General features: G+C 70.5%; 61 protein-coding genes and 14 pseudogenes (2 of these 75 running past the window's edge). 37 read left to right on the top strand and 38 right to left on the bottom strand.

The window, feature by feature from the left end:
* The 6 genes and pseudogenes from ACZ8AI_RS02745 to ACZ8AI_RS02720 all read left to right on the top strand — a co-directional run.
* On the top strand, positions 1-137 hold the 3' portion of the coding sequence (locus ACZ8AI_RS02745; RefSeq protein ID WP_464856300.1) for an alcohol dehydrogenase catalytic domain-containing protein. 250 nt of this gene lie to the left of the window's left edge; the window shows 137 of its 387 coding nt (coding positions 251-387); its start codon lies off the left edge, out of view; the stop codon is at positions 135-137.
* Positions 134-622: a zinc-binding dehydrogenase gene (locus ACZ8AI_RS02740; RefSeq protein WP_464856298.1), complete on the top strand. Its 489-nt coding sequence runs from the start codon at positions 134-136 to the stop codon at positions 620-622. The genes ACZ8AI_RS02745 and ACZ8AI_RS02740 overlap by 4 nt, the downstream gene beginning before the upstream one ends.
* Complete coding sequence (locus ACZ8AI_RS02735) at positions 619-975, top strand: heme-binding protein (protein ID WP_464856396.1); 357 nt, start codon at positions 619-621, stop codon at positions 973-975. Before ACZ8AI_RS02740 ends, ACZ8AI_RS02735 begins: the two co-directional genes overlap by 4 nt.
* Positions 976-1077: 102 nt before the next feature.
* Positions 1078-1440 (top strand): annotated as a pseudogene (locus tag ACZ8AI_RS02730) (SDR family NAD(P)-dependent oxidoreductase); the annotation flags it as partial.
* A 98-nt stretch (positions 1441-1538) separates the two neighbouring features.
* Positions 1539-1814 carry an SDR family oxidoreductase gene (locus tag ACZ8AI_RS02725; RefSeq protein WP_464856296.1) on the top strand — a complete coding sequence of 92 codons (276 nt, stop codon included), beginning with the start codon at positions 1539-1541 and terminating at the stop codon, positions 1812-1814.
* 103 nt (positions 1815-1917) lie between these two features.
* Complete coding sequence (locus ACZ8AI_RS02720) at positions 1918-2106, top strand: antibiotic biosynthesis monooxygenase (protein WP_464856394.1); 189 nt, start codon at positions 1918-1920, stop codon at positions 2104-2106.
* A 66-nt stretch (positions 2107-2172) separates the two neighbouring features.
* Here ACZ8AI_RS02720 and ACZ8AI_RS02715 read toward each other — a convergent pair whose 3' ends face one another.
* The 11 genes and pseudogenes from ACZ8AI_RS02715 to ACZ8AI_RS02665 form a co-directional block, all read right to left on the bottom strand.
* The gene (locus ACZ8AI_RS02715; RefSeq protein WP_464856294.1) at positions 2173-2352 is read right to left on the bottom strand and encodes a hypothetical protein; all 180 of its coding nucleotides are present in this window, start codon (positions 2350-2352) and stop codon (positions 2173-2175) included.
* Positions 2349-2756 (bottom strand): SDR family NAD(P)-dependent oxidoreductase, encoded by a 408-nt coding sequence (locus ACZ8AI_RS02710; protein ID WP_464856292.1) that lies wholly within the window; start codon positions 2754-2756, stop codon positions 2349-2351. The genes ACZ8AI_RS02715 and ACZ8AI_RS02710 overlap by 4 nt, the downstream gene beginning before the upstream one ends.
* Positions 2717-2884 (bottom strand): KR domain-containing protein, encoded by a 168-nt coding sequence (locus tag ACZ8AI_RS02705; protein ID WP_464856422.1) that lies wholly within the window; start codon positions 2882-2884, stop codon positions 2717-2719. Before ACZ8AI_RS02705 ends, ACZ8AI_RS02710 begins: the two co-directional genes overlap by 40 nt.
* A gap of 41 nt (positions 2885-2925) precedes the next feature.
* Positions 2926-3195 carry an NAD(P)H-binding protein gene (locus tag ACZ8AI_RS02700; RefSeq protein WP_464856392.1) on the bottom strand — a complete coding sequence of 90 codons (270 nt, stop codon included), beginning with the start codon at positions 3193-3195 and terminating at the stop codon, positions 2926-2928.
* 52 nt (positions 3196-3247) lie between these two features.
* Positions 3248-3588, bottom strand: a pseudogene (locus ACZ8AI_RS02695) (NAD(P)H-binding protein); the annotation flags it as partial.
* A 2-nt stretch (positions 3589-3590) separates the two neighbouring features.
* A complete protein-coding gene (locus ACZ8AI_RS02690; RefSeq protein ID WP_209080183.1) occupies positions 3591-4328 on the bottom strand; it encodes a hypothetical protein in 738 nt (245 codons plus the stop codon).
* Between the two features lie 14 nt (positions 4329-4342).
* Complete coding sequence (locus ACZ8AI_RS02685) at positions 4343-4588, bottom strand: alpha/beta fold hydrolase (protein ID WP_464856290.1); 246 nt, start codon at positions 4586-4588, stop codon at positions 4343-4345.
* A 55-nt stretch (positions 4589-4643) separates the two neighbouring features.
* A complete protein-coding gene (locus ACZ8AI_RS02680; RefSeq protein WP_464856390.1) occupies positions 4644-5225 on the bottom strand; it encodes an alpha/beta fold hydrolase in 582 nt (193 codons plus the stop codon).
* A gap of 125 nt (positions 5226-5350) precedes the next feature.
* Positions 5351-5776 (bottom strand): hypothetical protein, encoded by a 426-nt coding sequence (locus ACZ8AI_RS02675; protein WP_464856420.1) that lies wholly within the window; start codon positions 5774-5776, stop codon positions 5351-5353.
* Between the two features lie 100 nt (positions 5777-5876).
* Positions 5877-6206: pseudogene (locus ACZ8AI_RS02670) on the bottom strand (Na+/H+ antiporter); the annotation flags it as partial.
* 121 nt (positions 6207-6327) lie between these two features.
* Positions 6328-6999: pseudogene (locus tag ACZ8AI_RS02665) on the bottom strand (cation:proton antiporter domain-containing protein); the annotation flags it as partial.
* A 444-nt stretch (positions 7000-7443) separates the two neighbouring features.
* Here ACZ8AI_RS02665 and ACZ8AI_RS02660 point away from each other — a divergent pair.
* The 7 genes and pseudogenes from ACZ8AI_RS02660 to ACZ8AI_RS02630 all read left to right on the top strand — a co-directional run bounded on the left by ACZ8AI_RS02660 (position 7444) and on the right by ACZ8AI_RS02630 (position 13067).
* The gene (locus ACZ8AI_RS02660; protein WP_464856288.1) at positions 7444-8262 is read left to right on the top strand and encodes an alpha/beta fold hydrolase; all 819 of its coding nucleotides are present in this window, start codon (positions 7444-7446) and stop codon (positions 8260-8262) included.
* 122 nt (positions 8263-8384) lie between these two features.
* The gene (locus ACZ8AI_RS02655) at positions 8385-9077 is read left to right on the top strand and encodes a hypothetical protein (protein ID WP_464856286.1); all 693 of its coding nucleotides are present in this window, start codon (positions 8385-8387) and stop codon (positions 9075-9077) included.
* Between the two features lie 24 nt (positions 9078-9101).
* Positions 9102-9767 (top strand): hypothetical protein, encoded by a 666-nt coding sequence (locus ACZ8AI_RS02650; protein WP_464856284.1) that lies wholly within the window; start codon positions 9102-9104, stop codon positions 9765-9767.
* Between the two features lie 1120 nt (positions 9768-10887).
* Positions 10888-11236, top strand: a pseudogene (locus ACZ8AI_RS02645) (aldo/keto reductase); the annotation flags it as partial.
* 98 nt (positions 11237-11334) lie between these two features.
* A complete protein-coding gene (locus ACZ8AI_RS02640) occupies positions 11335-11547 on the top strand; it encodes an aldo/keto reductase (RefSeq protein ID WP_464856282.1) in 213 nt (70 codons plus the stop codon).
* A gap of 654 nt (positions 11548-12201) precedes the next feature.
* Positions 12202-12729 carry an alcohol dehydrogenase catalytic domain-containing protein gene (locus ACZ8AI_RS02635; RefSeq protein ID WP_464856388.1) on the top strand — a complete coding sequence of 176 codons (528 nt, stop codon included), beginning with the start codon at positions 12202-12204 and terminating at the stop codon, positions 12727-12729.
* Between the two features lie 5 nt (positions 12730-12734).
* Complete coding sequence (locus ACZ8AI_RS02630) at positions 12735-13067, top strand: hypothetical protein (protein WP_464856280.1); 333 nt, start codon at positions 12735-12737, stop codon at positions 13065-13067.
* Positions 13068-13217: 150 nt separating this feature from the next.
* Here ACZ8AI_RS02630 and ACZ8AI_RS02625 read toward each other — a convergent pair whose 3' ends face one another.
* Positions 13218-13436, bottom strand: coding sequence for a hypothetical protein (locus ACZ8AI_RS02625; RefSeq protein WP_464856278.1), 219 nt, complete (start codon positions 13434-13436; stop codon positions 13218-13220).
* Between the two features lie 469 nt (positions 13437-13905).
* On the opposite strand from ACZ8AI_RS02625, the gene ACZ8AI_RS02620 reads away from it, so the two are divergent.
* Positions 13906-14730: a helix-turn-helix domain-containing protein gene (locus ACZ8AI_RS02620; RefSeq protein ID WP_464856276.1), complete on the top strand. Its 825-nt coding sequence runs from the start codon at positions 13906-13908 to the stop codon at positions 14728-14730.
* Between the two features lie 90 nt (positions 14731-14820).
* On the opposite strand, the gene ACZ8AI_RS02615 is transcribed toward ACZ8AI_RS02620, so the two are convergent.
* The 8 genes from ACZ8AI_RS02615 to ACZ8AI_RS02580 form a co-directional block, all read right to left on the bottom strand.
* Positions 14821-15279 carry a LuxR C-terminal-related transcriptional regulator gene (locus tag ACZ8AI_RS02615; RefSeq protein ID WP_464856386.1) on the bottom strand — a complete coding sequence of 153 codons (459 nt, stop codon included), beginning with the start codon at positions 15277-15279 and terminating at the stop codon, positions 14821-14823.
* Positions 15280-15476: 197 nt separating this feature from the next.
* On the bottom strand, positions 15477-16154 hold the full coding sequence (locus ACZ8AI_RS02610) for a hypothetical protein (RefSeq protein WP_464856274.1): 678 nt from the start codon (positions 16152-16154) through the stop codon (positions 15477-15479).
* Positions 16155-16649: 495 nt separating this feature from the next.
* Positions 16650-17552, bottom strand: a complete 903-nt coding sequence (locus ACZ8AI_RS02605) for an ATP-binding protein (RefSeq protein ID WP_464856272.1) — start codon at positions 17550-17552, stop codon at positions 16650-16652.
* 58 nt (positions 17553-17610) lie between these two features.
* Positions 17611-17925, bottom strand: a complete 315-nt coding sequence (locus ACZ8AI_RS02600; protein ID WP_464856270.1) for a hypothetical protein — start codon at positions 17923-17925, stop codon at positions 17611-17613.
* A 619-nt stretch (positions 17926-18544) separates the two neighbouring features.
* Positions 18545-19156 carry a hypothetical protein gene (locus ACZ8AI_RS02595; RefSeq protein WP_464856268.1) on the bottom strand — a complete coding sequence of 204 codons (612 nt, stop codon included), beginning with the start codon at positions 19154-19156 and terminating at the stop codon, positions 18545-18547.
* 55 nt (positions 19157-19211) lie between these two features.
* Positions 19212-19373 (bottom strand): hypothetical protein, encoded by a 162-nt coding sequence (locus tag ACZ8AI_RS02590; RefSeq protein WP_464856266.1) that lies wholly within the window; start codon positions 19371-19373, stop codon positions 19212-19214.
* A 127-nt stretch (positions 19374-19500) separates the two neighbouring features.
* The gene (locus ACZ8AI_RS02585; protein ID WP_464856264.1) at positions 19501-20022 is read right to left on the bottom strand and encodes a hypothetical protein; all 522 of its coding nucleotides are present in this window, start codon (positions 20020-20022) and stop codon (positions 19501-19503) included.
* A gap of 73 nt (positions 20023-20095) precedes the next feature.
* Entirely contained in the window at positions 20096-20896 is an 801-nt protein-coding gene (locus ACZ8AI_RS02580; protein ID WP_464856262.1) for a hypothetical protein, read from the bottom strand.
* 1220 nt (positions 20897-22116) lie between these two features.
* On the opposite strand from ACZ8AI_RS02580, the gene ACZ8AI_RS02575 reads away from it, so the two are divergent.
* Together ACZ8AI_RS02575 and ACZ8AI_RS02570 are read left to right on the top strand one after the other, a co-directional pair.
* Positions 22117-22737: an MmyB family transcriptional regulator gene (locus ACZ8AI_RS02575; protein WP_464856260.1), complete on the top strand. Its 621-nt coding sequence runs from the start codon at positions 22117-22119 to the stop codon at positions 22735-22737.
* Positions 22679-22864, top strand: a pseudogene (locus ACZ8AI_RS02570) (MmyB family transcriptional regulator); the annotation flags it as partial. The gene ACZ8AI_RS02575 and the pseudogene ACZ8AI_RS02570, both read left to right, overlap by 59 nt.
* 183 nt (positions 22865-23047) lie before the next feature.
* Here ACZ8AI_RS02570 and ACZ8AI_RS02565 read toward each other — a convergent pair.
* From ACZ8AI_RS02565 to ACZ8AI_RS02550, 4 genes and pseudogenes are all read right to left on the bottom strand, one after another.
* Positions 23048-23605: a hypothetical protein gene (locus tag ACZ8AI_RS02565; protein ID WP_464856418.1), complete on the bottom strand. Its 558-nt coding sequence runs from the start codon at positions 23603-23605 to the stop codon at positions 23048-23050.
* Positions 23606-23627: 22 nt separating this feature from the next.
* On the bottom strand, positions 23628-24005 hold the full coding sequence (locus ACZ8AI_RS02560; RefSeq protein WP_464856416.1) for a hypothetical protein: 378 nt from the start codon (positions 24003-24005) through the stop codon (positions 23628-23630).
* Positions 24006-24705: 700 nt separating this feature from the next.
* Positions 24706-25053: pseudogene (locus tag ACZ8AI_RS02555) on the bottom strand (ATP-binding protein); the annotation flags it as partial.
* A 244-nt stretch (positions 25054-25297) separates the two neighbouring features.
* Positions 25298-26227 (bottom strand): MBL fold metallo-hydrolase, encoded by a 930-nt coding sequence (locus tag ACZ8AI_RS02550; protein ID WP_464856258.1) that lies wholly within the window; start codon positions 26225-26227, stop codon positions 25298-25300.
* Between the two features lie 18 nt (positions 26228-26245).
* On the opposite strand from ACZ8AI_RS02550, the gene ACZ8AI_RS02545 reads away from it, so the two are divergent.
* The 3 genes from ACZ8AI_RS02545 (at position 26246) to ACZ8AI_RS02535 (ending at position 27641) form a co-directional block, all read left to right on the top strand.
* Positions 26246-26428, top strand: a complete 183-nt coding sequence (locus tag ACZ8AI_RS02545; RefSeq protein WP_464856256.1) for a hypothetical protein — start codon at positions 26246-26248, stop codon at positions 26426-26428.
* Between the two features lie 455 nt (positions 26429-26883).
* On the top strand, positions 26884-27258 hold the full coding sequence (locus tag ACZ8AI_RS02540; RefSeq protein WP_464856254.1) for a helix-turn-helix domain-containing protein: 375 nt from the start codon (positions 26884-26886) through the stop codon (positions 27256-27258).
* Positions 27255-27641 carry an MmyB family transcriptional regulator gene (locus ACZ8AI_RS02535; RefSeq protein ID WP_464856252.1) on the top strand — a complete coding sequence of 129 codons (387 nt, stop codon included), beginning with the start codon at positions 27255-27257 and terminating at the stop codon, positions 27639-27641. Before ACZ8AI_RS02540 ends, ACZ8AI_RS02535 begins: the two co-directional genes overlap by 4 nt.
* Positions 27642-27701: 60 nt before the next feature.
* On the opposite strand, the gene ACZ8AI_RS02530 is transcribed toward ACZ8AI_RS02535, so the two are convergent.
* From ACZ8AI_RS02530 to ACZ8AI_RS02505, 6 genes and pseudogenes are all read right to left on the bottom strand, one after another.
* Positions 27702-27980, bottom strand: coding sequence for an alpha/beta hydrolase (locus ACZ8AI_RS02530; RefSeq protein ID WP_464856250.1), 279 nt, complete (start codon positions 27978-27980; stop codon positions 27702-27704).
* A complete protein-coding gene (locus tag ACZ8AI_RS02525; RefSeq protein WP_464856384.1) occupies positions 27871-28386 on the bottom strand; it encodes an alpha/beta hydrolase fold domain-containing protein in 516 nt (171 codons plus the stop codon). The genes ACZ8AI_RS02530 and ACZ8AI_RS02525 overlap by 110 nt, the downstream gene beginning before the upstream one ends.
* Positions 28387-28460: 74 nt before the next feature.
* Positions 28461-28670 (bottom strand): hypothetical protein, encoded by a 210-nt coding sequence (locus ACZ8AI_RS02520; protein WP_464856248.1) that lies wholly within the window; start codon positions 28668-28670, stop codon positions 28461-28463.
* 13 nt (positions 28671-28683) lie between these two features.
* Positions 28684-28812 carry a hypothetical protein gene (locus ACZ8AI_RS02515; protein WP_464856414.1) on the bottom strand — a complete coding sequence of 43 codons (129 nt, stop codon included), beginning with the start codon at positions 28810-28812 and terminating at the stop codon, positions 28684-28686.
* Between the two features lie 241 nt (positions 28813-29053).
* Positions 29054-29098: pseudogene (locus tag ACZ8AI_RS02510) on the bottom strand (hypothetical protein); the annotation flags it as partial.
* Positions 29099-29144: 46 nt separating this feature from the next.
* Positions 29145-29483, bottom strand: a pseudogene (locus ACZ8AI_RS02505) (SDR family NAD(P)-dependent oxidoreductase); the annotation flags it as partial.
* Between the two features lie 168 nt (positions 29484-29651).
* Between ACZ8AI_RS02505 and ACZ8AI_RS02500 the strand changes: the two are divergent.
* Positions 29652-29807: pseudogene (locus ACZ8AI_RS02500) on the top strand (TetR/AcrR family transcriptional regulator); the annotation flags it as partial.
* 43 nt (positions 29808-29850) lie between these two features.
* Positions 29851-30219, top strand: a complete 369-nt coding sequence (locus ACZ8AI_RS02495) for a hypothetical protein (RefSeq protein WP_464856382.1) — start codon at positions 29851-29853, stop codon at positions 30217-30219.
* Between the two features lie 18 nt (positions 30220-30237).
* On the opposite strand, the gene ACZ8AI_RS02490 is transcribed toward ACZ8AI_RS02495, so the two are convergent.
* The 3 genes from ACZ8AI_RS02490 to ACZ8AI_RS02480 form a co-directional block, all read right to left on the bottom strand.
* Entirely contained in the window at positions 30238-30597 is a 360-nt protein-coding gene (locus tag ACZ8AI_RS02490) for an MmyB family transcriptional regulator (protein ID WP_464856246.1), read from the bottom strand.
* 206 nt (positions 30598-30803) lie between these two features.
* The gene (locus ACZ8AI_RS02485; protein WP_464856244.1) at positions 30804-31289 is read right to left on the bottom strand and encodes a flavodoxin family protein; all 486 of its coding nucleotides are present in this window, start codon (positions 31287-31289) and stop codon (positions 30804-30806) included.
* A gap of 372 nt (positions 31290-31661) precedes the next feature.
* Positions 31662-32390, bottom strand: a complete 729-nt coding sequence (locus ACZ8AI_RS02480; RefSeq protein WP_464856242.1) for a TetR/AcrR family transcriptional regulator — start codon at positions 32388-32390, stop codon at positions 31662-31664.
* Between the two features lie 306 nt (positions 32391-32696).
* Between ACZ8AI_RS02480 and ACZ8AI_RS02475 the strand changes: the two are divergent.
* Positions 32697-33200 (top strand): annotated as a pseudogene (locus ACZ8AI_RS02475) (MBL fold metallo-hydrolase); the annotation flags it as partial.
* Between the two features lie 1814 nt (positions 33201-35014).
* Here ACZ8AI_RS02475 and ACZ8AI_RS02470 read toward each other — a convergent pair.
* Positions 35015-35461: pseudogene (locus ACZ8AI_RS02470) on the bottom strand (MmyB family transcriptional regulator); the annotation flags it as partial.
* A 457-nt stretch (positions 35462-35918) separates the two neighbouring features.
* On the opposite strand from ACZ8AI_RS02470, the pseudogene ACZ8AI_RS02465 reads away from it, so the two are divergent.
* The 4 genes and pseudogenes from ACZ8AI_RS02465 to ACZ8AI_RS02450 form a co-directional block, all read left to right on the top strand.
* Positions 35919-36377 (top strand): annotated as a pseudogene (locus ACZ8AI_RS02465) (SDR family NAD(P)-dependent oxidoreductase); the annotation flags it as partial.
* A gap of 134 nt (positions 36378-36511) precedes the next feature.
* A pseudogene (locus tag ACZ8AI_RS02460) lies at positions 36512-36628 on the top strand (SDR family NAD(P)-dependent oxidoreductase); the annotation flags it as partial.
* A gap of 39 nt (positions 36629-36667) precedes the next feature.
* Positions 36668-37813, top strand: coding sequence for an SDR family NAD(P)-dependent oxidoreductase (locus ACZ8AI_RS02455; RefSeq protein WP_464856380.1), 1146 nt, complete (start codon positions 36668-36670; stop codon positions 37811-37813).
* A 211-nt stretch (positions 37814-38024) separates the two neighbouring features.
* Entirely contained in the window at positions 38025-38564 is a 540-nt protein-coding gene (locus ACZ8AI_RS02450; RefSeq protein WP_464856378.1) for a helix-turn-helix domain-containing protein, read from the top strand.
* A gap of 469 nt (positions 38565-39033) precedes the next feature.
* Here the strand turns inward: ACZ8AI_RS02450 and ACZ8AI_RS02445 are convergent, their stop codons facing one another.
* From ACZ8AI_RS02445 to ACZ8AI_RS02435, 3 genes are all read right to left on the bottom strand, one after another.
* A complete protein-coding gene (locus tag ACZ8AI_RS02445; RefSeq protein ID WP_464856240.1) occupies positions 39034-40158 on the bottom strand; it encodes an FAD-binding oxidoreductase in 1125 nt (374 codons plus the stop codon).
* A 167-nt stretch (positions 40159-40325) separates the two neighbouring features.
* Entirely contained in the window at positions 40326-41027 is a 702-nt protein-coding gene (locus tag ACZ8AI_RS02440; protein ID WP_464856238.1) for an SDR family oxidoreductase, read from the bottom strand.
* A 17-nt stretch (positions 41028-41044) separates the two neighbouring features.
* Positions 41045-41350: a hypothetical protein gene (locus tag ACZ8AI_RS02435; RefSeq protein ID WP_464856236.1), complete on the bottom strand. Its 306-nt coding sequence runs from the start codon at positions 41348-41350 to the stop codon at positions 41045-41047.
* A gap of 453 nt (positions 41351-41803) precedes the next feature.
* Between ACZ8AI_RS02435 and ACZ8AI_RS02430 the strand changes: the two genes are divergently transcribed.
* From ACZ8AI_RS02430 to ACZ8AI_RS02395, 8 genes are all read left to right on the top strand, one after another.
* On the top strand, positions 41804-42643 hold the full coding sequence (locus ACZ8AI_RS02430; RefSeq protein WP_464856234.1) for an alcohol dehydrogenase catalytic domain-containing protein: 840 nt from the start codon (positions 41804-41806) through the stop codon (positions 42641-42643).
* A 1188-nt stretch (positions 42644-43831) separates the two neighbouring features.
* On the top strand, positions 43832-44119 hold the full coding sequence (locus tag ACZ8AI_RS02425; protein WP_464856232.1) for a hypothetical protein: 288 nt from the start codon (positions 43832-43834) through the stop codon (positions 44117-44119).
* Positions 44120-45071: 952 nt separating this feature from the next.
* Positions 45072-45317, top strand: coding sequence for a hypothetical protein (locus tag ACZ8AI_RS02420; protein WP_464856230.1), 246 nt, complete (start codon positions 45072-45074; stop codon positions 45315-45317).
* 890 nt (positions 45318-46207) lie between these two features.
* Positions 46208-46765, top strand: coding sequence for a hypothetical protein (locus ACZ8AI_RS02415; protein ID WP_464856228.1), 558 nt, complete (start codon positions 46208-46210; stop codon positions 46763-46765).
* A 3-nt stretch (positions 46766-46768) separates the two neighbouring features.
* The gene (locus ACZ8AI_RS02410) at positions 46769-47221 is read left to right on the top strand and encodes a hypothetical protein (RefSeq protein WP_464856226.1); all 453 of its coding nucleotides are present in this window, start codon (positions 46769-46771) and stop codon (positions 47219-47221) included.
* Between the two features lie 1205 nt (positions 47222-48426).
* Positions 48427-49092 (top strand): hypothetical protein, encoded by a 666-nt coding sequence (locus ACZ8AI_RS02405; protein WP_464856224.1) that lies wholly within the window; start codon positions 48427-48429, stop codon positions 49090-49092.
* Positions 49093-50019: 927 nt separating this feature from the next.
* Positions 50020-50358 (top strand): hypothetical protein, encoded by a 339-nt coding sequence (locus ACZ8AI_RS02400; RefSeq protein WP_464856222.1) that lies wholly within the window; start codon positions 50020-50022, stop codon positions 50356-50358.
* Positions 50359-50542: 184 nt separating this feature from the next.
* Positions 50543-50956 (top strand): hypothetical protein, encoded by a 414-nt coding sequence (locus tag ACZ8AI_RS02395; protein WP_464856220.1) that lies wholly within the window; start codon positions 50543-50545, stop codon positions 50954-50956.
* A 314-nt stretch (positions 50957-51270) separates the two neighbouring features.
* Here the strand turns inward: ACZ8AI_RS02395 and ACZ8AI_RS02390 are convergent, their stop codons facing one another.
* Positions 51271-51966: a hypothetical protein gene (locus ACZ8AI_RS02390; RefSeq protein ID WP_464856218.1), complete on the bottom strand. Its 696-nt coding sequence runs from the start codon at positions 51964-51966 to the stop codon at positions 51271-51273.
* A gap of 439 nt (positions 51967-52405) precedes the next feature.
* Here ACZ8AI_RS02390 and ACZ8AI_RS02385 point away from each other — a divergent pair, with 439 nt between their 5' ends.
* The 3 genes from ACZ8AI_RS02385 to ACZ8AI_RS02375 all read left to right on the top strand — a co-directional run.
* Positions 52406-53308, top strand: a complete 903-nt coding sequence (locus ACZ8AI_RS02385) for a hypothetical protein (RefSeq protein ID WP_464856216.1) — start codon at positions 52406-52408, stop codon at positions 53306-53308.
* A gap of 22 nt (positions 53309-53330) precedes the next feature.
* A complete protein-coding gene (locus ACZ8AI_RS02380) occupies positions 53331-53897 on the top strand; it encodes a hypothetical protein (protein WP_464856214.1) in 567 nt (188 codons plus the stop codon).
* A 481-nt stretch (positions 53898-54378) separates the two neighbouring features.
* Positions 54379-54865, top strand: the 5' portion of a protein-coding gene (locus tag ACZ8AI_RS02375) for a hypothetical protein (RefSeq protein ID WP_464856212.1). The gene runs 449 nt beyond the window's last position; only the first 487 of its 936 coding nucleotides appear in the window; it begins with the start codon at positions 54379-54381; its stop codon lies beyond the right edge, outside the window.

Below are 54865 nucleotides of genomic sequence, written 5' to 3'. Positions count from 1 at the left end.
CGCGTGGGAGAGCCTGTTCGACAAGCTCCGGATCACGCCGGATGCGACGGGCACGCTGCTCGTCGTCGGGGGCGCGGGCGGTGTCGGGTCGATCGCGATCCAGCTCGTCCGGACGCTGCTGCCCGGTGTGCGGGTGATCGCCACCGCCTCCCGGTCCGAGAGCGAGGCGTGGGTGCGCGACCTCGGTGCCCACGAGGTCGTCAACCACCACGGTGACCTCGCCGCGCAGGTCCTCGACGTCGCCCCGGACGGCATCGAGTGGATCCTCACCACCAACTCGGCCGGCCAGCTCCCCGCCTACGAGCAGGTGCTGCACCCCTTCGGCCAGATCGTCGCGATCGACGACCCCGAGCAGGTCGACGTCGTCCTGCTGAAGCCCAAGGCGATCACGTGGCACTGGGAGTTCATGTTCGCCCGGTCCCTCCACGGGGCCGCTGACCTGGCCGAACAGCACCGGATCCTCGACGAGGTCGCCGACCTCGTCGACATGGGACGGATCCGGAGCACGGCCACGACCGTACTCCGCCCGATCACCGCGGAGACCCTCCGAGAGGCCCACCGCCTCGTCGAGAGCGGCCGTGTCATCGGCAAGGTCGTCGTCACCGACGAACCGGCCGCCTGAGGCGCCGAGCCACCAAGACCACCACCACCACCACCACAGAAGGAGACAACCATGTCCATCACCCTCACCCAGGCGCAGCGCATCATTGCCGCGGCGGACGCCAAGGCCGCAGACTCGGCGTGCCGTCGTCCATCACCGTCCTCGACGACGGTGCCCGGATGGTCGCCTCGGTCCGCCAGGACGGCGCCCCGCTCGTGTCGATCGACTCCAGCTTCGCGAAGGCACGCACCTCGGTGTACTTCGGGGGCGCGGCCACCGGCGACCTCGCGGCAACATCCAGCCCGGCGCTCCGCTGTACACGCTCGGTGCCGCGAGCAACGAACCGCTCGCCTTCCTCGCCGGCGGCCTCCTGATCACCGACGAGTCCGGTGCGTCATCGGCGCCGTCGGCTCCGGCGGCGGCACGCCGGACCAGGACGCCGTCATCGCGCAGGCCGGCATCGACGCGGCGCGCTGATGAGCACGGGACTCGCGGGCAGGACCGTCCTGGTCGTGGGCGCGGGATCCGGCATCGGGACGGCGGTCGCATCCGCGGCCGCCGTCGCCGGCGCCCGGGTCGTCGCCGCCAGTCGTCGGCAGGACACCGGCGAGCAGGTAGCCGAGATCGTCGGGCACGGCGCGTCCGCCATCCGACTCGACCTCGGGGACGAGGACAGCATCCGCGCCGCTGCAGCGACGCTCGGGTCCGTCGACCACGTGGTGACCGTCGCCGCCGACCACGCGAACGGACCGGTCACCGCACTCGAACAGACCGACGTCGAGGACGCCTTCCGCGCCAAGGTCGTCGGCCTGCTGGTGCTGGCGAAGCACTTCGCCCCGATCATGCCGCCCACCGGCGCGATCGTGCTGTTCTCCGGGTACGTGTCAGCCCGACCGCAGCCCGGACCTCGCGGTGATGGCGACGACCAACGGAGGCTGTGGACGCGCTCGTCCCGGCACTGGCCGTGGACCTCGCACCGATCCGCGTCGTCGGGATCTCCCCCGGTGTCGTCGACTCCGGCTCGTGGGACGGCATGGACGACAAGGCAGCGTTCTTCGCGCATGTCGCCGGCTCCAATCCGGCCCGTCGCGTGGGGACCCCCGAAGACATCGCCGACGCGGTCATCTTCGGCCTCACCAATCCGTTCCTGACCGCGACCACCGTCCACCTCGACGGTGGTCAGCGTCTCGCCCTGAGCAGGGGAACACCATGAGCATCGTCATCATCGCGGAGATCGAACCGTCGCCGCGCGACGCACAGATCGTTCGGGAAGCGCTCCTCACCGCCGTCACGCGGGTCCGCTCCGAGGACGACGGCTGCGAGCGCTACGAGTCTGCACCGCGGCATCGCGGACCGGTGGGTTCGTCATGGTCGAGCGCTGGCGCGACCAGGCTGCGCTGGATGCGCACGCCGCCGAGCCCGCCTTCGCTGCACTCAGCGCAGCGCTCGACGGTCGGCTGGCCGTTCCGATCGCGCTCCGGCCGTTGGAGCCCGTCGAGGTCTGAGCACGACGAACGCCCCCTGCTGCGGCTCGCGCCGTGGCAGGGGGCGTCCTGCGCGTCTGCACGCTGTCAGCGCCCGTGCGCCTCCTGCAGCGCGTCGTAGCGCTCGTGCACCGGCGCGGCGAGACCGGCGCGGGCAGCGCGTGTGAGGTCGTCTGCGAGGACCTCGTGCTGCCCGGCGTCCAGCCCGTCCAGGACGGCAGTGACGACGTCCGCCGGGTCGTTCTTCGGCATGTCCCCGGGCGTCATCGGGGCGTCGGTGAACGCCAGGTAGGCGCCGAGCACCTGCTCGCCGTCCGCCGCGAGCTCCAGCCGGAGGGAGTCGGTTGTCGACCACAGGGCGGCCTTCGACGCCCTGTACCCGTTGCCGATCGCGAACCAGCTGAGCGCCGACGCGACGTTGACGACCGCACCGTGCGGGAGCGGCGGAGCGCCGGTGCGAACGCCCGCGTGACCTGCAGGGGGCCGAAGAAGTTCGTCTCCATCTGCGCACGGACGTCGTCGAGGTCACCGTCCACGAGAGAGCCGCTGCGCAGCACACCCGCGTTGTTGATCACGACCGTCACGTCCTCGGCGCTGGCGGCGGCCTCCCGTACGGATGCGGCGGCGTCGGTCACGTCGAGCCGGATCGGCACGACGCCCCCGTCGTCCACGTCCGTGGGCTCCTCGCCGCCGCGTACACGCGTGTGGCGCCACGCTCGCGCAGCTGGAGCACGAACTCCTGTCCGAGTCCGCCGTTCGCTCCGGTCACCAGGACCACTGCTCCGTCGATGTTCGTCATGTCCGTCCTTCCCGTTCGTCCTGTTCGTCTGCTCGCGGGTGTCACTGTCCCGGCACCATCGCCTGCGCCAACGCCGTGCGGAGCGGCTGGTGCCCGGTCGTGATCTCGAGCTGCAGCCGACCGGGGTCGGGGCCGACCGCGACGTCCTGCAGCGCGGCCGCGACGTCCGCTCGGGCGATCCCCGTCCGCGTCACGTGCTGCCCCGCTGCGAGCGACCGTGATCCGGGTCCGTCGTGGAGTGCGTCCGGTCGGAGGATCACCCAGTCGAGGTCGAGGGTACGGACGGCCGCGTCCGCGTCCGGACTTCGCACGCAGGTACACCTGGAACGGGTCCGTGGAGCCGCGCTCGTACTCGTCGGCTCCCGCGCCGGAGAGCATCACGAAGCGGCGGACGCCCGCCCGGACCGCGGCCTGCGCGAAGAGGATCGCGCCGTCCCGGTCCATCGAGAGCGACCGGGCAGCCGGGCTCGCTTCCCGCCACCCGGCTGCGAACACCGCCGCGTCCGCCCCGCGAGCACCTCGGCGACGTCATCGAGCGACGCGGACTCGAGGTCCAGCAGGACGGGGATCTCCCCGGGGAACGCGAGCTCCTCGAGGTGTTCGGCCCGCCGGACCAGTCCGATGACGGTGTGGCCGTCGGAACGGAGCCGCCCGCTGAGGAGACGGGCGACCGTGCCGTGAGCGCCGGCGATGGCGATGCGCATGGTCAGGAAACGACGACGTCGTCGATGCGGATGGAGACGATGAGCGGCTCCGGCAGCGCATGCCCCTCGCCGTCGCGGACGAAGATGTTGCGCTCGGTCGCCAGCAGGAGCCCGTCGACCCAGGTCTGCCCGGTCATGTACTCCACGCTCGGCGACGCTCCGGCGATGTCGACCTCGTAGTCCCGCCGACGGAGGACGCCGTCGGCGTCGGCGTAGAGCGTCTGCGTCGGGGTGTGCGTCGCGATGGAGTCTGGGTAGGTCACACGGAGACGGTCCCAGGTCTGACCGTCCGGCTCCGTCCACGGGCCCGTTTCCTCGACCTGCACGCCGGGGAACGTGAACGACCAGGGTTCGGTGTTGTAGGTCCACATGGCGTAGCCGGTGAAGTACGCCAGCTGCAGGGTGGTCCACGGCGTCTCCAGCACGTGGCCGGCGAACGAAGACCGGGGCGCGACGAGCTCCTCGATGATCTCGTCACCGTGGTCGGTCGCGCGGACGACGGCGACGCGGTCGCCTGTGAACTCGGTCCGGAGGTCGGCGGCGCCGAAGTGGTCGAGCGAAGCACGCTGCTCACGGAGGTCGACCGTGAAGCGGCCCTCCTCGGCGATGCCGGGCACCTGCTTGAGGCTCCAGAACGCGCCACCGAAGTGCCGGTTGGCGGAGATCGTCGAAACGTCCGCCCACCGCGCGCCGCCGTGAGCGTCGAGGATGCGGTCGAGCAGGGTCGTGGTGGTGGTCATGATGTCTCCGTTGATCAGGCGGCGGATGCCGTGGTGAGGAACTGGTCGACGAGCGCGGCTGCCTCGGCGGGGTACTGGAAGATCGACGCGTGTGCGGCGTCCGGGAACACGTGCAGGCGGGCGTCGGGGATGAGGCCGGCCAGCGTGTGGCTGCCAGGGGTTCGGATCATCAGGTCGTCGTCGCCCTGCAGGACGAGCGTCGGCTGACGGATCGCGGTCAGACGTTCGAGCTTCGAGATGTCCGGGATGCCCCAGGCCAACACGGCGTCGTACTGCGCGTCGCGGACGGCCGCTGTCGTCGGCTCGTCCCGGTCCTCAGTACGGCCACCGAGCCGGCGGAGGAACTCGATACCGAGCGACCGGCTCGTCTCCGTGTGCGCGAAGAAGATGTAGAGGAGGTTCTCCGCGCTCGGAATGTCCTGGCGTGACTCGCGCTCGATGTCCTCGCGCCACCCGTGCATGGTCGGAGCGCCCGCGGGGGCCGGTGCCGGCGAGCACCAGGTTGCGCACCGCCCACGGTCGCAGCAGGGCCAGATCCTGTGCGACGAACCCGCCGAGCGAGAACCCGAACACGTCGAACCGGCGGATCCCGAGGGCGTCGGTGAACGCCAGCAGGTCGACGGCCATCTGCGCGACCGTCGACGGCACGGTGCCGGTGGAGGCGCCGACGCCTGCGTTGTCGACGAGGATCACTTCGCGGCCTGCCGCGATCGGGTCGACGAGCGCCGGGTCCCAGTTGTCGAGGTTGCCGCGGAAGTGCATCAGGAACACGAGCGGGACGCCGTCCGTGCTCGTGCCGAAGCGGCGGTATGCGTAGGTGGTGTTGTTCGCGGCGGTCACGCGGCTCGTCGGGACGGTGATGGTCGTGGTGCCGGCGGTCGGGGCCGTGCTGGTCATGCGGTACTCCTCGGGGCGCGCCGACCCCGGTGGTCGGCAGCGGTGTCGACGGTAGGAGCGGCGCGACCTGCGCAGCGTGCTCCCGTCGGGGACATGCTCCCGAGCGGGACCCCTCCCCCGAGTCGTCAGTCGGTCCGCCCAGTGACAGTGGCACGGACGGCGGCTTCCTCGATGTCGAGGACGGTCAGCACGGCACGCACCGCGGCATCGGGGTAGCGGCCCTCGCGCCGCGCCCGCAGGACGGCTCGGCGTTCCTCGGCGATGGCGAGCATCCGGAGCTCGCCGTACGCAGCCGACCGGTCGGCGCGCACTGCGTCGTCGCCCACGAGCGTCTCGCCGAGCAGTGCGGCGTCGACGCGGACGCGCTCCACGACGCGGTCGTCGTACGCACCGTCCTCGAGCTCCTCGACCAGTCGGAGGCTCTCGGCCCGTGCCTCGGCGAGCAGGAGCTGCGTCTCCATCCGCTCCTGGTCGAGGTCGGGCGGCGGCAGAGCCACCTTCCGGATGACCCAGGGCAGCGTCAGCCCGATGAGGAGCGTCGCCAGGACCACGACGAAGGCGAGGAACTGCGAGGAATGCCCGGTGTGGAGTCTGCTCGGGCAGCAGGAACACGGCGGCCAGCGTGACGACCCCGCGGACCCCGGCGACGGTCACCGGCAGGTCGAGACGCCACTGCCAGCTCCGCCGTCGGAGTCGCCTGGGACCCCACCGGTAGACGGCCGTCACGGCGAGGCTCCATCCGAGACGCGCTGCCACGAGGACCACGACCACCACCCCGATGACCACGGCCGCGCGGGCGATCCCGATGCCGGACGACAACGCGCCGCGGAGGATCGCCGGGAGGCTGAGCCCGATCAGCAGGAAGACCGCGTTCTCGAGCAGGAACTGGATCGTCCGCCAGTTCAGCGACTCCGCAAGTCGCGCCTCCGCCGACTGCAGCACCGGAGCGCGGAAGCCGAGGAACAACCCGGCGACCACCACCGCGAGCGGGCCCGATGCACCGATGCCGTGCGCGAGCAGGAAGGCGACGTAGGGCGTGACCGAGCGACAGGCTCGTGTCGAGCACGGCGACCGAGATCCGCCGCCGCACGGCTCCCATGACGAACGCGACCAGGAGTCCGACGCCCACGCCGCCGACCACCGCCAGCACGAACTCGCCCGCAGCACGGACGGGGTCGAAGACCGCGACGATCGCGACAACGGCGGTGTTCAGTGCGACGAGTGCGGTGGCGTCGTTGAGCAGGCTCTCACCGTCCAGGATCGATGCCAGCAGTCGTGGGAGCGGCGCCCGGCGGGTCACCGCGGTCACCGCTACGGCGTCCGTCGGAGCGACGACCGCACCGAAGGCGAACGCGGCGGCGAGGGTGAGGGTCGGCACGACCGCCCAGGTGGCGAGGCCGACGACGACCGTCGTGAACGCCACGAGGCCGACCGACAGCAGCAGGAGCGGTTCGCGGCGCGCGCGGACGTCGGCCAGGGATGTCTGCAACGCCGCGGCGAACAGCAGCGGTGGGAGGAGGACCGACAGCACGAAGTCCGGTTCGACGTTCACGCGGGGGACGCCGGGTACGTACGAGACCGCCACCCCGATGAGGACGAGCGCCAGGGGGGTGCTGACCACCCGACGCGTCGGGCAGCCGCGCTCACCGCGACCGTGACCACGAGGAACACGACGATCCACCCCAGGGTCACCTCGACGCTCATCGGGTCCGCCCGTGGGTGTCCGTGTCACGGGCACGCGTCGATTGCTGCCCGCTCCGTAGCGTGCGGACATGCGAAGTCTCCCTCGTCGTCCCCACGACCGGAACGTGTCGCCGGTGACGGCTCTTGCGTCGATCGCCCTGACGCCGGATCCTCAACGAGCCGGTGGCCGTCGCGGAGAAACCCGGCGAGGAAGACCGGCAGGACGGCGTCCCGCTCGCTCCCTGAGCCGGGACGGTCTGCTGGTCCCCGACATGGACGGAGAGGGATGCGCGGCGAGTACTCGGAGTGCATGTCGGGACGGTAGGTCGGCTCGGGTCGGACATGCGTGTCCCCGCTCGGGCCGGGAGCGGGCGCGGTGGTCGCCCGGCTCCCTGGTCGCAGCCCTCCGCGCTCGTGCCGGACCGGCGACCCGAGGGTGTTCCCGACGGGGACACGCCCCGCGGAGCGGCGCTCGTAGCGTCGCCATCGCCGACGACGATCGTCCGGCACCCGACCACGACGCAAGGAGTCAGCAATGCCCACGTTCACCACGCCCGACGGCATCGAGATGTACTACACCGAGCAGGGCGAGGGACAGCCGATCGTGTTCGCGCACGGCTGGCCGCTCAGCTCGGACGCGTGGCAGCCGGAACTGAAGTTCTTCAGCGAGAACGGCTACCGCGCCATCGCCCACGACCGCCGCGGGCACGGCCGCTCGGAGAAGACCGCCGTCGGTCACACCATCGACCAGTACGCGAAGGACCTCGCCGCCCTCATCGAGCACCTGGACCTGCACGACGTCATCGTCATGGGCCACTCCACCGGCGGTGGCGAAGTCGTCAAGTACGCCGCACAGTACGCCAACGGCCGGGTCGCGAAGGTCATCACCGCCGGCGCGATCCCGCCGATCATGGTCAAGTCGGACAGCAACCCGGACGGCACCCCGATCGACGTCTTCGACGGCATCCGTGCCGGCGTCCTCGAGGACGCGTCGCAGTTCTGGCTCGACCTGTCCGAGTCGTTCTTCGGGGCCAACCACGGCCGCGACGTCTCCTACGGCGCGAAGCTCGACTTCTGGCGTCAGGGCCAGAACGTGAACCTCGCCGCCGCGTACGACTGCGTCAAGGCGTTCTCCGAGACGGACCAGACCGAGGACCTCAAGGCGCTCACGGTCCCGATCCTCATCGCCCACGGCGAGGACGACCAGATCGTCCCGATCGACGACGCTGCACGCAAGTCGATCGAGCTCGTCGCCGACGGCACCCTCAAGACCTACCCCGGCGCTCCGCACGGCATCCACGGTGACTACCGCAAGGTGCTCCAGCAGGACGTCCTCGCTTGGATCAAGGGCTGACGCACCGATCGCCGGATGGGAGGGCGCGGTGCGGGACCGCACCGCGCCTCCCGTCCGTCCGCACCCGGGAATCCTCAACCACCTGTGACGGCTACCCCCGCGCCCGCTCGAAGGAGTTCAGAATGACCAACACGCTGCAGGCGCGACCATACCTTCCCCTCAACACGTTCGGCATCGCGCTCGGCACGGCCGGCATCGCCGGCACGTGGACCGCCGCCGGGATCGAGCTCGGCGCACCACCCGCCGTCGGCGAGGTACTCTGGGCGGCCGCAGCGGTCGCCTGGGTGGTCACCATCGTGCGGTACCTGCGGCGCCCCGGCGGTGTCCGAGCGGTCCTGAGCGACCTCGGCACCCCGTCCTCGGACCGTTCGCCGCGCTCATCCCGGCCGTCGGGTCCTCTCCTCGCCGCGCACCTCGCCACGTGGCACCCCGTCGCGGGTGCGACAGGTGTCTGGGCCATGCTCGTGCTCGACGACAGCCTTCGGCGCCTGGTTCGTCACGACGCTGCCCACGCCGCGCCGCGGACCCGGAAAACCCTGCACGGCGGGTACCTCTGCCTCCACCGTGGCGGCGTCCCTGCCGAGCGCCCAGGCCCTCGCCGCCGATCGGGCACCCGGAGCTGGCGACGGGGTACTTCGCCGCCGGTGTCCTGTTCTGGCCCCGGATCGGAGCCGTCCTCGTCGCGCGCTTCGCGACCGGCTCCCGCTCGTCCCGGTCGTGGCTCCTGCCGACCCTCGCCATTCTGGGTCCGCGCACCACCCGCGGGTCGCCGGGAACGCGTGGTGGACGATGACGGAGCGGCGCGCCGTCCGTGAGTACCACCCGCGCTCGCCGGGACGATGGTCGCCTTCCTCCTGCCGCACGTCTTCCTCCTGCGTCGGCACGTCACAAGCGGGTTCGCGATCGGGTTCTGGGCGATGACGTTCACCACCGCGGCGAGCGCGACGTACGCATCCGCCTGCTCGCGCCATCGGACCTCGGCACCACCGGGACCGTGCTCTCCTGGCTCGTCGCCTGGCGTCGCCACCCTTGTCGTCGGCAGCATCGCCACCCGGTCGCTCGGCCTGCTGCGCCGGTCGGAGCAAGCCGGACTGCGCGCTCATCCGCGGGCTACCGCCGGGCCGCGCCGATCGGCGTCGTCGACCGCATCCGTAGCCGTCGCGTTCGGCGCGGGCGCCGGGAGTCCGCTCTTCGTCGTCTACCAGGCGGCGTGGGGCTTCCCCGGACTGGCAGCTCACCTCGGCGTTCACGGTCTACGCGGTGACGCCCCTCGGCAACACTCCTGGTCGCCGGGCGCCTGTCCGACCACATCGGCCGGACGGCCCGTCCTCATCAGCCGCCCTCGCGCTCATGCTGCTCGCGAGCGCGCTGTCCTCGTCGCCGACGGCATCGGGTGGGGTGATCACCGCCCGGCGCCGTCCAGGGTGTCGCGACCGGGGCGGCGACGAGCACGTTCACCGCGGCGATCATCGAACTGTCGAGTGAACGGCACCGGCGCACGATGACGGTGCTCACGCAGCGCCGCGCCGGTCGGGGGCCCCGCCCTCGGCGCCTTCGGCGGCGGCATCGCCGCGCAGGTCGCGCCCGACCCGGACCGCCGCCGTGTTCTCTGACACTCGGGGTCGTGTTGCTTGTCGGCATCGCCGCGGTGCTCTGCGGCGGACGAGACGGCCGACCGGCACGCCGGAGCACCTCCGCGTCGCTGCGACCGGTGCTCGCGGTCCCCGCGCGCGTGCCCGAGCGTGGTTCGTCGTACTCTGCCCTCCCTGACGGCGGCCGGCTGGATGTTCTCCGGGCTGTTCCTCGGCCTTGGGCCGCGACTCGACGACGGCGTCTTCGTACTCGGCAGCGGCGCGGCGAGCGCGGCCGTGATCGCCCTGCAACCCGCCGGGCCGCGGCGGTGGCCGGCATGCTGTTCGCCCGCACTCGCAGCACCGGCGCGGAACGGCGATCGGTGCCGGCCTGCTGTCCTGTCGGCGCGGTCGGCGCGGGCGTCGCCGTCCTCACCGCGGACCTCCCCCTGCTCGTCGTTGCGGCAGTCATCGGCGGTGCTCGGTCAGGGCGCCGCATTCGGTTCCTCATTGCGGATCCTCGGCCCGCTCGCGGACAACGCCACCCGCGGCAGCCTGTTCGCGGCTCGCCTACCTGGTCGCGTACGCGGCCTACGGCGCCCTGGTGCTCTGTCGCAGGCTTCCTCACGGACGGCCTCGGGGCTCGCGCCCGTCGGAGCGGTAGGTGTACGCGGCACTCGTCGCCGTCGCCGCAGGGGTCGCCGCGGTGGGCCTGACGGCTCGCGCTCGTCGGGAGCGCACGATCGTGCCCGCCGTCTGAGCAGCTCCTCTCTCTTCCCCACCTCCTCCTCCGCACCAGCTGACGAACAGGACCACCATGACCGACATCGATGCACGACCCCGCACCGCCGCTGACGCGGGGACCTTCCCTCATCGGCGGGGACCTCCCCGTCGCCCGCCTCGGCTTCGGCTCCATGCAGTTGCCCGGCCGGAACGCCTTCGGACTCCGCACGCGACCCCGAGGGCGCCAGAGCGGTCCTCCGTCGCGCCGTCGACCTCGGCGTGACCCTCATCGACACCGCGGACGCCTACGGACCCGGAGGTCGCCGAGGAACTGATCGGTCAGGCACTCGCCCCGTACCGCTCCGACGTCGTCATCGCCACCAAGGGCGGGTTCGTCCGCGGCCGGCGGGGCGAGTGGATCGTCGACGGACGGCCCGAGCACCTGCGCGCCGCCGTCCAGGGCAGCCTCCGCCGACTCCGACCTCGAGCGCATCGACCTGTACCAGTTGCACCGCATCGACCAGCGGGTGCCGCTCGAAGAACAGCTCGGCATGCTGGCGTCCCTGCACAAGACGAAGGGCTCATCCGGCACGTCGGGCTCAGCGAGCATGAGCGTTGCGGAACTTCGTGCGGCACAGCGGATCGTGCCGATCGCGACGGTGCAGAACCTCTACAACCTGGTCGAGCGTTCGTCGGAGGAACTCCGCGTGACCGCGGAGCTCGGTGTCGGGCTTCATCCCGTGGTTCCCGCTCGCCACCGGCGGACTCACCCGCAGCGGTGGACCACTCGGGGCGATGTACAGCCCGCGCCGGCGTCTCGCCGTCGCAGATCGCGCTCGCGTGGCTGCTCCAGCACGCACCGAACGTCCTCCCCATCCCGGGGACGTCAAGACTCGCGCACCTCGAGGAGAACGTCGCCGCGGCCGCCAGGTCCGGCTCTCACCGGCCGAGGTTACGGCACTCGACCGCGCAGCGTGACCGCCTGCCATGACCGACGGCCCGGTTCCCTTGCGGGACCGGCCGTCGAACGTGCGCGGCCTTCACCGCGACGGCACGAAGAAGTCGCCGTCAAGCGGGCTCGTCCGGCAGCGAACGCTCCGCCGCCATCACGGCGACCTCGCGGGGGCGATCGGAGGCCGCGTCGGCGCCACTGGTCCGGGTCGGCACGCATGCACTCTCGAGCACCGCACGCAGCGGGGTCACGAGCGGCCCTCCGGGCGCCGGGTGACCGCCGGCGCGAGCGGGAGCAGCAGCGTCCGGAGGACCGGCGGGGTGACGTCGGCCCTGACGTGGACGTGGCGGGGGACGGGCGGGTGCGGGATCCCTCATCGGTGCTCCTCGGTCGGGGTCACTCCACGGCGACGATCCAGACGCTACGGTCGCGCGACACCACGGCACGTCCCCCCCGAGGACCATCTCCCTGGCAGGGTCAGGGACCGATCGAGGGCGTCCCCGGCAGAGGCACGCGACCCGCGACACGGCAGACGTACCGTGCGGGGAGAGGCGACCCACGCCTCCCGGCGGTGGCCCCGCCGGCCGCGTCCCGCACGGAGGGAACCCATGACCACGACCGACCCGAGCACCCGCACCGCCGGCACCGTGCCCACCTCGACCCGCGCCTTTCGTCGACCAGGCTCCAGCCGCTCTGATCCGCGACGAGGACGCCTTCGTCGCCCGCGAGGTCCTGCTCGCCCCGCTGCGCCCGCACGACCTGCTCGTCCGCGTCGAGGCCGTGTCCGTCAACCCGGTCGACACGAAGAGCCGTCACGGTCTCCGCTCGGGAACGAAGCAGCTCGGATGGGACGCATCGGGTGTCGTCGAGGCGATCGGCTCCGCGGTGACCCGCTTCGCCGTCGGTGGTGCCGTCTGGTACGCCGTGGAGCACGCTGACCGCCCAGGGACCAACGCCGAGCTGCACGTCGTCGACGCGCGGATCGTCGGTCGCCGTCCCACATCGCTCGACCACGCCGCGGCCGCGGCGCTCCCACTCACCGGCATCACCGCATGGGAGACGCTCTTCGAGCGGTTCCGTCTGGACGGAGCAGAGCACCGGCACGCTGCTCGTCGTCGGAGCCCCCGGAGGTGTCGGCTCTGGTACTCGTGCAGCTTGGCAAAGGCGCGCACCGGCTTGACGGTGATCGGCACGGCTGGACGCCCCGAGAGCCGCAGGTGACCGCCATGGGCGCGGACCACGTGGTCGACCACCGCCACCTGGTGCGGAACGTCCGGGCGGTCGCGCCCGAGGGTGTGCGGCACGTCTTCACGGCGCACTCGGGCCGGCAACGTGCATGGTCCTTCGCCGAGCTGCTCCGACCCTTCGGCGAGGTGACCGCCATCGACAACCCGCGTGGCCTCGACCTGTACCCGCTCAAGCGGAAGTCCGTCGCCTGGCATTGGGAGCTCATGTTCACCCGGTCGTCGTTCGGCACGCCCGACATGAGCGAGCAGGGACGGCTCCTCGACGCACTCGCGGACCTAGTAGACGCCGAATCGCGGTGCGGTCCACCGTGACCTCGGTGGTGCAGGGAAGCCCGACGCGGAGGGCTTGCAGGAGGCACACCGACAGGTGGCCGGCGGGACCACGATCGGGAAGGCCGTGGTCTTCGCGCTGAGGATGCCCGCCGTCAGGCGGGCAACGAGTCGGCGAGACGTGCGAGCCGCTCAGCCGAACGGCTCGTCCGCACCGCGCCAGACGAGCAGGATGTCGCCGTCCGGGCCGGGCACCGCGAACCGGTGGTAGGCGAGCACGAGGTGACCGACCAGAGGGTTGTCGAAGCCGACGACGCCGCTCGGGTGCCGACGTCGCCCGGCTCGGCCCAGAGCCGGGCGAGGTCCGCGCTGCGTGCAGCGAGTTTCCTCCGACCAGTTCGACGAAACCACGGTCTTCGTCGTGCTCGTCGAGCGACCGCCAGAGGCTGAGCGGCAGCCTGGAACCGATCGGCGTCGCGTCGGCCGGGGCCGGGGCCGCTCGGAACAGCGGGGCACCGTCGGGCTGCAGTGAAGGCCGCGCGCGCCAGTTCGTCCCGGCCGGAACGACGGCGCGGCACAGCGTGCAACAGGTCTGTTGGCGACGTGGACCTGAGGTGCCGGTCGTACACCGCCGCCGGCACGGTACGCCAGGGCAGGACGAGCCTCGCGAGTACTCAGCCGGTGGTCGGCGTCATCGTCCATGCTCACGTACCAAGCGTACGGCCGGCCCGGAGGAGGACGACGGTCCGCCAGCAGGGGCACGCTCGGCGAGGCAGAGATGTGGTCATTCGACGGGATGGCTGCGGAAGCGGCGGGAACGCCATCGTGGAGACAAGGTCCCCGAACGTCCGCGGGGAACGCTGGCCGACCCGGGAGGCCCGTGGACCCCTACGTCCGCACATCTCGGCGCCTACCTCCGGGCCCGTCGGGCGCTCGTCCGTCCGACCGACGTCGCGATCATCGCCTCCCGACCCTGACGCGTCCCGGGCCCCGACGCAGCGAGGTCGCGCAGCTCGCCGGCATCAGCCAGGAGTACTACCTCCGACTCGAACAGGGGCGCGACCGCCGGCCCTCGCACCAGGTGCTCGCCGCGATCGGACGAGCCCTCCTGCTCGACCCGGTGGCGGTCGAGCACATGCACCGTCTCGCGCGGCTCGACGACGACGCCCTGCTTCCCCGCGACCGCAAGCGGTCCGGTGCCTTCGAGGCACTGACCGGCCTCGTCGACGGGTTGACCGACCTGCCGGCACTCGTCGTCAGTGCCGAGCAGGACGTCCTCGCCGCGAACCTGCTCGCGCGACTGGTCCGCCCCCGGCTGCTGCCCGGGAGCAACCTCCCTGTTCGAGCACTTCTCGACGCGAGGGCGCGCGGATGCCGTCGCGTGGACGGACGACGCCCACCGCGCTGTCGCAAACCTGGCGGTTCCACGGCGACCCGAGGAGCGCGCTGCTACCAGGAGGTCGTCGGCACCCTGGCGATCCGCGACGAGAAGCCCGGAGCCTGCGGGCTCGTCACGACGTCGAGCGACAGGTCACCCGGCCCGTGCGGATGCGATTCGGGCCATCCGGCCCGCTCGACTTCGTTCTGCCATTCGCTGGACCGTCCCGGGCGGCAGCGGCCAGTCGCTCATCACGATGACGGCAGAGTCCGGCACCGCAGGTGCTCGGTTCCTGGCAGCGGGCCAAGGAGCGCTTGCAGACGGTGACCGCTCCCGGCGCTGAGCACAGCTGCGTGAGCGGAGAGAACGCCGCTGGGAACTTTCACTCCGTGGGGTCGGAGGGCCCGAGGACACCCATCAGTTGGGACCGGCGGCCGATGCCCAGCTTCGGTGGAACGCGCGGGACAGGTGGGCGGCGAACGTGCGGTGGGACAGGTACACCTCGTCCGCGATCTGCCGGCTGGTCCGTCCGGTCGAGGCCATGCGGGACACCAGGAGTTCCTGCGGCGTGAGCAGGTCCGCAGCCGTCGGCCGTGCCCGGACCGCGCGCCGGCAACCCGTCGCTGCGCGCAGTTCCGTCCGCGCCCGCACTGCCCACGAGCGGGCGCCGATGCCGTCGAACAGCCAACTGGCCTCCGCGAGCTGTTCACGCGCATCGACGATCCGGTCGGACTCGACGGAGCCGTTCGCCCAGGTGGAGTCGTGCCACGGCCAGGTCGAACGGCACGGTGCTCGGCGCCCCGGACCCGACAGCGGCCCACAGTGCTCCTTGCGCGCCTCGCCGTCCTCGACCGCCAGCAGCCCTCGGGCACGCACGACGAGCAACCGCAGGTGCGCGGAGTCGGTTGCGTGCCCACGACCGGCTCCGCGTCGTCGAGCCACCGGAGCACCGGGGCGACGTCCCCGACCCGGAGTGCGGACTCGAACGAGTGTCGGCACCGGCCCACAGTGCGATCGGGCGGTTCACCGCGGTTCGCGCGTGGTGTGCGAGCGCGTCCTCAGTGACGCCCTCGTCAACCGCGAGGAGCGCCTCCGCCTAGCGCAGCGGTCGCGACGATGCGCGCGAACTCCCGAGCCACCGGGATGCGCGTGGAGTGCGTCGAGACGAACCCGGGCAGCGTCCCGGTCGCCAGCACGAGCCAGTGCCCGACAGCCTCGGCGAGCGCCATCCCGGTGACCACGGGCAGTTCCAGCTCCTCGCCGAGGCGCCCAGCGCGCGTCGGCGTCGGCCAGTCCTCGTCCCGCAGGTGGCTCCGCCGTGATCCGTGGAGCGGCACGTCCGCAGAGCGCAGTCGCTCTCTGTCACTCGTCCGTGCAGCCTCGCGGAAGAGACGAACACCCGCCGTCCAGCACCGATCGGACAGCGCCATGTCGCCGGATTCCTCGGCAGCGAAGGCGAGGCAGCCGACGATGACGCCGTCGGTCGCCTGCGCGCGATCGAGGAACCGGTCGACCGTCGCTTCGTCGAGACGCCGCCCGGTCCGCACGAGCGCCAGGGCGACGTCGGCGAGCACCGCGTCGTCCTGGTCCCCGTGCCCAGGTACCGTGCGCTCGACGGTCGACGCGACCAGTTCCCGGACACCGTCCGACTCCTGGTGGATGTAGCACCCCGCAGCCGCCCACAGCAGGACTTCGGCATCGCTCCGTGGCGTCGGTCCGGGTGTCGGCGAACGCGACGAGTTCCCCCGCACTCCGACCTCGGTGGTCCGCGGTCATGCTCAGCATCCACTCGGCATCAGCGCGAACCGGTGCTGAACCCGGAGTCCGAGAGCTCGGCAAGCGGCTTGGCGCGGGTCAGGAGCACGGACGCGTCGCTCGAGACGCCCGCTCGTCGGGCAGCCTCCGCCGTTCCACCAACCGGTTCTGCCTTGGTGGATGGGGTCAGGAGAGAGGTCCGCCGCGCGTCGCCATGCGATCGCGGCCTTGCAGGCGCCCCCCGTCGGAGGGCCGCCCCGGCGACGCCGACGAGCTCCGCTGCGACGGACTCGTCGAGGCCGACCGCCAGCAGCACGGTGGAGGGCACGACGGCCCGGGGCACGGACCGCTCCCGCGAGGACGCGATGGGCCGCACGGCGCCGGACCGGGCCCGCAGCGTCGTAGTGCGCGGAGCCGACCAGGAGGGTGATGGGGAGCGATTCGGTCCCCGTCACGCCGCACGAAGTCCTTGGCGCTCCAGGGTCGCGAGGTCATCGGGCGCGAGGACGCGGTGCCGCCGACGCGGCTTCCTCGAGCTCCCGTACCGTGGCGTCCTCGCCGGCTGCCACCAGGAGCAGCGCGTCCTGCGCTCCCTGCGGGAGGACTCGGACGCCGTCGAGGAGCCGCCGCTCCAGGTACGCGGACATCCGTTCGGGGCTTCCCGACAGCGCCCTGCCCGCGCCGTCAAGCGGAGAACTCGAGCAACGCCAGTGGGGTTGCCGTACGACTCCCGCTGGACCCGTGAACGTTCCTGGCTCGGGCAGGTGGCCTGCCACCTCGGAGAGCAACCGGGCCGCAGCGGCGTCGTCGAGCGGCCCGAGACGGATGACGGTCGGGAACGAGTCCGCCGGGTCCGGCGACTGCTCCGTCCTCCCCCGAGGCGGCGACGAGCAGGACCCGGAGCGCGGGCAGGCGCGGAGCCGCGAAGAGCAGCGCGTCCACCGACGTCCGGTCCATCCAGTGCAGGTCGTCAACGAAGAGCACGACCGTGCCGTGGGCACTCGCTTCCTCCAGGAGTCCGAGGACGGCGACCCCGAGCATGAGGCGGTCCGGTGCCGGTCCGCTCGTCCGACCGAAGGCACCCCGAGCGCGGACGCCTCGTCGCTCCCGGGAGTGCGTCGATGTACGCCGTGAGCGGGGCGAGCAGCTCGTGCGCGCTCCGAACGCGAGGTCCGTCGCGCCCCCGACGCCGCGCGCTCTGCAGGACGAAGTCCGCATCGTCCCCGGGCGACCACGGCCGGGTGCCCGGGCTCCAGGAGCGCGGTCTTCCCGATGCCGGGCTCCTCCTCGACGAGGACTGCGCTGCCCCGACCGGCACGCGCAGCGTCGAGCGCGTCCGCGATCAGTCGGGCCTCGGCGTCGCGGCCGACCAGTCGGTGGATGCGTTCGGGCACGTGCAGAGCCTACGTCCGGTCGGGCCGGGACCGAGCGAGTCCGAGGTGGTGGCGCGACTCAAGCCTGGACGGGACCGCGATGACGACTGGTGGGGAGCGCTAGCAGCACCGAGGAGACGACCACGAGCCCCGTCGAGAATACGGCCACGGCACCGAGCAGCGCTACGGGGAAGACCGGCCGCGCTCCGGGGTACTCCCCGACGAGCACCGCCCACTCGGCGGTGACCGCGACGGCGACCACCGCCGCCGCGACCAACGTCCCCGTGACCCCGAGGACGAGTCCCTCGAGCGCCGCGACCCGGACCGGCAGGCCAGGCGAGCCGCCGACGGCCCTGAGTTGGTCGCGTTCCCGGGCACGATCGCGGGCGGCCATCGCCGCGGTGGCCGCCGCCCTGATGGGCAGCCAGGAGCACCGGGCCGCTGAGCGACGAGCACCGTCGCCCCGGCCCCGCCGGGCGCATCGGCACCGATGGCACTCGCCGCGGTCCGCTGCCCGCCGACCAGCGCGGTGGGCAGTCCGACCGCCACCAACAACGCGGCAAGCGTCGTGTCGCTTCAGTGCTTCGACGACCACCGCACCCGCCGCGCGCGCTACAGGGGCCGAAGGCCACGGAAACCCCAGCGGGCACGATGGCGGTCCAGACCCGCACGGCGGGTGCTGCCGACGGGAGCGCCCCAGCACGGCGACCGCCGCGACCAGCACCGGGTCTGATCAGGAGCGCGGGGGCTACTCCGTCCGGGATCGACGCTGGCATCCCGGCGAGCATGCTCCCGGCGAGCGCCACGAACAGGACGGCGACCGTGGCTCGGACGACGGGCCGAGCGACGGCTCGCCGTCGGAGACCCGAGCCCCGTTGACGGCGAGGCGGCTGCCGCACGCCTGCTGCCCGACGCACCGGCGAGGATCGCGGCTCCAGCCGTGACCACGACGACCACGAACGCTTCAGCCCCAGGACGGCGCCACCCCGGACGTCGGCAAGCCCGTGCTGGAGTCAAGGAGTGCCGCGGACACCGCTGGCGGAACGACACCCACGGCCGCGGCCGTACCGGCGACCGCGCCGGCCGTCGACACCAGGCTGTCCGTTCGCACGAGCGCATCGTCCACCGGACTCCGCGGGGCGTGACACCGGCGAGCTGCCAGAGCCCGTGGTCCGGTCGAGGAGCGCCGCCGTGAGCCCGACGATCGCCGAGACGACCACCAGGACGGCGATGAGTGCGAACGCTGCCGTCGTGCCCGCGATGGACAACATCGCCAGCCCCCGAACGTCCGGCGTCTCCAGCCCGCCCACGACGAGCGTGCCGGGGACCGATCCAGCCATCGCGGCGACAGCACAGACTCGCGAACAACCCGCACCAGACCCGCCACGACGACCGGAGAAGGTCCGCCACGGGCTGGTCAGCTGCAGGCGGTGATCACGTCTCGGTCCGCCGCGTAGCTCGACGGCGGCGAACAGGCCGTCCACGTCCGGACGGATCAGCTCCGCGTGCACGAGGCCGTCGCGCAGGACCAGGGCACGGTCCGCGCGGGCCGCTGCGGCGAGGTCGTGCGTCACCATCACGACCGACCGCTCGCCCGCTGCGGTCCGGCGGAGCAGGTCGAGCACCCGCGCGCCCGCGACGGTGTCGAGTGCGCCCGTGGGTTCGTCGGCGAAGACGACCTCAGGACGGGCGACGAGCGTGCGTGGCGATGGCGACCTGCTGCTGCTGGCCGCCGGACATCGCGTCCGGCCGCTGGTCCGCCGCATTGAGCAGTCCCACGGCGTTCAGCGCGGCGTCGACCGTCCGCCGGTCCGCCGGACGCTTCGCCAGGCGTGCCGGCAACGTGCGACGTTCTCCCGCGCGGTGGGGCGGGGAGCAGGGAGCAGGCCGACTGGAAGACGAACCCGACCCGCCCGCGGCGGTACCGGGCCGAGCGTTGCCGCGAGAGACCGCGGAGGTCGATGCACCGTCAGCTCGACCACACCCCGCAGCGGCGCTCGAGCCCGGACAGGCAGGTCGAGGAGCGTGCTCTTGCCGGAGCCGCTCGGCCCTCCATGGCGAGCATCTCTCCGCGGTCGACCTTCAGGTGGACACTTACTTCGCGCAGGACGGGACGTCCCTGGCTGACGGGCGCCGGGTAGGCGTGCTCGAGGTCGCGCAGCGCGCACGATCGGTTGGTGGTCCGGGTAGGGCTGCACCGGGGCAGGCTAGTCGGCGACTGGCGCGCGCTCAGCTCTGCCCCCGGTGGGGGCACCTTCCACGTCGGCGTCGCGCGTCGACGAGTCCGGTTCAGGCGCTCGTCGTCCGCCGAGCGCGCCCAGACCAGCTCGGTGAGTTCGCCCAGCACGGCGAGCGCCTGCGCATCCGCGCGGTCCGGGTCGACGAGCGCGATCTGCCCGCTCGGCGTCAGCCAGAGCGTCCTCCACCGCCTCCCGTCCCGAGCAGCGCCTCGGCACGCTGCCGCAGGGCCCGGGCCGCACCGGTGTCCCACGACATCCCGGCAGCGATGCCGAGCCCGGTGTCCGCGGCGTCACGGGCCTCGTCCCACCGGCCGAGCGCGCGGCTCAGGCCGACTTCGCGATCTCCTCGAGTGCCACCGCCCGGGTGAAGGCCACGCCGGCGTCGTCCTTGGGGCGCCCGGTCCAGGTCGTCGAGCACCGCGCGGAAGGCGTCGATCGCCTTCCTCGTGGCGCCCGAGCAGGCGGAGCGCCGCAACCGGCCATCGACCAGCACCGCACGAGCGCGGCAAGTCGTCCCCGGCGCGCTCGTTCCCGTTGATTGCGGACTTGATGCGGGGCAGGGCGAGCACCACGCCGGAGGGCGAGGTACGCCCAGGCGACGTGGTACTCGGCGTTGGCGACGACCAGGTCGTCGTCGACGGTCTCCGCCGCGGCGAGCCCTGCGGTCGCCAGTTCGAGGGCTCCGTCCCGGTCACCCACCTCCATGAGCGCGGCCCAGGTTTGCAGCCCGAGGAGGTGGACCGGCCGCCCGGTCGCCGACACACGAGCGGCGTCGACCGCCCGCCCGAAGAGCGCGTACCAGTGCCCCCACGCCGGCCAGAGGTTGGAGAACCACTCGCAGCTCGCCGGCCACCCGGACGAGCGCCGCAGGGTCGGGACCGGCGGCGAAGCGCGCGGAACGCGGGCCACCAGGTGGTCGACCTCCCCCACGATCCAGCGCCTCGCCACCTCCGGCGTCGTGATGCCGGAGCGGGACCGGCGTCGGGGCGAAGCAGCGTGCCGCGTCGGACAGCCCGCCGAGCACCGGGCGGCGTGGAGACGAGCCCGCCGCCCCGCCCGCGCGTCTCCCCCGTCCTCCGCGTCGAGCTGCCCGTGGCGGCCGAACGCCCGGAGCAGGTCGCGCACGCGGTACCGGTTCCTCGCCGCGGCTCGACGAGACCGAGGTCGACGAGGTCCTCGAGCGCGTCCTCTGCCGTCGCTGTGTCGAGCCCGAGGGCAGCCCCCGCCGGTCCATGCGTCGAAGGTCGACCCGCGACGACGGACAGAGACCGGAACACGCGGGCCGTCCGTTCCGGGAGCCGCCGGTAGGAGACGACGAAGGCGGCCTCGACAGAGCGGTCACCGTGGTGGAGGACCCCGAGCCGCGCGTCCTCCTCGGCCATCGCCCGGAGGAACCGGTCGAGGTCCGCCTCGAGCTGGCCTAGCCCGACTGCCGGCGACCGCAGTGCGAGCGGGACGCCGGCGCACCGGTCGGCCAGGGCGGACAGCGACGGGTTGCCTGCGGCGTCGGGGACGATGCGCGCTCGAGCAGGGACACGCCGTCCCGGTGTGCGAAGGGCCCAGACCGTCACCCGGAGCCCCGCGTCCAGGCCAGCGAGCAAACCGTCGCGGGAAGCAGTGACGAGCACCGGGGCAGACGGGGCCGCTCGCCTGCACCACCGGTCGCACCCGCGCCTCGTCCGCCGCGTCGTCGAGGAGCACTGGCATGACCGCGCTCGTCGCGGAGCGCCCGCCACCGTCGCGCGGCGGCCGCGTCGAAGTCGGCTTCGAGTGTGTCCTCCTGCCCGCCGTCGCGATCGAGATGAGACGGCGCAGCACGTCGAGCGGGGACAAAGCGGTGACGTCAACCGCCCCTCCGAGGTCCACGTGCAGCCAGGTGCCGCCACGCACCGCGGAGCGCCTCCGCCGCCAGCGTGCTCTTGCCGACGCCGGGGCCGCCCGACACGACGACCACCGCCTGGTGGTCGTTGTTCAGTCGGTCGAGGATCTGGCCGGAGTTCGGACTTCGGCCGGGTAGAAGTCGTCGACGGGGTCAGGCGCGGCCGTCGTCTTCGTCCGCCGCTGCCGGCCGATGCCGAGCAACGCGTCCTGGTCGGCGCGACCGACGTCGAGCGCCGACGCGATCGCCTCGAGCGCGGCACGCTGCGGGCGACGTGCGACGCCCCGCTCACATGTCCCCGATCGTGCGCACGCCCACCCCGGCCCGGTCAGCGAGGTCAGCGAGGGTCAGGCCTACCTTCTGCGCGCCTACGGCGGAGGACAGCTCCGTCGGTCGGTGGCGGTCACGGACTCTCGATTCCTGCCTGCGTTCTGCATGGTGCGGACGCCGGCCGACCGGTGGGCTGTTGATCGTCATCTTGCAGCACCCGACAACGGGGCCGCACCGCCGACGAGAGGGAGCGCCGCCATGCCGATCACCGCGACACCGCTGGGCGAGTACCTCCGGGGCGCGCCGTGCCCTCGTGCAGCCGACGGACGTCGGGATCGTCTTCGATGACACCGCGCCGCGTCGCCGGCCTCCGTCGCGACGAGGCGGCGCGGCGCGCCGGGATCAGCCAGGAGCACTACCTGCGCCTCGAACAGGGGCGCGCGACCGCCAACCGTCGGACCAGGAGCGGCCTCGCGCTCGGTCGTGCACTGCGGTCGACGGCGCGGCCGTCGACCACATGCGCCGCCTGGTGCGCATCCAGACGGGCGAGCTCATGCCGGACGCCCCCGCGTCGCCCGGCTCGGCGACGACGGCGCTGGCCGGCCTACTCGACCAGTGGACCGGCACCCCCGCGTACGTCATGGACGGTAATCAGAACGTCCTCGTCGTGAACCCGCTCGCTCGGGCGATGACGGGCGGCGCCCTTCGCCCGGGCGTGAACCTGCCGTTCGCCGTTCTCCGCGGCCGCCCGGGCCGCGATGGAGGACTGGCCGGAGGCGGCCGAACGCACCGCGGCGACGCTGCGGTACGGGAGTGATCCGCCGGACCGCCGTCCGCAGGAGATCGTCGGCACGCTGTCGATCCGTGACGAGGAGTTCCGGAGACCGTGGGCGCGACACGACGCGCGCCCCTACCTGAACGGCTCCATCGAGCAGGAGGTGCACGGGCACGGCCCCGTCACCCTCCGGTGTCAGACGCTCGAGGTCCTCCGGCGCCCGACGACACGTGCTCACGGCCTTCCACGCTCCCGCCGGCTCGCACGCGGCCGAGGTGCTCGCCGCGCTGCGGGAGGAACTGACAGCGCAGCGGAGGGTGGCCGTGTGACGCCGTCCCCCGTCGGGAAGGGGTCAACCGGCGGGACCGGTGAGGTCTTCGCGCAGTGCGGCGAGCTCGCGCTGCAACGCGTCCAACCGCGCAGGACGCACCCGCGCCGGCAACGCCTCCAGAGCGCGTTCCACGTCACGGAGTGCGTCGTCCCGGCGTCCCAGTGACGTCAGGACGGCGGCGCGGGTGCGCAGCAGCAGTCCGAGCGACGTCCCGGTGTCGAGCGGGACGGCGGCGAGACCGGCGTCGAGGACGTCGAGTGCGTCGTCCGCCTCGCCTGCGGCGAGGAGCGACGTGGCCAGCTCGGCGCGCGCGAGGGCCTGCGCGTACCGGACGCGCTCGTCCACCGGGTCGAGGCCCGCGACGATGCCCGCGACGGTCGTCCGGAGCTCCGCGACCGACTCGGCGTGCCGCCCCTGCGCACGGAGGACGACCCCGAGCAAGCCGCGGGCCTGGTGCAGGAAGACCGGGTCGGGATCGGCCTCGAAGCCCACGACCGCGGCGCGCACGTGCGCCTCGGCGGCCTCGGTCTTACCGAGCTCCAGCGCCGCCCACGCGACGTGGTAGTGGCCCCACGACACGAGGTGCCCGACGCCCGATCGTTCAGCCGCGCCGAGGGCCTCCGCCGCGTGCCGTGCCGCGAGGCGGTGGTCCGCCCGCTCGATGTGCGCCGCCCAGGCGAGGTGACCGCCGATGGCGGACGCAGCGGCGTCGTCCCCGGTCGCGCTCGCGGCGTCCTGCGCGAGCAGGTCGAGTTCGTACCACCTGCCCCAGTCCGGCCAGAGGTTCGCGACCCACTCGCAGCACGCTCGTCAGGGTCAGCACGGTCTCGTGGCGTCCGTCTGCCGCCGCGCGCTGGAACGCCGGCCACCAGTGGTCGACCTCGGCCACGACCCAGTCCCGTGCCGCCTGCTGGTCCGCGTCCGGCCGGGACACCGGGGCCCTGCCGGGGACGACGAACGCCGACCCCGCAGCGAGCAACCGGTCGAGCAGCCACCGGTCCAGGGCGTGCGCGGACCGCTGCCTCGGCGGTCGAGTCCTCGCGGAGCCGGTCGGAGGCGAACAACCGGATGAGGTCGTGCACCCGGTAGCGGTCGGCACCCCGCTGTTCGACGAGCCCGAGGTCCACGAGCTGTTCGAGGCGTTCCTCGGTGTCGCGCGGGTCGTCGGCGAGTGCCGCCGCGACGACCTGTGCGTCGAAGGTGACCCCGTCGAGGGCTGCGGTCGTGCGGAACACCGCCGCCGTCGGCGGGTCGAGGTCGTCGTGGGAGACCGCGATCGCCGCCGCGACGGACACGTCCCCCGCGACGAGCAGCGCCAGACGACGGTCGGCCGAGCGCAGCCGGACGACGAGGTCGGCGGCGCTGGTCGCCGGTCGGCTCGCGATCCGGTTCGCCGCGACCCGGAGCGCGAGCGGGAAGCCGTCGCACAGGGCGAGGAGTTCCGCGACCGAGCCGTCGTCGCGCTGCCCCGGCGGGATCACGTGTTCGAGGAGCAGTCGCGCGTCCTCCGGGGCGAGCACGTCGAGGACGACCCGTTCGGCGTCGAGTCCGGCGAGCGACCGGCGCGAGGTGGCGACGACCGTCGCCCGGCCCTCGACGAGGACGGGCCGCACCTGGTCCTCACCGGAGACGTTGTCGAGGTGGACGAGGACCTGCTCGCCCGCGGCGACCTCGGCCCACCGGGCACGGGCGGCCGCGAGCGTCCCCGGCGGGTCCCCGGGGTCGCTGCCGGAGCACCCGCTGCAAGACCTCCAGCGACGTCGACGCGGACGGCCGTGCCCCGCGAGGTCGACGAAGACCCGCCCCCCCTGCCCGGCGGCACGCGCGAACGCCTCGGTGACGAACGCGGTCTTGCCGATCCCGGGTGGGCCGGACACGACGACGACGCGGACGGGGTCGGGCGCACCGGGCGCCTGGGGCCGGTCGAGGAGCCTGACGAGTCGGTGCAGCTCGGCACCGCGGCCGGTGAAGTCCGCGACCCGTGCCGGGCGGAAGTCGGTGCGGCCGCCGTCGGGTCCGGTGGACACCAGCGGAGCGCGGAGCCAGCGTCGTGCCGCGTCGTCGAGTCCCAGCCCGGCCACCAGGGCCTCGACGGTGCGCGGCTGCGGGTGCAGGCTCCTTGCCGCGCTCGATGTCGCTGATCCCGCGGACGCTCACACCGGACCGCTCAGCGAGTGCGCCTCGAGCGTCATCCCGGCCGCCAGTCGCAGCGTGCGGAGCCGCGTTGCGAGTTCCGAACCGCCCACGACGTTCCTCCCGGTCACCGCCAGCTTAGTGGGCGCGCCGGCTCAGTCGAGGGTGGTGCGGTGCGGGCCCTCGTCCTCGCCGCCCGGGGGCAGCAGGTCGGGGAACTCCGAGGGTGCGTGCCCCGCCGGGCGTGCACAGCGCGACGGCCGACGCCTCCAGTGTCGATCGGTTCCCGTGGTCCGGCCACCGCGCGGCCATCTCGGCCACGAACGCGGACGGCTCCGTGCTCGTGGCGAGCACCGCCTCGACGTCCTCGAGGTAGCGCCGGAGGTCGTCGACCTGCGGTCCCGCCGCGTCGGACACCGCGTCCGGGTGCCGGTGCCCCGCGACGACCCAGGCGGGACGCAGTGCCTCCACGAGGTCGAGCGACCGCCACCACCGACGCCGCGACGCACCGTCGGTGCCGATGAGCCACGGGTGCACGCGGTTGTACACCAGGTCACCGCCGACCAGCGCGTCGAGGTGCCGGACGGAGACCAGGCTCGTGGGGCGCCCTCCGACCTCGCCGACGTCGAACAGCTGGAGCGTGTGCCCCTCCAGGTCGATCGCTCCGGCGGGGGCCGGGGTCGGGACCGTCACCGTCGTCGGCAGACGCCTCGGGAAGAGCGTCTCCCACCGGGAGCGCAGCACGGGTTCGGTGTGCGCTCGCGCCTGCTCCGCCACGTCGGCGACCGCTGTGGCCACGGCGTCAGGGAACGCCCGGAGCACCTGCCCGAGTCCGAAGAAGTGGTCCGCCTGCCCCTGCGTCACCACGACCGCACGGAGCCGCTTCCCGGTGCCGCGGATCCACGCGACGAGATCGTCGGCCTCGTCCACCGTCATGAGGGCGTCGACGAGGACGGCGTCGCGCGCACCGGCGATGAGCGTCGCGGTCGTCGGCGACCAGGTCGCGTTCCCGGTCCCGTCGAGGCCGGTCCGCGCGATCGGCCGGTAGCCGCCCAGCCAGACGTCCATCGCGAGCGGCGGCAGGACGTGTCCACCGGCGGCGCGCAGGCGCTCCGCGAGCCAGTCGCGAACCCGCTCCTGGTCGTCCTCGGTCCGCTGCGCGAGTCCCTCGGTGCTCCACGTGACGAGGCTCCCGCCCCGTCCTGCGACACCCGGACGACGGCGTCGAGGTCGTCGAGCGCCGAGCCCTCGGGGACCCGGGCACGGTAGGCGACGATCCCTTCCGCGCCGTCGCCCGACCGTTCCTCGATGACGCCCAGGTCCGCCGACGACCGGCGGACCCAGCGGCTCTCGCCGGGCACGAGGACCTCGACCGACCCACCGGCGCCGACGTGTGCGTCGGCGAAGTCCGCGAACCGGGGCCACACCTCGGTCGGCGTCGACGCGAAGCGGGCCGCGACCGTGACGTGCGCGCGTCGTACCGGTGCTCCCTGCCGGCTCCTCCCTCCGTCAACTCGCCAGACGGTACGGGTCCGGCGAGCCGCGAGGGTGTCCCTGCTCGGGACAGTCGGCACGCTCGGGTGCTGCGGATGCGTCAGGATCGAGACGGGCACCCACGCCGGTGCCGACGACGACGAGGAGATGACCGGTCGTGAGCACCGCTTCGCCGCTGGGCGACTACCTCCGCGCACGTCGCGCGGTGACCCCGCCCCGAGGACGTCGACGTGCGGTCCCTGACGCGGCGCCGGGTCCCCGGCCTCCGTCGCGACGAGGTCGCTCGGCTCGCCGGGATCAGCCAGGAGTACTACCTCCGCCTCGAGCAGGGACGGGACCGCACGCCGTCCGACCAGGTCCTGCACGCGCTCGCGCGCGCGTTCCGCCTCGACGACGCCGCGGCGCAGCACATGGCGCGGATGAGCACGGCGCAGCCCTCCGACATCGCGGCGGCCGAAGCCGGGGTGTCCACCGAGGCGATCGCGGCGATCCTCGAGTCGTGGGCGAACACGCCCGCCTACATCATCAACTCGCGGCACGAGGTGGTGCTGTCGAACGCCCTCGCCCGGTGGGTCGTGCCCCTCGGACTCGAGGGGTCGGGATGAGCATTCCGGAGGTGGTCTTCACCCGGCCCGAGGTCCGGGCGCTGCCGACCTGGCCGGCGCTCGCCGACCGCACCGCCCGCCGGATGCGCTTCTACGGCGACCCGTACGACGAGCGTCTCCACGCGACGGCTGCCCGGCTCGCCGCGCTGGATCCGGTGTTCCGTGAACTGTGGGAGCGTCACGAGGTGGACCCCTACTACGACGGCGACGTCCGGCCGTTCGTCGACGGGTACGGCCAGGTCCCGCTGCGCCACCAGACGTTCGTCGTGCCGAACACCCCCGGCTACCTGCTCTGCGCCTACCACGCGGTCCCGGGGTCGACGAGCGCCGAGGCACTCGAGCACCTGTCGCGACGCATCGCCGGCGAGGCCGCGAGGGTCTGAGCGGCCGCACGTCGGACGGGAGGCGCGTGGCGGTGCCGCCACGCGCCTCCCGTCCATTCCTCATCCCTTCCCGAGGAGCCGCTCCAGCCAGCCGGTCCGTGCGGCCGTGGCCGCTCGGGAGACCGCAGCCGCCGGGACGATCTGGTCGAACCCGTGGAAGCCGCCCGACCAGACGTGCAGCTCGGCCGATCCGCCGGCGGCCCAGATGGCCGACGCGAAGGCGACGTCCTCATCGCGGAGGAGTTCCGCGGATCCGACGTCGATGAACGCGGGGTGGGAGGTGCGACAGGTCGGTCGCCAGCGACGGGGACGCGTAGATCGACGCTCCTCCCGTGCCACGGCGGGCGCCCAGGTAGGCGTCCCACGCGGTCTCGGTGCTGGTCCGGTCCCAGGTGCCGGCGGAATCGTCCTGGTGGCTGGATACGGTGTCGTTGCGCTCGTCCAGGAGGGGGTACATGAGGACCTGCCCGAGCACGTCCGGGCCCTTCCTGTCCCGCGCCAGCAGCGCCAGGCCGGCGGTCAGACCGGCACCCGCGCTCTCGCCGGCGATGACGATCCGAGCGGGGTCGACCCGGAGTTCCGCCGCGTGGTCGGCGGTCCAGACGAGACCGGCGTACACGTCCTCGATCGGAGCCGGATCCGGGTGCTCCGGCGGCCGACGGTACTCGACCGACACGACGACCGCGTCGAACCGTTCGACCCAGTCGAGGTACACCCCGGCTCCGACGAAGCGGTCACCGCCGATCAGGCCACCGCCGTGGGTGTGGAAGATCCCGGGCCCGGGACGGGGGTGGTCCGTACGTTCGAAGACCGAGACCGTCAGGTCGGGTGCGCCGACGGGTCGGGGATCGTCCGTACGGTGTGGAGGATCGGCCGACCGGCGATCGTCTCCTCGATCGGCGGTGAGGTGGTCAGCGCCCGGAACGTGTCGACGTCGTCGAGCGTGACGTTCTTCGGGACGAGTCCGTCGAGCACGGGCAGGACGGCTTCGAGCTCGGGATCGAACGGTGGTCTGGGCTGCGATGTCATGTCCGTGCCGCCGTCAAATGATCCGCTCGAGCGGAGCGGTGCCCGCCGGGACGTTGAGCGTCTGCCAGAGCGGGCTGGGCGAGCCGAGCGCGAAGGCCTGGAACTCCTCCCAGTAGTCCTCGATCCCGAGGAGGCGCTTCATGCGTGGGATGGCGAGCGCGTCCGGGCCGGCGTAGTAGTGCACCTTGTCCAGCGCGTCCGTCGGTCGCCGCCGTGTACACGACGGCGCCGACGACGGACGGCTCGGAGCCGGACTCCGGAACGTGATCGAAGAACGCCTGGATCTGAGCGGTGTACGCGTCCACCTCGATGTCGGGCCCGTCGATCTTGCTGAAGATGCGGGTCGCGTGCTGTCCCGGCAGCACCGCCTTCACCTGCACACCGAAGGGATGCATCTCGATGTTGAGGGCCTCGCTGATCGTCAGCACGGCGGCCTTCGACGCGGAGCACACCGAGGTGTAGGGGTACCCCGCCCTCCGCACCGATTGACGCGATGTTGACGACGACGCCGGACTGCTGCGTCCGGAACACGGGCAGGAACGCCTGCGTCAGGGCCAGGAGCCCGAACACGTTCGTCTGAAACTGGCGGTGGATCTGCTCCATGCTCGACGCTTCGAGCGGGCCCATCTGGAAGTACCCGGCGTTGTTCACGAGGACGTCCACACCTCCGAACGCCGCCACGGCGTCGGCAGCGAACGTCGGTGCCGCCGCCTCGTCGTCGACGTCCAGCAGGAGCGTCCGCACGTTCTCGAGCTCGGCGTACAGGCCGAGCTGCTCGGGGTCGCGAACGGTGGCGACCACGTTCCACCCCTCCCGCGCGAACTTCGACGGTGGCCTTGCCGAGGCCGGACGACGTGCCGGTGACGACTGCTGTCTTGGTCATGCTACTGCTCCTAAGTAAGTGTTCACTTGCAATGCATGAGGACCCTACGGGGATGGAGCCGGAAACGCAAGCAACCACTTACTCGATAGGATTGCCGCGTGGTGCGCAGCAGCGAGCAGACGAGGCAGCAGATCCTCGACGCCGCGATCGAGGAGTTCTCGACGCACGGCATCGCCGGAGCGCGGGTGGACCGCATCGCCAAGGCCGCCGGAGCGAACATCTCCTCGCTCTTCCGCTACTACGGCAGCAAGGCGCAGCTGTTCGAGAGCCGCCTTCGATGCGCTCGCGCTCGGCTCGATCGACGTCGTCCCCTTCGACGCCGACGACCTCCCCGGCTACACCGGGCGGCTCATGGACCACTACCGCGCGCATCCGGAGATCGTGCGGCTGTCCGCCTGGTACCAGCTCGAGCGGCCCGCGGAGGGCGTCCCGGCGCAGGTCGTCGTGTCCGAGCGGAGCAAGCTGGAGCAGATCGAACGCGCCCAGGCGGCCGGCACGATCACCCGGGAGCTGAGCGCCGTCGACCTGCTGAACGTCGTCCTCCACGTCAGCCTCGCCGCCACCGGAAGCACGCCGATCCTCGCCGCGACGCCGATCGATCACGCCACAGCGCGACAGGCCGCGATGACGGCGGTGAAACGGCTCATCGAGCCGTCCGACCGCTGAGCCTGAGCGGCCGGGCCGTCAGCCCAGCGACGACAGGAGCGCGAGCTCGTCGGCGTCGGTGCTCCTCGGCTCGGCGTCGCACATCACGACGACCAGGCCCTCGCTGCCGACAACGGCGAGCTTCTCCCGCCGCAGGGTAAGGCCGCCGACGGCGCTGTCGTGCACGACAGCGGTCGGGCTCCCCACCCGGCTCACGTCGTGGCGGGCCCAGAGCTGACGGAAGCGCTCGCTCTTCATCGACAGCTCACCGATGATCGCCTGGAAGCGCGGGTCATCCCCCTCGGCGCCGGTGTCCGCGCGTAGCTGGGCGACGACGCTCGCCGTGTCCTGGTTCCGAGTCCGGGTGCGCGGCCCGCGACCTCGACGGTCAGAACTCATCACCGACTGCTGTCCGACCCCACGGGGAAGAAAGGATCCGAATGGGCGCGTCCGTCCCGCTGACGCGCGAAGACACCGGCAGTGGCTCACCCGGTCGTCGACGAGCTACTCGCCTTCGCCCACCAGTCGACCTCCGACGGCCGCTTCCAGACGGAGTCTGCTGTCTCTGGGAAAGCAGCCCTGGGCCACGTGCACCGTGGCGTCGGTCATCGCGCGTACTCGGTGTCGGTCGCTGCCGCAGCGCTGACAGCGCGGCGGCCGGCGATGAAGATCTCCGTCTGCCGAGCAACCTGTCGGCCGAGGTGCTCGGCCGTCTCGATGTCCGACGGGTGCATGGCATCGGGGGCGAGGTCGTTGTGCGTCTGACCGGCGGCGCCCTGCCAGAACCCGAGGCGGTTCAGATCGTCCTCGGACTTATCCGCGAAGTTCCAGCCCGCGGGAAGCGCGAGATTGATCCAGATCATGTGGTGTTGGGCTGCGAGTGCTTGGAAGAACCCAAGCGTGTTCGACTTGTCGCCGCTCTTGGACCTGGAGTTGGTGAAGCCCGCGGCGAGCTTGTCGGCCCACGCGCTCCGGAAGAACCGTCCTCCTGTGAGTTCAGCGAACTTGTGGAATTCGGCCGACGCTCCACCCATGTAGGTGGGCGATCCGAAGACGATTGCGTCTGCCGCGTCGAGAACCTCCTCAGTCACCGTCGCTCAGCTTGCTGACGTCGATGCGGGTGACGCTGGCGCTGCGATCTGCCGCGCCTCGGCCAACCGCTTCGGCGAGCACTCGCAGTATGCCCGTAACCAGAGTGGTAGGCGACGACTATCGATCCCGAGGTAGCGGACATGGCGTTCCATTTCAGAGAGGAAGCAACGGCGCCCACGAGGCACACGCTGCGTTGATGATTCCGACTACCTCACCGGTAGCACCCGAGCGAGTAACGATCTGCCCAGGCACCCCGAACGTACGACGAGGCACGATTGGCAGCCTGCTCCTGATGGGGACAGGTCAACCCTCCGGACGGTCGTGGAGGTCATCTGCTGTCGACCATCTGCGCACCCTGGGCGACGGACGCACTACCGGCCGATGAAGTCGCGCACTTCGGCAATCGCTACGTCGAGTTCCTCGCCGATCCGATCAAAACGTTCGCTGTGGAACGAGGACACGAGCGCGCGCTCCCAGGCGAGCATCATCACGCTTGCGTGCAGCCGGGCCGCCGTCGCTCGATTGCCCACACGGGCGCGTTCCTCACCGGCGGCGGCAAGCGCATCAACCCACATGTCCTGCTGCTGGAGGTGTCGGCGCCGTAGGGCGGGCTCCGACTGACCCAGACCGATGACCGTCGCCCATCGGTCCGGAGCAGCGCGGACGGAATCGACCGCGACCTGGAACGCCTGCACGGAACGCCTCCAGGTCGCTCTCCCTGCCGGTCGATCGGCCAGGGCATCCGCCACGGCGGAGCTGAGTGACTCGGTTGCCTGCAGCACGGCGTCTTCCTTGGTCGGGAAGTACCGGAAGAAGGTCCGCTCGGACACCCCGACGGCTGCGGCGATGGCACTCACTGTGGTGCCGTCGAAACCAACCTCACGGACGAGGCGAACTGCAGCGTCTGTCAGCTCACCCCTGATCGTCTCGCGCATCCGCTCCCGGACACCTTTGGGTCGGGCTTCTCGCTGTTCCATGCCGCCATCGTACGGTACAGTCACTTCCTGCCCACATGGCAGCCACTGCCACAAAGTCAGTTTGAGCGAAGGAAGAGTGATGAGCGACACGATCACGATCGGCGAGTACACGATCCACAGCACTGCGGGACGGCGACTCCCACCTACCAGCGTCCGCCTACCCCGGAGCGGACTTCTCCGAGCACCCAGGCACTCTCGACGCCTCAGGCACCCATCGGATCCGGATCGGGGCACACCTCGTGCAAGGGCCCGCCGGAACGCTCCTCATCGACGCAGGCGCCGGCGAATTGTCCATGCCGTTCCCGGCCGAGCTGGCGGAGCTGAACGGTCTCACGGACCCGCCGAGCCACATGGCGGAAGCAGGCTCGCTCCCCGCCGCACTGGCTGCGGCAGGCGTGAGCCCCGACGACATCTCGAAGGGTTCTCGTCACGCATCTGCACCTCGACCACGTCGGCTGGATCATGCACGACGGCAAGCCTTTCTTCCCCAACGCGGAGGTGCACTACGGCGCGGCAGACTGGGTCCCGCTCGTGGAGGGTGCGCCGGATGGCGACCCGACCCGACCGCTGATGGAATCTGCTGCCGCCGCGGGAATCCTGCGGACCTTCGCGCCTGGGACGGCGGAAATCCTCCCAGGCATCACGGTTGCCCACGTTCCCGGGCACACGCCGGGTCACGTGACGATCGAGATCGAGTCCCAGGGACAGCGAATCCTCTTCGTCGGTGATCTCATCGAGCTTCCGGCCCAGCTCAACGACCGAAGCATCCACTTCATGACGGATCACGATCAGGACCAGGCAGCTGCCGCTCGCGCCGCGCTGTTCGCGCGCGCCAAGGCTGACGGTATCGTCATCGCTCCGGCGCACCTCACCAACCCGACCTTCGGGATCATCACGGCCGACGACACCTGGGCGGACGCATCCAACTCATGACCGTGTGAGGCCTGGGCGCGTCCTTTCGGCGCACCCAGGCCTCGCCGTTCGCCGAAGTGATCTCAAACGCATGAGTCCTCGACCGTGCAGCCGCGCCCACGGTCGCCGCAGGCAGGAGCGGCGGGTTATCCAGGTCACAGGCGATCCACTCGCCGAGGCGCAGCCCGCCAGCTGTATCCGAGTCGCCCTGGACGTCGATGACGTCATCACCCTGATCACGATGGTCGGCGGAGCAAGCCCCCGAGCCCGACGCCGAGGAACACCGTCACCTTCAGGAAGCGGTCGCCTTCGTTCTCGACGCCATCAGCGTGAAGCAAGACAGTGCGTCGTCGTGCCTTCCGAGCAGATGAAGCGCTGCGCCCGCCGTCGATCAACCTCATGGAGACATGTCGCTCGGGTGCCGGGAAGCGCGATCTGCTCGGCCCCGCCATGCTGCGCCGGCGCAGGTGCGGCTCACCGCTGAAGATGTTCCCCCCGGGGACATGTGCCGAGCCGCCTCTCTTTCGTAGGTTCGACAACAGCGCATGGCGGCAGACGTCACTGCTCCTCAGGGAGGAGCAAGCGTCCGCCGACGCGTCCTGGTCGGGATCGATCCACGGCCCCAGCACCCGCAATCGTCGGAGACACTCATGCACGCCTTCCACGTCCGCTCGGAGCTCTCTCGAGCGGATGTACCACCGATTTTCCGAGCTGCACCCGATGCAGTTCGTCGTCGCGGCTCACTTCAAGGGTGCTGTCGAACCCCGGCGCTGCCGAGGCGCTCTCAGCGCCCTGCAGTCACGTCATCCGGCCTTCGGAGCGCGAGTCGTCGAGACCGAAGCTGGACCCGAGATGCGGTCATCCGAGGACCCCATCCCGTTACGGAGTGCAGCAGCCGGCACTGCGTGGAAAAGGAGGCAGCGAAGGAACTTGCGGACGCCTTCACGCTCGAACCCGACGACCCAACCGTACGAGCCGTTTTTCATCGACGACGGCATCGATGGTGAGCGAGAGCCACGGTGCTGCTCACGATGGTGCACTCGCTTGCAGACGGCCTTTCAGGGCATCACTCTCGATCGACTTGTCGCGCGCTCTCAACGGCGAAGACCTCGGACCCGAAACACCGTCCGAGTCCCGCGAACCAGGCGCTCGCGCGAGTCCCGAACTCGACGAGGTAGTACAGCTTGGCCGCCTGCGGGTCCCCCGCCGCTCGCCCACGACGAGTTGCGCGCGCGCTGCCCACGTTCCGTCCGTTCGACGGCGCTGAGCGAAGATCTTCGCGCATAGCCTCGATCAGGCCTTCACCACCGAGCTGCTTGGCGGCGCGCAACGAGGGCCTACACTCCATGGCGCGCTGATCGCGGCGGCCGGGCGCGGGCATCGAAGGCAGCTCGGGGCACTGACTTCGTGCGGACGATGAGCCCGATCAGCCTTCTCCCGTTCATCGGCACAGAGGACGGGCCCGGCGTGTTCATCGCTGTTGCTCGGACAGGCGGCCGCCCGAATGGGCGGGACACGTTCTGGGAAGAAGCTCGCGAGGGCATCACCGCCCTGGCCCCGCTCGAAGCACGGTCGGCATCGGTCGCTCTGTAGCCGCCATCGGCGCCGCAATGGACCCGCACGTGACGGCCGGAGCGTGCTGAGGCGTTCATGGCGCGCGGAGCACTCGGCCTGGACGTCGTGGTGAAGCAACCTCGGCACCATCGGTTCCCCGCCGGATTGGCGCCGTGACGGTTGACGCTTTCTGGGGGCCCCTCGTCCTGACACTGGTTGACGGCGAGCAGAGTGCTCGGTGCAGCTACCACGAACGGCCGCCTCGCCCTCGTCGCAGTCGGTTATGGCATGACGGAGGAGTTCCTGACCACCGTGATCGCTTCGCTCCGGGACGCAATCGTCGACGCACAGTAAGGAGGCCTGGGAGGGTTGGTCAAGCCAGTGAGGCGAGCAGCCCGAGTTTCTCCGAGTCGGCGGTGCTGAGCTCCGCGTGGTACATCACCACAATGAGCCCGGGAGCTGCCAGTCACTGCGAACTTCTCACGACGCAAGAGCAGATCGCCGACCTGACGATTGTGTATGACACCCGTCGGTGATCCCACCAGGCTGACATCGTGTCGCGCCCACAGCTGACGGAATCGCTCGCTCTTCATGGAGAGTTCCCCGATGAGCGCTTGGAACTGCGGGTCGTCCTCCTCAGCGCCGGTGTCGGCGCGGAGTTGCGCCACCACGCTCGCGGTGTTCTGATTCCAATCAGGATGCGACGCGCGCAGCTCCTCCTCGTTGGTGAAGAGAGAGTCAGCCGGTTGGCCCCTACGATGAGAGCTGGCTCGAGCAGCGTCGCGAGGCGATTCACCACCAAGACGTCCCGGTACTGGTTCATGACGAACGCTGGCACGTTGACCGTGTCGATCAGCATTCGGACCCCATCAGAACGCGTTGCGGCCGGCGGCGCTTCGCCGGTCCGCGGCCCGGCCGTGCTCGCGCCAACTCCGTCCACGTGCGCACGGCTTTGTTCATCGAGCTGGAATGCAGATGCGATTGCCTCGATGACCTGGTCGATGGGTGCTGATCACGGCCCTGCTCGAGCCGAAGGGTAGTACTCACTGCTGATGCCCGCCAGCAGCGCCACCTCTTCACGGCGAAGGCCAGCACACGGCGGCGCTCACCTCGTGCCAAACCGACGTCCTCGGGGCGCAGCAGCTTCGCGCCGGGCACGCAAGAACTCTGCAAGGGGCTTGTAGGGTGTCCACGACCCGAGCGTACGGACATTGGAGCGCCCTGGGCCACTCAACCTGCTCCCTCCGACTACTGGTATGCGCAAGGACTTCCCGCGGTATTGGCGCCGACCGACGATGGTTTCCACGCCGGCCGGATCGGTCGGCGACATCCCGAAGGAAAAGCCATGCCTCAGCGCACCTGGTTCATCACCGGCTCGAACAGCGGTTCCGGACGGCTCATGACCGAGCAGCCTTCTCGAGCGCGGCGACCGCGTTGCCTACCGCCCGCAACACCGAGTCACTCGACGACTTGGTGGAGCAGTACGGCGACCGCATCTGGGTCGCGCAGCTCGACGTCACGAACACCCCGCAGATCCGCGAAGTCGTGGAGCGGGCCTTCAGCGACCTCGGCACCATTGACGTCATCGTCAACAACGCCGGGTACGGCCTGTTCGGGGCCGCCGAGGAACTCACCGACGAGCTGATCGAGCACCAGCTCGGCACCAACCTCGTCGGCCCGATCCAGATCCTCCGCGCCTCGCTGTTGCCGCACCGCACCCGCGCAGGGCAGCGGCCGCATCATCCAGGTCTCCACTTACGGCGGCCAGGCACGAGCCGGGCGCCTCGCTGTACCACGCCAGCAAGTGGGGCGTCGAGGGCTTCATGGAGGGCAACGCGAAGGACCTCGCACCGTTCGGCATCGGCGTCACGATCGTCGAGCCCGGCAGTGCCGCGACCGGCTTCCGGGTCGGCAGCTCCCGTCTGCCCGAGCCGATGTCGGCGTACGACGGCACGCCCGCGGCGATGACCCGCGGCATCCAGAACCCCGCGCTGCCGTCGGTCAGCGACCCGGAGAAGGTCGCCGCGGCGATCATCGGTACCGTCGACCAGAACCCGGCGCCGCTGCGCCTGGTCACCGGGAGCGACTCTCGAAGTACATCGCAGACGCGCTCCGCGATCGGCTCGCCGACATCGAGTCGCAGCACGACAGCGCCGCGCGGACCGACCTGCCGAAGGAAGCGTGAGCATGAGCGACGCGACCAGCCGCGGCACCTTGCAGTCGTCACCGGCGGCACGCAGGGAATCGGCTTCGCCATCGCGCAGACCCTCGCCGACCAGGGGTGGCGCGTCGCGATCCTCGGCCGGACCGTGTCGACGGGCCGGGCTGCCGCGCAGCTCGGCCCGGACCACCGGTTCGTCCGGTGCGACGTCGCCGACGAGGCGCGCATCCCCGAGGCGTTCGCCGAGGTCGAGCGTGAGCTTGGCCCCGTCGAGGTCCTCGTGAACAATGCCGGCGTCGGCCGCGCAGCCGGCCTGGACGACCTGGAGAGCGCCGACTGGGACGCGCTGATGGCCGTCGACCTCAAGGCAGGCCTGGCTCTGCACGAAGGCCGCACTGCCCGGGATGCGCGCGAACGGCGGCGGGGCCGTAGTGAACATCGCCTCGATCCACGCGCACCTCACCCGCCGAGGACTCTTCCCGTACGCCGCCGCGAAGTCGGGCATGCTCGGACTCACCCGCTCCATGGCGCTCGAGCTCGCCGACGACGCGATCCGAGTGAACGCCGTGTGCCCGGGCTACGTCGAGACCCCGCCGATGGTCGCGCAGTACCGCGCCATGGACGACCCGGACGCGGCCTGGGACCACCTGCAGCGCATCCACCCACTGGGCAGGATCGGCACGCCGCAGGAGATCGCGTCCGTCGTCGCGTTCCTGGCATCCCCCGCCGCGTCCTACGTCACCGGAGCGTCGTGGGACGTCGACGGAGGTCTCGGTGCTCGGTTCGCCTCCTGAACGCAGGTCCTACCACGTCGTCCGGTACCGGTGGCCGGTCGGGCACGACATGGCCGTGCGGAGCGCCTACGCGGAGCACCGCGCGGACCTCGACGGTCTCGGCGCCGACGGCGGTCTGCAGTTGATCGAACACCCTGCCGGAGGCCGACGGATTCGTGGACGCCATCGCCGTCTTCCGGTCCGAGCGGGCCGCGAGGGCGTTCAGCGACCACGACCCCCTGTTCGTGCGAGGCATCGCCGAGGCCGGCCCCGTCGAGGGGTGGGATCCGCTTCGCCTACGGCGGGTGACCCCACCCTCCTCCGCTCCGGGCTGATGCCGCGCTCAACCGGAGACGGATCCGGACGGCCGCCCGCCGACAGTTCGCCGAACACGGTGCGGCGATGTCGCTCGACGGGGTCGCGCGGGCGGCGGGGGTCGGCGTCGGCACGCTCTACCGTCGCTTCAGCGGGCGGGACGCCCTCGTGCGCGCGCCCGCGACGAGGCGCTCGACGGTGTGTGCGCGGTCGCGGCCTGCGCGGCACGGATCGACGACCCGCACGATGCGCTCCGGACATTCCTCGTCGGGCTGTTCGAACTGCGGTCGACGGACCGGGCGGTCGATCTCGTCCTCGCGGAGGCGGAGCGGCCGGTCCATGACCGACCTAGCAGCGACCAAACAGCAGGACGGACGTCCTGCGGGACACCACCGCCGGGCTGCTCGCCAGCGCGACCGTGTCAGGTGCCGCACGTCCCGGGTTCGGCGTGCGCGACGCCCCGATGCTCGTCCGGATGGCCGGGGCCGTCGTAGACGTCCCGAGCGCACGGCACCCGGAGCCGGAAGCCCGCTCTCCGAGCGACCGGGTTCCTGCTCGACGGCGCGCTCCGGGGCGGGATGATCCACGGCTCCCTGAAGTCGCCGGACCGTGGTCCGCCCCGGCCGGGACGCGGGCGACCTCAGCGCACCGTAGCGTCCGCCCACCGATCGTCGTCGGTGATGGTGCCGAACGTGAGATCGGTGAGGCGCGCGCCGGCGCGATGACGGTCCCTCCGCCTTCATCCTGGCGAAGGGGGCGGCACGCGCGGCAGCCGTCTGGTGGCGATCGTGGTCGTCATGACGTGCACGGTGCCGTCGCGAAGTTACGCGGGGAGCTCGACGAGATCGCGGACGAAGACGATCCGCTGCCCTGGGACCGAAGCGCGACGGTCCGGTGGCCGGACCGCGCCCGGGCGACGCACGGCGCTTCGTCGGCACTCCGAGCGTCGGCGCGGAGCCAGCGCCCGTCCCAGGACGTCACCGAGCGGAGGGCACCCCTTCCATCACGTCGAAGTTCTGGTCGAACACGTCGTCCGGGTCGAACCGCGCCTTCAGCGTCCGGAGCCGCGCGAGCGTCCGCGGCGGGAACGCTCCGCGACGGCCTCCGGCCGGTGGTCGCTCTCGAAGCCGAGGTACATGCCGTCCATGCGCTCGTGCACGCGCTCCCACGCCCGGTCGAACGCCGCGCCGCCATCCACGGACACGGCTGTGACCGAGAAGTTCTGGTGTCGGTGCGCGTACGCGGTGGCGTCCGGGTCGACGTCGTTGACCGCGCCGCCGACGGACCGGATCTGCACCATCTCCGCGCGGCCGACCGCAAGCAGCCCGGCGATCCGCCCGGTCAGGTCGTCATCGAGGTGGACGGCCAGACCAGTGTGGGTCACCGCGCGCTGCTGCCCGGTGTGCGGGGCCCCGCTCGTCAGCGGGACCGCGGAGTACGGCACGACCACCGACCGCTGGCCCGCGGTGCCGGGCAGCCGGAGGAACCGCTCCAACTCCGGGACCGCCGCGCCGAGGTCGTCCCCCGCGTACACAACGGTCGCCTGCGCGACGGGCGTCGGCCCGGCACCGATGTAGAGGAACGCGGAGACCTCCCGCGCGGCCTCCTCGACGGTCCTCCCCCACGCGAGGAGGAACGCCGCGAGATCGGACGGCTGGTACACGACGGTCGCCTGGACGACGTCGGACGTCTCGGCGGCCTCGAACTCGAAGGACGTGACGATGCCGAAGTTCGCACCGGCGCCGCGCACGGCCCAGAACAGGTCGGGGTCCTCCGTCTCCGACACCCTGCGGACGCGCCCGTCCGCGGTGACGACCTCGGCCGACCGCATTCGGTCGATCGTCAGACCGTGCGCGCGACCCATCAACCCGAGCCCGCCGGTGGTGGCGAGTCCACCGACCCCGACGTCGCCCGAGTCGCCGGAGCTGATTGCCAGCCCGAGCGGCGAGAGCTGGTGCGCTACGGCACCCCACCGCGCCCCGGGTCCGATCCGGACGTTCGTGCCGCCGAGGTGCTCGACGGCCGACATCTGCCGGAGGTCGACGACGTCACCGCCGTCGTTCGTCGCGATGCTGCTGATGCCGTGCCCGCCGCTCCGGACCGAGAAGGGACGGCCGGAGGCGCGGACGATCCCGAGGGCCTCCACGACCTCGCCGGTCGATCGGGGCAGGAGCACCGAGCCGGGCCGACCGCTGCGCGAGTAGACGTGTCGCAGGGCTGCGTACTCCCGCGGTCCGCGGGCCGGACGATCTCCATGGTTCCTCGGTTCAGCGGGAGCCCGGACCGGCGATCGGACCCTCGGCTCGGTCGGTGAAGTACTGCAGAGGCGTGTGCGCGAGCTGACTAGGTGCCGGCGACGAGTCCGGCGACGTGGTCGCCGATCTGGGTGGCGTCGATCCACCGGACGTCGTCGATGCCGGCCTGCTGGCGCGCTCGGGTGCGGACCACGCCGAGCACGAGCTGCACGACGCGCGGTCCCCGGCCGCCCAGCTCGGCGGCGAGGCGAGGGGCAGCGACTTGGTCGCCGCCGCGCTCGAGCGCCACCCCGGCGCTGCCGGGGAACGGGATGTCCGCACTCATCCCGTTGAGCTGAACGAGCACGCCGCTGGGCGCGGTCACCGGGAGGAACGCCCGGAACAACCGGAACACGCTCGTCAGGTTGCCATCCAGCAGACGCCGCCACTCGTCGTCGTCGAGGGCGAGCGCGGGCTTCCGGCCCTGGTCGCCCCACGACGCGACGGACACGACGACCCCGTCAAGGGCGCCGAACCCGCGCGCCAGTGATCGGACGTCGTCGTCGAGCCCCGGGCTCATCGCATCGAGGATGCGGGTGTGCAGCGTCCCGGGGAGTCCCGCGTCCGCCAGCCGCTCCGCGAGCGCCGCAAGTCGTGTTGCGTCGCGGCCGGTCGCGACGACCGTGGCGCCGCTGGCGAGCGCCGATCGCACCACCCCCTCGCCCACGCCCCCGGATCCGCCGACGACCGCGACGGTCCTCCCGGTCAGGTCTGCCGTGCGGGTCGCCCAGGTGTCCGTCGTGTCGCTCATCGTTGCTGCTCCTGTTCTCACGGGCGGTCGTCACCCGGGTCGTTGCCGTCGAGACGGCGGATGTGGTGGTCGAGTGCGCGTAGTGCTGCGTCGAGTCCGTCGAGCTGCGCGTCGTCGAGTGCGTCGCCGAACCAGGCGGCGGCCGCGCGCAGATGGGACCCGACGGCCGCGCGGTGCGCCGCGCTCCCCGTGGGGGTGATCGCGATGGAGGAGCCGCGTGCGTCCCCCTCGGGGTCCGGTCGCCGCTCACGAACCCCCGGCGCTCCAGCCGCCGCAACTGGTGCGCGAGGCGGCTGGAGTCCCAGCCGATCGCGGCGGCACACGCTGTCGGGCGGGCTGAGCCGCCCATGTCGACGAGGTGTGCCAACACCGTGAACCCCGGTTCGGACAGGTCGGCGTCGGATCGGAGGTCCGCACCGACCCGCCGTCGGAGCCGTTCGGTCACCACCCAGTCGCTGCCAGGTGTCGAGTTCTCGGTCGCTAAGTCGTCGCTGCACAGAGTTGGTCAACTGCCTGACGCGTCAGGTATTCCCACGATCCGTGCTCGGACGGGGAGGCGCGGTGCGGGCCCGCCCCGAGCCCCGCTCCGCCTCACGGCGGTGCATCGGATGCCGCGAGGGTGTCCCTCGTCGAGGCACGCTGACTGATTCGTCGCCTGAGTACGGTCGCCGTGCCGGAGCACCCCGCCCTGTCGACCACGACGAACGGATGCGCCATGTCGAACGCGATCGTGCTCACGGCCTTCGGATGCCCGGAGGTACTACGTGCTCCCTGTCGTGCCCCCGGATCCCGAGCCGGGTGAGGTGCTCCTCCGGGTGCGGGCCGCCGCGATCGGGCCCACCGACCTGCACATCCGCGCTGGCGACCTCACCGAGGTGTTCGCGCAGCGACCGGGCGACGTCCTGGGATTCGAGGCCGCCGGCGTGGTCGAAGCCGTCGGCGCTGGCGCCGAGGCCCGGGTCGGGGAGGAGGTCGCCGCCCTCCTGCCGAGGCAGGGCGGCTACGGCGAGTTCGTGAGCACGACCGTCTGGTGGCCCAAGCCCGCCTCGGTCAGCTGGGATGCCGCGGCCGCCCTCCCGGCGTCCGCCGACGCAGCAGTCGGCGCCCTCCGTCAGGTCCGCGTCACGGGCGGTGAGACCTTGGTCGTCCTCGGCGCCGCAGGAGCCGTCGGCGCACTCGTGACGCAACTCGCCCGGTCGCAGGATGTTCGGGTGATCGGCGTCGGTCGACCACACCACGGCTCCTTCGTCCGCGAGCTCGGCGGTGAGTTCCTCGAGTCCGGTCCGGGCGTGTTCGACCGATCGGCGGCCACGTGGACGCCGCTTGTCGCGGCGGCGGGTAGCGTCGGGCTGCTGGAGGCGGTCGCCGCGACCGGTGACCCGAGCAGGGTGGTCACGCTCGTCGGCGGTCCCGAGGTCGCGCTCTCGGGCGCGGTCCTCTCTCATCCGAGCGCCGACCGCGCGCCGGATGCGCTCGCCCTGACGATGCCGCTGCTCGCGTCTGGAGCCCTGCGGATGAAACGGCGACTGGTCATGCCCGTCCGCGAAGCCGCCGAGGCGCACCGGCTGCTCGAGTCGGGCGGAACGTCGGACAAGGTCGTGCTGTCGTTCGGATGAGCGGGAGCGGGGCCCGCCGGTCGGCATCGGATGAGAGGAGTGCACGTGGACGACAACGGACGGACCAGGACGTCGCCGCGACCGACCGCCGCGGCCGCGGTCGAAGGCGCCCGCCACCGGGTACAGTGTGCTCGACGGCGACCTCCGTGGGTCCTCGCGATCGCCACGGCCCTCGACCACCGTCGGCGGGGTGTCGACGAGGCAGTCACGCGAGCGGTGATCGTCGACGGCGTCGGTCGCGGTGCGACGAGGGCGGTGCTGCAGGCCAGCGACGCCGGACGACCGCTCTCTACGAACGCCTCGGATCTAGGGACGCCGGAGACGACATCCTGTACCGCCGCGGGCCGAACGGGGTGACGAGGTGACCTCGACCACGGCTCGACGGCCTGCACCACGTCAAGATCCCGGTGTCGGACCTCGCGGTCGCGCTCGACCACTACGAGCGGGCGTTCGGCGCCGTGCGACTCCCCGAAGCGGACCACTTCCGTCCCGACGGCGAGCTGTTCGCGTACATCTGCCAGGTCGACGGGCTCGACACGTTGCTCGAGCTCCGCCTCCACCCGGTCCGAGCACTCCTGCAGCGGGGCTTCGATCCGCTGACCGTCCAGGTCGGGGGCCGCGAGGACCTGCGATCGTGGTCGGACTGGCTCGGATCGGGCAGGTGTCACACACTCACCCGTGCTCGCCGGGCTCCGCGCGTGGCTCATGGTCGTCCCCGACCCGGACGGCACCGTCGTGCGTCTGTAGCACCCGTGAGACGCACGGACCGGAGAGGTCCCGGCCGACCGCGACTCACCGTGGCTCGACGAGTCGGTACACTCGGGTGAACCATCGCCGTCGCGGCCGCCAAGAGATGGTTTTTCCTGTTCCTGGACTCCCAACTATCGTTCGTGCTGCGCTGACGGGGCTGCTCTCGTAGCGTCGGCGGCATGCCTGCTATCGATCCCGCCGTCACTGACAGCGCGAAGCGCGCGACACGTACTCCAGCGAAGTGCGGTCCCTCCAACTCTGCGTACCGGCCGTGACGGGCGAGACGGAGCCGACGCTGACACAGCGCCAAGCAGCTCGCCGCGATTCGCGGCATGGCGCGTATCCCGTTATCGGACTTGCGCGATCAGAGTCCCCTCGGACCTGCAGGCCCTCTACGCCGAACTGCAGGACGGCCAGGCGCTGATCCCGGGTTTGAAGATGGGGCTCGGGGCTCTCACCGTGCAGCGTTGGGACTCCGGCTACGCGGCCAACGGTTGGACGCTGTACGGAGCGGACCTCACCCTCGACCAGGGTCACCCGTTCGGGTCGATGTTCTCACCGGCACGACGCCGGACGGTCGTGGTCCTCCCGCGTCGGGGAGGTGGCATCCGCCGGTGCAGCAGCTCCGAGTTCCCGGCCCTGCACCCGTCGAAGCCGGAGCTCAGCCGTCTGACTGCACGGCTGAGGAGGTCGCTGCGGTGGTGTTGGATGCACGGGGTCGGATAGGGACTCTTGTCTGCGGTCAACGCGCAGATCTTCAATGGTCGTTCGTCGCCACCGAGGAGTCAGAGAACGCCATCCTCGACACGTCCGGGCTCGGGCTCGAGCGGCTCTCCGAAGACGACCCGAGGCTCACTGGCCGTCAGTCGAGCCGGCCGTCACGGCCGAGCGGGGCCGGCGCTGATGAGTGACCGGCAGTGGGTGCAGGACATCCGGGACCGGCAGACGATCCTGTCGTTGCCGTTCGGACTTGGATGGACGATCGACATCACCCAGACGCTGGTCGCGCTCGAGGCGGCGGGTAGTGCCCGCTCATGTGGAGGCGTTCGACCGGCTCCGGTTCGACGACGGCCGGTCAGGGTTCCTGTCTCACCCCGAACCCGACCGCGACCATCAACGACGACGGCGCCCCGGCTGACCCAACCGAGGACCTCATCGTCATCCCCGGCGGTTCGGAAGGCGGCGTCCTCCTCGCTCGCCCGCCGCTACCCGGACCTGGTGGTCGTAACGGGAAACGGCAACGCGTCTGGGCCGACGGCAAGCAGGTGCACGGGTCATCGATAAGCGGGACGCAACCCCGGGGTGGCGGACCGTGTTCGCCATCGCCCGCACCATCGCCCTGCACGGCGGCGGCACGCGCAGTCCAATGGGACCGCATCGGCATCCCACTCAACGACGTGCGCGCCGCGATGCCCGGCTCTCGGGACGCACGTCTTTCACACGCCGATCGAGGGTGGGAAGCAGCCGACCGCGCCGCCCTGTGCGACTGGGCCTTGGCGGCCTACCCGGGGTACGGCGGGGATCAGAACCTGCTGGCGCCGCAACACGACCATCGACGAGCAGGCGGACCAGCTGATTGCGCTGGGTGGGGTGATGTCGGATCGGTGGGCGGCGCACCAGTCCGGCGTCATCTGTCCCGCCGGACCGGCTGACGGCGTTCTTCGCCCAGCACCCTGACATGGCAGCGCTCGGCTACGAGCCCGCGTCAGTAGACGAGGCGACAGTGTCGGTCGTCATCCCGCAGGACACCACCGTCCTGACCGGCGCTGACGGGTGCTGCACGGACGACTTCATCACCGCGCACGTCCTCTACGCAGACAGCTGGGTGGCCGCGAACACGGACGCGGTGAACGGGCTGCGGCAGCTGCTGCACTTCCCGATCCGACCTCGCCCACGACCTCCGCTGGCACCCCGGCACAAGTGAGGCGTGAAGCTCCCGATGATGTTGCAGCTGCTGTCGCTCGGACTCTGGCCTACGACGACACCCGATTCTTCGGGTCGGTCAGCATTCACTGACCCCGACCATCCCGACGACAAGCCAGACACGGTCCTCATCAGCCACGCCGACGAACGACCCTGGTTCCGCCTCACCAACGTCGACCCGATTGCGCAGGACCCGATGGTTTCGGCGATGGTCGAAGCGGACCGCATCATGCGGTTCCTTCTCCTACACGCCCATGACCGCATCGGTCGAACCCCCGCTGACTTCCCACAACCCCTGACCGCTGCGCACACGCCCATCCCCAGGGAGGTTCCCGCTGATGATGCGTTTAGTGTCCATGCACCTGTCGAACGACCGGATCCTCTGGGGGCATGTCCTCCTCGAGGACACCGAGAACCCGGACGTGCACCTGGCGCAGATCCTCGTCCGCTCCATCGACGTCGAGCCCGGTTATGAGCTCTACGACAGGACTAACACGGTCCTGTCGGACCTGACCGTGCCGGCGGTGCGGGAAGCGAACCGCATCGTGCAGACCCTCCTCGTCCCCGCCTCCGAGATAGCACGACGGGGAGAAAGCCGTCCGAGCGGTGATCCACTCCGGCTACCTGGAGGGATTTCCGGACGACATGCCGTGGCAGTCGCAGCTGTGGATGTACGCGCGCGGGGAAGTCAGCCGCGAACAACTCAGCGCGTACGCCGACGAAGGCCGACAGATCCCCCGCCAACCCGAACACTCCGCCGTCCGGCCCGGCGGACGATCCCCGAGGACTGGTGGCAGACCACACAAGCCCGCATCCGCCGGAACCTCCTCAACACCACCCTCACCGAGCCGGAAGTCGCTGCGGCCCTGCAGATTGGCGTCGATCAGGTCGGTGAGCAGTCTCGAAGCGAACCGGCTGACAAGCTTCGACCTCGACGGCGAAGAACGCATCCCCGACTGGCAACTCGTGAAACCCGCCCTCCCCGAGTTCGGCGACCCGTCGTCACTGCTGCCCGGCCTCGACGTCCTCTACGCCGCAGCACCGCAACCGCTCCTCGACGCAGCAGCGATGACCGAGTTCATGACCACACCCCTGGATCTTCCTCACCGTCGACGAACGGGTCCTGACCCCGCTCGACTGGATGCGGGAAGGTCGGCCATTGACGACGATCATCGCGCTGTTCCGTGGACGACGGTGGCGGCCATGACCCGCCGGCCCGACCTGTTCCTGCTGAACGTCGCCTACGACGCCGCCGGGGTGCACGGACACGTGTTTTTCCGCGATCCACCCAGCAGCGAGCTGCGGCAGGTCATCATCCGCAGCACCGACACCGGCAACATCTGCGAACCCGCACACGGCGACACCCGCACCGGGTGGGAACCCTTCCTCGAAGAAACCCGCTGGCTCATCGCACTCACCCAACCCGATACCTCGGACGAAGCCAGTTGAGTGATGCCAGGGCTCGAGTGGGTCAACGCCGCGTACAGCGGCCGACCGCAGATCACGATGCCGTATGGGCTCGGTGACACCACCGACCTCACCAACGCGCTCGCGGTCTTGAAACTCGCGGGGCTTCGCGCGGTCGTGGAGTCGCACGACACGATCCGCCTCGCCGACGGCCGCCGCGCACGCTTCCCCACCCTCACCCAACGCCCCCGCGACGACGACCCGACTGATGCGGAACTGCTCCTGCTGGCGCCGCGCACTGTCACTGCCACGCAGATCGCGCTCGCGGAACAGACGGCGACTGTGCTGCTGGTCGACGTCGACCGGCGACGCGTCTGGCTCGACGGCAGACAAGCCCTCGGCACGAAGGAACGGTGGAAGGACGCTGCACCATCTACGTCACCTTCGCCGTCGCCCGCATGCTCGCCGTCAACGGCTCCACTTTTGACGGGCTGGTAGCGAGCGGGGCTGACTGCCGGGCAGGTGGATGACGCGCTCGCGCGCCTTGGGAAGCGCGTGCACCGCACCGACATCGGGTGGGAGTCACGGCAGGTCGGTAGCCTCGTGGACTTCGCCATCGCCTGCTACCCCGACCCGGCGGCGTCCGGACCCGATGGACGTCAGACCTGCCGCTCGTCAAGCAGGCGGAACGACTCATCAGGGTCGGCTGCCGCATCTCCGGCCGCGCCATCTCAGACCGCCCCGGCTACCCCGCCATCAGCAAACGCGAGCTGCCTTATCGAGTCGTCGCGTTCACCGAGCAGCAGGTCGACATGGGCGCGCTCGGCTTCGAGCCCGACACCGTCGGCTTCTCAGGCACCGAACTCATCCAGCCCGCCGACCCAACGATCTTCCTCACCGCAGCCGCCGCCGGCTACACAGACCGCACCGACGACATCACCACCGCCAACACGCTCCTCCGCTCCGACTACCGCAACGCCGACGACCGCAGCATCACTGCAAGAAGTACGCGACCGGCTACCAGTTCCTCGCCGACACCGGGTACGACCTTCGACACAACCTGCTCGACTGACAGCGAACAATCGATCAGATCGGACCACCACCAACCTGCCGTCGGTGCTTCACACGAACTTGCGCCACACCTAAGCAGCCAGCTTCGGTCCTCCACCGCGACCTGCTTCCACCCAGACCACGTCCCGGGTGAGGCGATACGCCTGGGCGTCACTTCGACGAATCAGACGATTGGGCAGCTGGAACCACGCGTGTACCGGCATCGGCTCCGGGCTCGCGCACCTCCGTGCCGAGCATCCTCCTCGAGCGAGAACGGCGAGCGAGCACCCAACGATCCGAACGACGACGACCTAAGACCGCGACAGTAGAAGCCCGCACCGACGTTCGCATACGGGGCCCTCACCGAGATCATCACCGGACTAGTCATCTGAGACAGAAGAAGTTGCGGTGCGAGCAGGCCACGCTGGCGCGACCGTTGGAGGACCGGCTACCGGACTGCATGAACCGCCCTATTGGCACGCTGCTTGCCAACACTAAGGAAGTAGGGAGCGGGGGAGGGTCCTAGCCAGGACGCCGCTCGTTCGTCACGGCAAGGTCTTTCCCGGCCCGCCCCATCATGCTTTACGTCCGCGATACTCGTCCTGAGTGCCAGTCGCGGCACCCGAACCTGCCGCTGCTGAGAGGGCGAACCGATGATTGATTTCAACGTCAGCGATCATTGGGCGAACGGCACCACTCTGATTGGCTCAAGTCGTTGGTTTCATCGCTGGACCGGCGTCACGGCTCAAGCAGTACTCCCGCTGCCGACCATCGTCGCGGAGGTCGCTGATTGGGTGCTACTGGCCGGCGACGCGTGGAAGAGCCGCCCAAACCGCGATTCGCTCCAGAGCGACCTCACGCAATCCGTGGACGCGATCGGCCCAGCGCTTCGGTTTGCCATCGCGGCGCCACTGTCATCGTTCGACGAGGCATTCGCTCATCTTGTAGCTCAGTCTCGCAGCTTCCTTGGCACCGCACCCGGATTGCGGACGGCCGTGGCTAGGGTAGACGTCGCAACGTCCGGTCAAGCGCTTCTGGACGCTCTCACATCTGACCAGTCCGTGGGCGCGGCCCGGGACGACTCGTGGCCGCCGCGCAGGACCGGACTCTCAATCATCGCGAGTACCGCCTTTGCCGCAGAGGGCCTCCATGAACAGGTCCGACTGCGCGGCCAGGACGCGGATGGTGTGTTCCGCGAATTGATCACCGTCCTTGCTTTCGGTCGGGACCCGCTCGACGTACCCCTCGGTGAGACGGGTATGCCGTACGACCGAGCGGCTCGCGAACGCGAAGATGCTCGTCGAGGCGTCAGCTACTGAAGAGCCGGTCGTAGTTTGGCTCCCCCCCCCCCCCCCCCCCCCCTCCGGATACAAGGGACGGCTGCACACCGACCTTCACGCCGGCAGCATTGCGTTCTACGATGCGCACTGGACTGTGCCAAATGCCGCACCCGATCGGCCGCCCTTCACGCATAAAGAAGAGCTATGGAAGATTGTCGAGCACGGGTACGCGTTCAAGGTGGCGACCACGATTGATGAAGAGTCGGAAGTCGACACCCTCGTGCGCGTTGATCTTGGCGTTACGGTCGCCTCGGGAGCCGTCGAGCGAGCAAGAGTTCTCGTCGACACGATCGTACACATCGCCATCCACAGGGATGGCGGCATCCGCCCCCGGCTAGCGGAGTCGCACGTGCTTCGGTCCGGAGCGCCCGCTGGCGGCGGCTACTACGCCGTCCATCCACAAACGGGCTTCCCCGATGACACATACAGGGCGGGGCATCACGGCGGAAGCGATCGACCGTCACGGCCCCCGCATCGCTGACGCTCTGTCTCGCGGTGAACTCCCCCGCTTCCTTCAAGCAGCTGTCGAAGTACAGGCTGCGGCCGACTACCCCTTCAGTCGCGACATGGCACTCCGACCTCCCTCAGACGCAGACGTGAGCAGTGTCATCCCCCTGTCCGACCGCGTTGTACAACACGTGGCGGCGCACGCTGCCATGACACCCCGATGACCTCTTTGATCAGCTCGCTGAACGATGCGCCTACAGGCGCGATGGATGAATGACGTCCGCCGCGCAGCAGATATGGCCCTGTTTGACAGTCGGGACCGTACGTTGCAGCGAGAGCTGCGGGCGCAGCTATAGCGCGGCACGGCCAGCACAACCGTGGCTCTTGGTCATCGCTGACCGTGCGAACGACTTCCGTGCTCTATGTCGCTTGGAACACGAGCGAGCGTGGATCGAACGCATGTTCGCCAGCGTCAGCGATCACGGTCTGTACCAAGCACTCGTCGACGAATATGCGGCTGAAGGCCGCATCCTCGAGGCTCGACGGCGCCGCGTTCGCAACGCACTCGTGCACGGCAACCCTGCAAACTTCTCGGTCGTTACGTCCGTGCGCGTGTACTCCGACTACGTCAGCGGCACCGCGTTGCACTATGCGCTCGAGTCGTTTGTCGATGGCACAAACCTCGCGTCCGCGCTCTCGGCACGTGACGACGAAGATGCCGCGATGCATGGAGGACAGGACGCAGCCGCATACTGGCGTCAGCGCATGGCCGCCGGGGAGTGGCCAAGGACGCAGTGAGGGGCAGTATTCGTCCGTCGAGTGTCTGCGGCGGAGGCGGTGGGTTGGCTCAGCCCGTGCTGCACGGGTGGGACGGCGTCGAATAGCGGATCGACTAACGGACTGGGTGGCCGAGTAGTGGCGTCCAGAGTTCGTACCTCCGACCGATTCACAGGCACGAGACCGGGTGGCAGGCTGGCTAGTCATGGGGAACGGTGTGCTTCATCGTGACGACCGATACGCGGTCACAGGCCTTGCAGTCGTTGCCGCGTGGGTGGTGCTCTTCTGCGCAGCTCACGCGCACCACGTTCCTCTCGAGACCGCGTACCAAGCCCACCTCGACTCCCTGAACAACCCGCCGATCCTTCAAGATCCGCCCGCCCAGGTTGCGCTTGCCGAGTTCTTCGTGGGCGCTGTGCTCGTGCTCGCCGTGCCAGCAGCTGCTATCGCGCTTCTCACTGGGCTCAGCACCGCGCGGAACAGCCGAGGCGTCACCTGGGTACGAGTTCTCGGGTGGACGACGTTCGGGATTGGCGCCATCGGAGCGTTGCCCGCGCTCGGCGCTGGCCTCTTCGGTGCGGTCGGAGCGTTCTTCAACGCGTTGACGTTGCTTGGTTGACGACGCTCGGTAACGCGGATAGTTCCCGCAAGCGGATCGGCTATCGGACACCATTTTGAACCGTCTCGCACGGCGTTACTCGCTAGGTCGATTGCAGTTCGGTACTGCCGAAGCGGCGAGCGGGAGGGATGACGATGGTTACTGGAGTGCTTCCCTCTGCGCTACAGGCCCCTGGTCCGGCTACCGGACGCCATGAAAGCGAGATCCGAAGCTCGGATGGTGGCGCTACGCGATCGGACCTTGCTCACCTGTATCGCATCCACAAGTTCTCTCAGTCGTCGGGAGGGTGGGCGCTGTAGGTAGGCGACCCGCCGTCAAGTCCCTGAAGGCAGGTCGAGTTCGGTGTCCGCTGCGACGGGGTAGACCGCTTCGAGCACATAGCTTCGACGGCCCTCGTCCGCGCCTCTGCCAACCACGGTGTAGATAGTGAACCGGGCCTCTACTCGTCGGTCCTCGACCGTCGCCAACTGCGCAACCGTGCTCGCTCGAAGTAGAAGTGGCTCCGGCCGAGAACCGGCTACTTCCGCTTCGTCCTCGATCGGGTTGCCCTTCGGACCAGGCGACGGCAGTTCTTTGCAGCCGACCGAGCCCTCCGCCACATGGTTGTCGGGGCGTTCTTGGAAGTCCCCGTGGAGCGGGCAGGTCACCGTGACGTAAGTCTTCTGGTCGATGAAGACGACCTTCGCGTAGTCGTACTTGTCGCCGTGCCGGTTGGTTGCACGTTGGATGAAACGCTGCGTGCGCAACTCCTGGTTGGCGTTGCGGAAGCCCTTGCAGCTTCGGCATCCCTGGCCGCGCTGCGGGCCCCAGGGCGTTTCGCGGACTCGGCGGTGCTCGCGCGGGGTTTGCTCGAAGGGCCCGTGGTCGGGGCAGATGATGGTGACCTTGGTATCGCCGTTGACGTAGCCGCGTCGGACATGCGCGTAGTCGTATCGGCTGTCGTGCAGCTTCGTCGCGAAGTTGATGAACTCGGCGGCTCGTTCTTCACGGGTAGCGGTGCGGTAGTCCAAGGGGTCCTCCAGGAGTCGTTGTCCTGGAGCTATGCCGGCACGCCCGAACCAGCTGGGAAAGTCGGCTAGGAGCGGTCCTTGAAGGCCGTGTCGGTCTACTTCTCGGCGTTCCTTACGTCAGGGTCCGACCGTCAGGCATAGCCGTGGCATGCCTTCGCTCCCTACCGCCGTTCGAGCGGCGCTCCGCTCACCGAGTTCAACCGAGCACCTCGTCGTGCCGAACCAGGAGACCATCACGTCCGCGACCGCCCTGGGGCGGCCGATGGGCGCCGCCTTCGGCCGTCCGTTCCCACGTCAAGGTCCCGTCGAGCACTGCTCGCACGTCCAATGCTGGGAACCCGCGCCGCTCACCCTCGGGGACTCAACGCTCGGGGCCCGAAGCTCAAACGCAGACAAGGGGACTCTTGTCGCGCAGCTTCGCCCAGAGCCCCTCCACGCGATGCGGAAGTACCGGAACCAGTCTGTTCCCGCCGACCGGTGGGCCAACATCGAGCCGTTCGTGCTGGACGCTGTCGCGCTCGTCGCGCCCGCGTGTGCCTACCTTGCTGAGCGGCTGATGGTTGCGGTGACGCCGTACGTTGACTGGGTCGTCCACGTCAACGGGATGCAGAAGGTCGCGAACGTGTTCCACCCGGTGCTGATCCGCCGGTACATATCCCGCGTCGACCTCCACCTCAAGGACAAGACGCTCCGCGACTACCGGTCCTTCCTGCTCCGGATCTCGGAGGTCGTCCTCCCCGACGAGGGTCCGATCGAGTTTGCGCCGTTGAACGGGCAGTCCGTTACCGCCCCGTACACCGACCTCGAACTGAACCTGCTTGAGTCCTGGGCGCGCGGGCAGTCAACGGCACTGCGACGTCGAGGTGCTGGCGCAGTCCTCGCCCTGGGAGCAGGTGCTGGGCTTGACCCGTGGGAGATGCAGCACCTCCGGCGCAGCGACGTGCGCGTTGACTGTGACGGAGCGCTCGTCGACGTACGGGCTGGGACGCCGAGGTTGGTGCCCGTGCTCAAACGATGGGAGCAGCTCCTCATCGACTCCCTCGCGGACGTGCCGGACGACGTATGGGTGCTTGGCGGGGAGGACAGAAAGACGACCTACAACTTCGTCACGCCGTTCATCAACCACACTGACTTCGGCAACGAACCGAAACCAGTCCCCACGCGAATGCGCGCTACGTGGATCACCACGCACCTCGCAGGCGGCACGCACGCCGGGGAGCTCATGGCTGCCGGCGGACTGCGCAAGCCCGAGCACTTGGTCACGTCCCTGCGGCACATCCCGACGATGGACGCTTCCGAGCACCGTCGACGGATCCTCGGCGAAGCACGCGAAGTTCGGTAACGCCATCAGAGGACACGGAACCGTGCTGCCCGGAGCTGCTGTTCGCGTTCGGGCAGCAGGCGGCCGCGGGCGTGCTTTTTTTTTTTTTTTTTTTTTTTTTTTTTTTTTTTTTTTTTTTTTTTTTTTTTTTTTTTTTTTTTTTTTTTTTTTTGGGCTCGTTGCTGGGCAACCCACCGTCCGATCGTCACCTCGGCAGGGTCGGCTGCGCGACGACGCGGCGGTCGCTGATGATCGACCCAGAACTGCTGGTGCGCGGCGAGCATTGACGACCACTGCGCGTCACGGGGGTTCCAGGCGAAGCCAGGCACCGCTTCAAGTCGTCGAACGGCTGGTACGAGCAGTAGCCGCCCGCAGCGCCGACCTGCCGGAAGTACGTGAGGGCGTCAACGAGGGTCTGCTCGGCGGTCGCAGGGCGAGGACGGGTCGAGTCGGCACGGGGCATCCGTCCGTGCTCGTCGATGAAGTCGTCGAGGTCGTGCACTCGGTCGGTCCAGCGTCGTACGAAGGATTCAACCTCGACGGAGTCATCGGTATCGGCGAGGTAGAACGCCACGCCGCGCCGATGGTCGAGGGTGAGCGTCAGGGCTGACTGCGCTGCGTGGTCGGCGTACTCGGCGTGGAGCGCTGCGAGCGCCGTGGTCGAGGTGGGCATGTGGTCCTCTCCGAGGCCGGCGATCGGCCCCGGAGGGGGTATGCGCGGAACGGGCGGGATCTTGAACGACGCGCGGGTCGCAGACGAGCGGGGTCCACAAACAGGACCAATCCGGCCGCGAAGATCACTACGTTTTCTGAGTCCCCGAAGTAGAAGGCCGCCCGGATCGCATGCACATCGCCAGCGTCACGCGAACGACGCCGACGTCACCGCCACATGTGCGAGCAAGCGACGACACGCCCGGGCTGACGCGACCGTTCGCGCCGGCGGCGGCCCCCGCCGATCCGCGCAGGAATGCGGATCGATCGGCAGCGAGATCAAAATCTGGGACGCGTTCCCACAGCTCATCCCACTTCGCCTGCATAGGCCGGGCATGCCTAGCCAGATCCTCGGGTCACCGCGTCAGTACGTCGCCGCGATGCTGCTCGCCATCCTGTCGTTCCTCACTCGAGGAGGAACACCGGTGAAGTACGTTCCGAACTTCGCGGAGGACCGTTGGAGCGTTGTCCGCGACTTCGTCGTCGGCGCAGTCGCCGAGGCGGCAACGTCCATCGCTCAGCCCGCCGACCGGCTCATCGTCGTCGCGGCACCCTTCGTCGACTGGGTCGTCAACGTCAACGGATGCCCGACGAAGACCGCCGTCGTGTTCCACCCCGTCATCGTCCGGCGCTACATCACACGGACTGACGTCACCTGGTCCGACACCACCCGTCGCACATACCGGTCGGCCCTGATGCGCATGTCCGAGATCCTCGTCGGCGAGGTGCCGCTCGAGTTCGCACCGACGACTCCGCAGAACACCGCAGCACCCTACGACGACCTCGACCTGCACCTCCTCGAGAGCTGGGCGACGGGCCAATCGACCGCGGCTCGACGTCGGAGCGCCGGCGTCACCCTCGCTCTCT

It is taken from the genome of Curtobacterium sp. AC273 (assembly GCF_979253735.1).
Note: the sequence above shows the minus strand (reverse complement) of the source record. Positions and strands in the feature narration are given on the sequence as shown.

Bases quoted from the DNA above. Each gene is read 5' to 3' on its own strand.
- ACZ8AI_RS02715 (WP_464856294.1), bottom strand. From the start codon at position 2,352: ATGACGCCCGGGGACATGCCGAAGAACGACCCGGCGGACGTCGTCACT.
- ACZ8AI_RS02705 (WP_464856422.1), bottom strand. From the start codon at position 2,884: ATGACGAACATCGACGGAGCAGTGGTCCTGGTGACCGGAGCGAACGGC.
- ACZ8AI_RS02690 (WP_209080183.1), bottom strand. From the start codon at position 4,328: ATGACCACCACCACGACCCTGCTCGACCGCATCCTCGACGCTCACGGC.
- ACZ8AI_RS02680 (WP_464856390.1), bottom strand. From the start codon at position 5,225: ATGACCAGCACGGCCCCGACCGCCGGCACCACGACCATCACCGTCCCG.
- ACZ8AI_RS02660 (WP_464856288.1), top strand. From the start codon at position 7,444: ATGCCCACGTTCACCACGCCCGACGGCATCGAGATGTACTACACCGAG.
- ACZ8AI_RS02655 (WP_464856286.1), top strand. From the start codon at position 8,385: ATGACCAACACGCTGCAGGCGCGACCATACCTTCCCCTCAACACGTTC.
- ACZ8AI_RS02650 (WP_464856284.1), top strand. From the start codon at position 9,102: ATGGTCGCCTTCCTCCTGCCGCACGTCTTCCTCCTGCGTCGGCACGTC.
- ACZ8AI_RS02630 (WP_464856280.1), top strand. From the start codon at position 12,735: ATGGGCGCGGACCACGTGGTCGACCACCGCCACCTGGTGCGGAACGTC.
- ACZ8AI_RS02600 (WP_464856270.1), bottom strand. From the start codon at position 17,925: ATGGCCGCCCGCGATCGTGCCCGGGAACGCGACCAACTCAGGGCCGTC.
- ACZ8AI_RS02550 (WP_464856258.1), bottom strand. From the start codon at position 26,227: ATGGACGTCTGGCTGGGCGGCTACCGGCCGATCGCGCGGACCGGCCTC.
- ACZ8AI_RS02535 (WP_464856252.1), top strand. From the start codon at position 27,255: ATGAGCATTCCGGAGGTGGTCTTCACCCGGCCCGAGGTCCGGGCGCTG.
- ACZ8AI_RS02520 (WP_464856248.1), bottom strand. From the start codon at position 28,670: ATGACATCGCAGCCCAGACCACCGTTCGATCCCGAGCTCGAAGCCGTC.
- ACZ8AI_RS02515 (WP_464856414.1), bottom strand. From the start codon at position 28,812: ATGAAGCGCCTCCTCGGGATCGAGGACTACTGGGAGGAGTTCCAGGCC.
- ACZ8AI_RS02490 (WP_464856246.1), bottom strand. From the start codon at position 30,597: ATGAGTTCTGACCGTCGAGGTCGCGGGCCGCGCACCCGGACTCGGAAC.
- ACZ8AI_RS02455 (WP_464856380.1), top strand. From the start codon at position 36,668: ATGTCGGCGTACGACGGCACGCCCGCGGCGATGACCCGCGGCATCCAG.
- ACZ8AI_RS02440 (WP_464856238.1), bottom strand. From the start codon at position 41,027: ATGAGCGACACGACGGACACCTGGGCGACCCGCACGGCAGACCTGACC.
- ACZ8AI_RS02425 (WP_464856232.1), top strand. From the start codon at position 43,832: ATGGGGCTCGGGGCTCTCACCGTGCAGCGTTGGGACTCCGGCTACGCG.
- ACZ8AI_RS02420 (WP_464856230.1), top strand. From the start codon at position 45,072: ATGGCAGCGCTCGGCTACGAGCCCGCGTCAGTAGACGAGGCGACAGTG.
- ACZ8AI_RS02410 (WP_464856226.1), top strand. From the start codon at position 46,769: ATGCCAGGGCTCGAGTGGGTCAACGCCGCGTACAGCGGCCGACCGCAG.
- ACZ8AI_RS02405 (WP_464856224.1), top strand. From the start codon at position 48,427: ATGATTGATTTCAACGTCAGCGATCATTGGGCGAACGGCACCACTCTG.
- ACZ8AI_RS02400 (WP_464856222.1), top strand. From the start codon at position 50,020: ATGTTCGCCAGCGTCAGCGATCACGGTCTGTACCAAGCACTCGTCGAC.
- ACZ8AI_RS02395 (WP_464856220.1), top strand. From the start codon at position 50,543: ATGGGGAACGGTGTGCTTCATCGTGACGACCGATACGCGGTCACAGGC.
- ACZ8AI_RS02385 (WP_464856216.1), top strand. From the start codon at position 52,406: ATGCGGAAGTACCGGAACCAGTCTGTTCCCGCCGACCGGTGGGCCAAC.